Origin of the sequence: Streptomyces sp. STR69 (assembly GCF_024519455.1) — a bacterium.
In the GTDB taxonomy this organism is placed as follows: Bacteria; Actinomycetota; Actinomycetes; order Streptomycetales; family Streptomycetaceae; genus Streptomyces.
Window position 1 is genome coordinate 57,672 of record NZ_JALJRY010000037.1, and the last position, 46,996, is coordinate 104,667.

50 protein-coding genes and 1 pseudogene (1 of these 51 running past the window's edge) are annotated in these 46,996 nt (G+C 69.5%); 23 read left to right on the forward strand and 28 right to left on the reverse strand.

The features are described 5' to 3' along the window. Positions 1-348, reverse strand: partial view of a hypothetical protein gene (locus OC490_RS42930; RefSeq protein ID WP_262063489.1) — the 5' portion only. It extends 138 nt beyond the left edge of the window; only the first 348 of its 486 coding nucleotides appear in the window; it begins with the start codon at positions 346-348; its stop codon lies off the left edge, out of view. Between the two features lie 136 nt (positions 349-484). On the opposite strand from OC490_RS42930, the gene OC490_RS42935 reads away from it, so the two are divergent. The 4 genes from OC490_RS42935 (at position 485) to OC490_RS42950 (ending at position 3,174) form a co-directional block, all read left to right on the forward strand. Next, positions 485-820 carry a YnfA family protein gene (locus OC490_RS42935; RefSeq protein WP_262063490.1) on the forward strand — a complete coding sequence of 112 codons (336 nt, stop codon included), beginning with the start codon at positions 485-487 and terminating at the stop codon, positions 818-820. A gap of 88 nt (positions 821-908) precedes the next feature. Further along, positions 909-1,685: an SDR family NAD(P)-dependent oxidoreductase gene (locus OC490_RS42940; protein WP_262063491.1), complete on the forward strand. Its 777-nt coding sequence runs from the start codon at positions 909-911 to the stop codon at positions 1,683-1,685. Continuing rightward, positions 1,685-1,861 (forward strand): hypothetical protein, encoded by a 177-nt coding sequence (locus OC490_RS42945; protein ID WP_262063492.1) that lies wholly within the window; start codon positions 1,685-1,687, stop codon positions 1,859-1,861. Before OC490_RS42940 ends, OC490_RS42945 begins: the two co-directional genes overlap by 1 nt. A gap of 44 nt (positions 1,862-1,905) precedes the next feature. Beyond that, on the forward strand, positions 1,906-3,174 hold the full coding sequence (locus tag OC490_RS42950) for a GNAT family N-acetyltransferase (protein WP_262063493.1): 1,269 nt from the start codon (positions 1,906-1,908) through the stop codon (positions 3,172-3,174). 27 nt (positions 3,175-3,201) lie between these two features. Here OC490_RS42950 and OC490_RS42955 read toward each other — a convergent pair whose 3' ends face one another. Beyond that, entirely contained in the window at positions 3,202-3,426 is a 225-nt protein-coding gene (locus OC490_RS42955; protein WP_262063494.1) for a hypothetical protein, read from the reverse strand. 17 nt (positions 3,427-3,443) lie between these two features. Here OC490_RS42955 and OC490_RS42960 point away from each other — a divergent pair, with 17 nt between their 5' ends. After that, a complete protein-coding gene (locus OC490_RS42960; RefSeq protein WP_262063495.1) occupies positions 3,444-3,569 on the forward strand; it encodes a hypothetical protein in 126 nt (41 codons plus the stop codon). 48 nt (positions 3,570-3,617) lie between these two features. Here OC490_RS42960 and OC490_RS42965 read toward each other — a convergent pair whose 3' ends face one another. Continuing rightward, entirely contained in the window at positions 3,618-4,811 is a 1,194-nt protein-coding gene (locus OC490_RS42965; RefSeq protein WP_262063496.1) for an RtcB family protein, read from the reverse strand. A 219-nt stretch (positions 4,812-5,030) separates the two neighbouring features. On the opposite strand from OC490_RS42965, the gene OC490_RS42970 reads away from it, so the two are divergent. From OC490_RS42970 to OC490_RS42980, 3 genes are all read left to right on the forward strand, one after another. Next, entirely contained in the window at positions 5,031-5,903 is an 873-nt protein-coding gene (locus OC490_RS42970; RefSeq protein ID WP_262063497.1) for a DUF3558 domain-containing protein, read from the forward strand. A gap of 118 nt (positions 5,904-6,021) precedes the next feature. After that, a complete protein-coding gene (locus tag OC490_RS42975; protein WP_262063498.1) occupies positions 6,022-6,927 on the forward strand; it encodes a DUF3558 domain-containing protein in 906 nt (301 codons plus the stop codon). Between the two features lie 194 nt (positions 6,928-7,121). Beyond that, entirely contained in the window at positions 7,122-8,477 is a 1,356-nt protein-coding gene (locus OC490_RS42980; RefSeq protein ID WP_262063536.1) for a DUF2637 domain-containing protein, read from the forward strand. Positions 8,478-8,542: 65 nt separating this feature from the next. Here OC490_RS42980 and lysS read toward each other — a convergent pair whose 3' ends face one another. After that, positions 8,543-10,285 (reverse strand): lysine--tRNA ligase, encoded by a 1,743-nt coding sequence (gene lysS / locus OC490_RS42985; protein ID WP_262063499.1) that lies wholly within the window; start codon positions 10,283-10,285, stop codon positions 8,543-8,545. 260 nt (positions 10,286-10,545) lie between these two features. On the opposite strand from lysS, the gene argS reads away from it, so the two are divergent. After that, positions 10,546-12,315, forward strand: a complete 1,770-nt coding sequence (gene argS, locus OC490_RS42990; RefSeq protein WP_262063500.1) for an arginine--tRNA ligase — start codon at positions 10,546-10,548, stop codon at positions 12,313-12,315. Between the two features lie 46 nt (positions 12,316-12,361). Here argS and OC490_RS42995 read toward each other — a convergent pair. Further along, positions 12,362-12,748, reverse strand: a pseudogene (locus OC490_RS42995) (serine/threonine protein kinase); the annotation flags it as partial. Positions 12,749-12,809: 61 nt separating this feature from the next. Beyond that, positions 12,810-13,268, reverse strand: a complete 459-nt coding sequence (locus OC490_RS43000; RefSeq protein WP_262063501.1) for a MarR family winged helix-turn-helix transcriptional regulator — start codon at positions 13,266-13,268, stop codon at positions 12,810-12,812. Between the two features lie 63 nt (positions 13,269-13,331). On the opposite strand from OC490_RS43000, the gene OC490_RS43005 reads away from it, so the two are divergent. The 4 genes from OC490_RS43005 (at position 13,332) to OC490_RS43020 (ending at position 17,166) form a co-directional block, all read left to right on the forward strand. Beyond that, positions 13,332-13,700, forward strand: a complete 369-nt coding sequence (locus tag OC490_RS43005; RefSeq protein ID WP_262063502.1) for a VOC family protein — start codon at positions 13,332-13,334, stop codon at positions 13,698-13,700. Positions 13,701-13,850: 150 nt separating this feature from the next. After that, on the forward strand, positions 13,851-15,791 hold the full coding sequence (locus tag OC490_RS43010) for a glycosyltransferase family 2 protein (RefSeq protein ID WP_262063503.1): 1,941 nt from the start codon (positions 13,851-13,853) through the stop codon (positions 15,789-15,791). Between the two features lie 110 nt (positions 15,792-15,901). Next, positions 15,902-16,450 (forward strand): SigE family RNA polymerase sigma factor, encoded by a 549-nt coding sequence (locus tag OC490_RS43015; protein ID WP_262063504.1) that lies wholly within the window; start codon positions 15,902-15,904, stop codon positions 16,448-16,450. After that, a complete protein-coding gene (locus OC490_RS43020; RefSeq protein ID WP_262063505.1) occupies positions 16,447-17,166 on the forward strand; it encodes a SecDF P1 head subdomain-containing protein in 720 nt (239 codons plus the stop codon). Before OC490_RS43015 ends, OC490_RS43020 begins: the two co-directional genes overlap by 4 nt. Before the next feature lie 60 nt (positions 17,167-17,226). Here OC490_RS43020 and OC490_RS43025 read toward each other — a convergent pair whose 3' ends face one another. Beyond that, positions 17,227-17,634 carry an ATP-binding protein gene (locus OC490_RS43025; RefSeq protein WP_262063506.1) on the reverse strand — a complete coding sequence of 136 codons (408 nt, stop codon included), beginning with the start codon at positions 17,632-17,634 and terminating at the stop codon, positions 17,227-17,229. 122 nt (positions 17,635-17,756) lie between these two features. On the opposite strand from OC490_RS43025, the gene OC490_RS43030 reads away from it, so the two are divergent. Both OC490_RS43030 and OC490_RS43035 read left to right on the forward strand, forming a co-directional pair. After that, the gene (locus OC490_RS43030; protein WP_262063507.1) at positions 17,757-18,569 is read left to right on the forward strand and encodes a helix-turn-helix domain-containing protein; all 813 of its coding nucleotides are present in this window, start codon (positions 17,757-17,759) and stop codon (positions 18,567-18,569) included. Continuing rightward, entirely contained in the window at positions 18,566-18,814 is a 249-nt protein-coding gene (locus OC490_RS43035) for a DUF397 domain-containing protein (protein ID WP_262063508.1), read from the forward strand. The genes OC490_RS43030 and OC490_RS43035 overlap by 4 nt, the downstream gene beginning before the upstream one ends. Here the strand turns inward: OC490_RS43035 and OC490_RS43040 are convergent. After that, positions 18,811-19,629 carry a helix-turn-helix domain-containing protein gene (locus tag OC490_RS43040; RefSeq protein ID WP_262063509.1) on the reverse strand — a complete coding sequence of 273 codons (819 nt, stop codon included), beginning with the start codon at positions 19,627-19,629 and terminating at the stop codon, positions 18,811-18,813. The two genes, OC490_RS43035 and OC490_RS43040, sit on opposite strands and share 4 nt — an antisense overlap. A gap of 113 nt (positions 19,630-19,742) precedes the next feature. Here OC490_RS43040 and OC490_RS43045 point away from each other — a divergent pair, with 113 nt between their 5' ends. The 3 genes from OC490_RS43045 to OC490_RS43055 all read left to right on the forward strand — a co-directional run bounded on the left by OC490_RS43045 (position 19,743) and on the right by OC490_RS43055 (position 22,010). Then, positions 19,743-20,354: an NADPH-dependent FMN reductase gene (locus OC490_RS43045; RefSeq protein WP_262063510.1), complete on the forward strand. Its 612-nt coding sequence runs from the start codon at positions 19,743-19,745 to the stop codon at positions 20,352-20,354. Positions 20,355-20,395: 41 nt separating this feature from the next. Beyond that, positions 20,396-21,163: a DUF4253 domain-containing protein gene (locus OC490_RS43050; protein ID WP_262063511.1), complete on the forward strand. Its 768-nt coding sequence runs from the start codon at positions 20,396-20,398 to the stop codon at positions 21,161-21,163. 97 nt (positions 21,164-21,260) lie between these two features. Beyond that, positions 21,261-22,010 carry an SDR family oxidoreductase gene (locus OC490_RS43055; RefSeq protein WP_262063512.1) on the forward strand — a complete coding sequence of 250 codons (750 nt, stop codon included), beginning with the start codon at positions 21,261-21,263 and terminating at the stop codon, positions 22,008-22,010. A gap of 11 nt (positions 22,011-22,021) precedes the next feature. On the opposite strand, the gene OC490_RS43060 is transcribed toward OC490_RS43055, so the two are convergent. The 4 genes from OC490_RS43060 to OC490_RS43075 form a co-directional block, all read right to left on the reverse strand. Next, positions 22,022-22,849 (reverse strand): arylamine N-acetyltransferase family protein, encoded by an 828-nt coding sequence (locus OC490_RS43060; RefSeq protein ID WP_262063513.1) that lies wholly within the window; start codon positions 22,847-22,849, stop codon positions 22,022-22,024. A 35-nt stretch (positions 22,850-22,884) separates the two neighbouring features. Further along, on the reverse strand, positions 22,885-24,786 hold the full coding sequence (locus OC490_RS43065) for an FHA domain-containing protein (RefSeq protein WP_262063514.1): 1,902 nt from the start codon (positions 24,784-24,786) through the stop codon (positions 22,885-22,887). Between the two features lie 104 nt (positions 24,787-24,890). Then, entirely contained in the window at positions 24,891-26,111 is a 1,221-nt protein-coding gene (locus OC490_RS43070) for a PLP-dependent aminotransferase family protein (RefSeq protein ID WP_262063515.1), read from the reverse strand. 74 nt (positions 26,112-26,185) lie between these two features. Continuing rightward, entirely contained in the window at positions 26,186-27,088 is a 903-nt protein-coding gene (locus tag OC490_RS43075) for an SAM-dependent methyltransferase (RefSeq protein WP_262063516.1), read from the reverse strand. A 284-nt stretch (positions 27,089-27,372) separates the two neighbouring features. Between OC490_RS43075 and OC490_RS43080 the strand changes: the two genes are divergently transcribed. Further along, entirely contained in the window at positions 27,373-27,522 is a 150-nt protein-coding gene (locus tag OC490_RS43080; protein ID WP_262063517.1) for a hypothetical protein, read from the forward strand. Positions 27,523-27,537: 15 nt separating this feature from the next. Here OC490_RS43080 and OC490_RS43085 read toward each other — a convergent pair whose 3' ends face one another. The 7 genes from OC490_RS43085 to OC490_RS43115 all read right to left on the reverse strand — a co-directional run bounded on the left by OC490_RS43085 (position 27,538) and on the right by OC490_RS43115 (position 34,749). After that, positions 27,538-27,903 (reverse strand): DUF805 domain-containing protein, encoded by a 366-nt coding sequence (locus OC490_RS43085; protein WP_262063518.1) that lies wholly within the window; start codon positions 27,901-27,903, stop codon positions 27,538-27,540. Positions 27,904-27,947: 44 nt separating this feature from the next. Then, a complete protein-coding gene (gene hemB / locus OC490_RS43090) occupies positions 27,948-28,943 on the reverse strand; it encodes a porphobilinogen synthase (protein ID WP_262063519.1) in 996 nt (331 codons plus the stop codon). Between the two features lie 177 nt (positions 28,944-29,120). Further along, complete coding sequence (locus OC490_RS43095) at positions 29,121-30,827, reverse strand: bifunctional uroporphyrinogen-III C-methyltransferase/uroporphyrinogen-III synthase (RefSeq protein WP_262063520.1); 1,707 nt, start codon at positions 30,825-30,827, stop codon at positions 29,121-29,123. Then, positions 30,824-31,786, reverse strand: coding sequence for a hydroxymethylbilane synthase (gene hemC, locus OC490_RS43100; RefSeq protein WP_262063521.1), 963 nt, complete (start codon positions 31,784-31,786; stop codon positions 30,824-30,826). Before hemC ends, OC490_RS43095 begins: the two co-directional genes overlap by 4 nt. Next, positions 31,783-33,498: a glutamyl-tRNA reductase gene (locus tag OC490_RS43105; protein ID WP_262063522.1), complete on the reverse strand. Its 1,716-nt coding sequence runs from the start codon at positions 33,496-33,498 to the stop codon at positions 31,783-31,785. The genes hemC and OC490_RS43105 overlap by 4 nt, the downstream gene beginning before the upstream one ends. Then, positions 33,495-34,262 (reverse strand): redox-sensing transcriptional repressor Rex, encoded by a 768-nt coding sequence (locus OC490_RS43110; protein WP_262063523.1) that lies wholly within the window; start codon positions 34,260-34,262, stop codon positions 33,495-33,497. Before OC490_RS43110 ends, OC490_RS43105 begins: the two co-directional genes overlap by 4 nt. A 247-nt stretch (positions 34,263-34,509) precedes the next feature. Continuing rightward, positions 34,510-34,749: a glutaredoxin family protein gene (locus OC490_RS43115; protein ID WP_262063524.1), complete on the reverse strand. Its 240-nt coding sequence runs from the start codon at positions 34,747-34,749 to the stop codon at positions 34,510-34,512. Between the two features lie 114 nt (positions 34,750-34,863). Between OC490_RS43115 and OC490_RS43120 the strand changes: the two genes are divergently transcribed. The 3 genes from OC490_RS43120 (at position 34,864) to OC490_RS43130 (ending at position 38,348) form a co-directional block, all read left to right on the forward strand. After that, a complete protein-coding gene (locus tag OC490_RS43120) occupies positions 34,864-35,805 on the forward strand; it encodes an HAD family hydrolase (protein ID WP_262063525.1) in 942 nt (313 codons plus the stop codon). A 315-nt stretch (positions 35,806-36,120) separates the two neighbouring features. Next, on the forward strand, positions 36,121-36,894 hold the full coding sequence (locus tag OC490_RS43125) for an ECF subfamily RNA polymerase sigma factor, BldN family (protein WP_200712572.1): 774 nt from the start codon (positions 36,121-36,123) through the stop codon (positions 36,892-36,894). 233 nt (positions 36,895-37,127) lie between these two features. Then, positions 37,128-38,348, forward strand: coding sequence for a DUF5667 domain-containing protein (locus OC490_RS43130; RefSeq protein WP_262063526.1), 1,221 nt, complete (start codon positions 37,128-37,130; stop codon positions 38,346-38,348). Between the two features lie 90 nt (positions 38,349-38,438). Here OC490_RS43130 and OC490_RS43135 read toward each other — a convergent pair whose 3' ends face one another. The 5 genes from OC490_RS43135 to OC490_RS43155 all read right to left on the reverse strand — a co-directional run bounded on the left by OC490_RS43135 (position 38,439) and on the right by OC490_RS43155 (position 42,169). After that, complete coding sequence (locus OC490_RS43135) at positions 38,439-39,527, reverse strand: lysophospholipid acyltransferase family protein (RefSeq protein WP_262063527.1); 1,089 nt, start codon at positions 39,525-39,527, stop codon at positions 38,439-38,441. Positions 39,528-39,541: 14 nt separating this feature from the next. After that, positions 39,542-40,603: an NAD-dependent epimerase/dehydratase family protein gene (locus tag OC490_RS43140; RefSeq protein WP_262063528.1), complete on the reverse strand. Its 1,062-nt coding sequence runs from the start codon at positions 40,601-40,603 to the stop codon at positions 39,542-39,544. A 198-nt stretch (positions 40,604-40,801) separates the two neighbouring features. Continuing rightward, a complete protein-coding gene (locus OC490_RS43145; protein ID WP_003948845.1) occupies positions 40,802-40,900 on the reverse strand; it encodes a 30S ribosomal protein bS22 in 99 nt (32 codons plus the stop codon). A gap of 111 nt (positions 40,901-41,011) precedes the next feature. Beyond that, complete coding sequence (locus OC490_RS43150) at positions 41,012-41,224, reverse strand: helix-turn-helix domain-containing protein (RefSeq protein WP_004984898.1); 213 nt, start codon at positions 41,222-41,224, stop codon at positions 41,012-41,014. A 129-nt stretch (positions 41,225-41,353) separates the two neighbouring features. Beyond that, entirely contained in the window at positions 41,354-42,169 is an 816-nt protein-coding gene (locus tag OC490_RS43155) for a phosphatase (RefSeq protein ID WP_262063529.1), read from the reverse strand. Between the two features lie 199 nt (positions 42,170-42,368). On the opposite strand from OC490_RS43155, the gene OC490_RS43160 reads away from it, so the two are divergent. Continuing rightward, on the forward strand, positions 42,369-42,809 hold the full coding sequence (locus OC490_RS43160) for a spore-associated protein A (RefSeq protein ID WP_262063530.1): 441 nt from the start codon (positions 42,369-42,371) through the stop codon (positions 42,807-42,809). 309 nt (positions 42,810-43,118) lie between these two features. Here the strand turns inward: OC490_RS43160 and OC490_RS43165 are convergent, their stop codons facing one another. The 4 genes from OC490_RS43165 to OC490_RS43180 all read right to left on the reverse strand — a co-directional run bounded on the left by OC490_RS43165 (position 43,119) and on the right by OC490_RS43180 (position 46,930). Further along, positions 43,119-44,291, reverse strand: coding sequence for an acetoin utilization protein AcuC (locus tag OC490_RS43165; RefSeq protein ID WP_262063531.1), 1,173 nt, complete (start codon positions 44,289-44,291; stop codon positions 43,119-43,121). Next, positions 44,242-45,453: an MFS transporter gene (locus tag OC490_RS43170; RefSeq protein WP_262063532.1), complete on the reverse strand. Its 1,212-nt coding sequence runs from the start codon at positions 45,451-45,453 to the stop codon at positions 44,242-44,244. The genes OC490_RS43165 and OC490_RS43170 overlap by 50 nt, the downstream gene beginning before the upstream one ends. A gap of 67 nt (positions 45,454-45,520) precedes the next feature. Beyond that, positions 45,521-46,216, reverse strand: a complete 696-nt coding sequence (locus OC490_RS43175) for a VC0807 family protein (RefSeq protein ID WP_262063533.1) — start codon at positions 46,214-46,216, stop codon at positions 45,521-45,523. A 69-nt stretch (positions 46,217-46,285) separates the two neighbouring features. Next, the gene (locus OC490_RS43180; protein ID WP_262063534.1) at positions 46,286-46,930 is read right to left on the reverse strand and encodes an HAD family hydrolase; all 645 of its coding nucleotides are present in this window, start codon (positions 46,928-46,930) and stop codon (positions 46,286-46,288) included. Positions 46,931-46,996 lie beyond the last annotated feature (66 nt).

Sequence of the window (46,996 nt, forward strand, 5' to 3'; positions counted from 1 at the left end):
CCCCAGCTCGATCCGCTCGCCCACCTCGTCCGCCGCCAGCGCACCCGTCCGGCACACCACCGCCCGCTCCCCCGACCGCGCACACCCCTCCGGCAGCGTCTGCCGGTCCGCGAGCGGCTTCGACCAGCGCAGCCGTACGGTCGCGTCGGGGACGGCGGAGGGGCCGTGGTTGCGCGGGGTGAACCGCACGTCGACCCGGCCCGCGGTCATGACGACGGAGCCGTGATAGGAGAGGTCCGCCTCCGGAGCCGACGAGCCGGGAAGACCGGGCGCCGCTCCCATCACCGCGAACGCGGCACCCACTACGGCGCCGACCCGTAGTACCCGCAGTACCCGTACTCCTCGCATGCCATCCACTCCTCTGTCCGCCCGTGCACCACCGCTGGGGTCGTACGGATGTATCCCACGCGGAGCGCGCGACAGGCGCCGTCCATCAGGTGACACCCGTGTGATCGGGCGGCACCCGTGTGATGGGGTGGCGGTCATGCTCGTACTCCGCTCCGCGGCCCTCTTCGTCGTCGCCGCCGTCTTCGAGATCGGCGGCGCCTGGCTGGTCTGGCAGGGGGTGCGCGAACACCGCGGCTGGCTGTGGACCGTCGGCGGGGTCATGGCCCTCGGCGTGTACGGCTTCGTCGCCACCTTCCAGCCCGACGCCCACTTCGGCCGCATCCTCGCGGCCTACGGCGGGATCTTCGTCGCCGGTTCGCTGGCCTGGGGCGCGGTCGCGGACGGCTACCGGCCCGACCGCTGGGACATCGCCGGCGCCCTGATCTGCCTGGCCGGGATGGCCGTGATCATGTGGGCGCCGCGCGGAAACTGAGCCGCCACCGGGGCCCGCCTATCCTGGACGGAGTCGTACGCACGGAGTCGTACGTACGAACCAGTTGATCCCTTCCGAGGAGCAGCCCATGGCCACCGCCGCACCGTCCGCCGCCTCCCGTATCGCGGTCGTCACCGGGGCGAGCGGCGGCATCGGCGCCGCCACGGCCCGCCGGCTCGCCGCGGCCGGTTACCGCGTCGTCCTCACCGCCCGCCGCAAGGACCGTATCGAGGCACTGGCCGAGGAGATCAACAAGGCGGGCCACAAGGCGACGGCGTACGAGCTCGACGTCACCGACCGGACCGCGGTCGACGAGTTCGCGACCGCCTTCAAGACGATCGGCGTACTGATCAACAACGCGGGCGGCGCGCTCGGCGCCGACCCGGTCGCGACCGGCGACCCCGCCGACTGGCGCACGATGTACGAGACGAACGTCCTCGGCACGCTGAACGTCACCCAGGCCCTGCTCCCGGCCCTCACCGCGAGCGGCGACGGCACGGTCGTGGTCGTCTCCTCCACGGCGGGCCACGGCACGTACGAGGGCGGCGCGGGCTACGTCGCCGCCAAGCACGGCGCCCACGTCCTCGCCGAGACACTGCGCCTGGAGATCGTCGGCACCCCGGTCCGGGTCATCGAGGTCGCGCCCGGCATGGTCAAGACGGACGAGTTCGCGCTGACCCGGTTCGGCGGGGACGCGGAGAAGGCGGCAAAGGTCTACGCGGGCGTCGCCGAACCGCTCACGGCGGACGACGTGGCCGACACGATCTCCTGGGCGGTCACCCGCCCCAGCCACGTCAACATCGACCTGCTCGTCGTACGCCCACGCGCCCAGGCCTCGAACACCAAGGTGCACCGGGAGGTGTGATGCCCGACCAAGAAGGCAACCCGGACAACTCCCAAGAGGCCCTGGACAAGCGCCGGCTGGCCGAGGAGACCAGGAACGAGCGCAAGGTCTGGTACTTCCTCGCCTACTTCCTCTTCGGCATCCACATCGTCGCGTTCGTGATGATCTACGCGGTGACGCACGCGCCGAACAAGTGAGGAGGAGGTGAGGAGCGGCGGTCGGACACATAAAGTCACCCTCCGTGGACAGACACCTCCCCTTCGGCGATCTCCCCAACTTCCGTGACCTGGGCGGCTATCCGACCCCGGACGGCCGCCGCGTCCGCCCGGGGCTCCTCTACCGCGCCGACTCCCTGGGCAAGTTGAGCGAGAACACGGACGACTGGACCCGCTTCCTCGGCCTCGGCATCGGCACGGTGATCGACCTCCGCTACCCCTGGGAGATCGAGCGCAGAGGCCGTGTCCCCGAGCACGGGTCGTTCACGTATCACAACCTCAGCATCGAGCACCGCCCTTACGACCAGGCGGTGTTGACCCCCGACACCGCCCCGGGACCGTACCTGGCGGAGCGGTACACGGAGGTGGCCGAGGACGGCACGGAGGAGATCGCACGGGCACTGGAACTCGTCGCGGCGGCAGCCGAGTCGGGCACCCCCCTCGTCTTCCACTGCGCGTCCGGCAAGGACCGCACCGGCCTGCTGGCGGCACTGGTCCTCGGCCTGCTCGGCGTCCCCGAGGAGACGATCATCGAGGACTTCACCCTCACCGAACTCGCCACCCCCGCCCTCCTCTCGGCCTGGCAGGCCCGCAACGGCGGCCGTAGCCCGGTCTGGCCGGCCTGGGGCCACGCCCCGGCAGCGGTCATGCGCCTGTTCCTGGCGGGCCTGACCAGTCGCTACGGCTCGGTCGAGGGCTATGTGACCAAGGCCCTGTCCCTGGACGCGACGGCCCTCTCAACCACCCTGCGCGACAAGCTGCTTGAGCAACGACCCACCACCTGGCCGGAGTTGACCTACCGCAAGGCCGCCGAAGCGGACGCCGTCGCACTCGTCCGCCTCCGGGACAGCGCGGCCCTGTGGCAACTCGCCCGGGGCATCGACCAGTGGAAGCCGGGCGAGAAGGACGAGGCCCACTTCCTGCGGCGCGTGCGCGAGGGCGAGGTGTGGCTGGCGCACGCCGACCAGACCCTGGCCGGTGCCTGCGAACTCTGGTGGGACGACCCGGCCGCCTGGGGCCCGCGCCCACCCGACGCGGGCTACGTCCACCGCCTGATGACGACCCCGCACACGGCACCACCGGGCACGGGACGCCGGCTGCTCGCGCAGGCGGAGTCCCGCATCACCGCGACGGGCCGCCCGTACGCCCGCCTGGACTGCCTCTCCTCCAACCCCCGCCTGCGCGCCTACTACGAGTCGGCGGGCTACACCGTCGTAGGCGAACAGCGGGCGAAGGACGGCGGGTTGGGGAGCCCGTACGCGGTGACACTCATGGAGAGGCGCCTGGCCGACTGAACCGGGCCAACCGGCCTGGCCACGGGCCTATTTGCGCTGCTGGAAGATCCACTCCCGGACGCCCTCGATGGTGTACGCGATCGGCCAGGTGGAGTTGTGCTCGACGCCGTGCGCGTCGGCCAGGCCTCCGGCAAGGGTCGAACCCTTCTTGAACGTCGAGTAGTTGACCGTGGTGCCCTTGGCCTCCATCGCCTTGACGTCCGCGGCGAACTCCGCCGCCGTGGACTGCCCGTCCCAGACCGCACGACTCACCTTGGTCCCGGCCCTCAATGGACCGGATCCTGCTGTCGGCACCGACCATCGCCGCCGCAGCCGCCGAACTGGGTTACTCCAACAGCCCTTGCCAGACACGCCGCTGGAAACTGCTCCACGGCCTCGTACCGCTGCCGGACTGAGCAACGCACGATGGGCGCGACACACGATCACCGCGCCCATCACCGCGTTCAGCCCTTCACGCAGATGAACTGCTTCAGCTTCGCCACGACCTCCACGAGGTCCCGCTGCTGCGCCATCACCTGATCGATGTTCTTGTAGGCACCCGGAATCTCGTCGAGCACACCAGCGTCCTTGCGGCACTCCACACCCCGCGTCTGCTCCTCCAGGTCCCGCACAGTGAAGTGCCGCTTCGCCGCGTTGCGGCTCATACGCCGACCCGCGCCGTGCGAAGCCGAGTTGAAGGCCTTCTCGTTGCCGAGGCCCTTCACGATGTACGAGCTGGTGCCCATCGAGCCCGGGATGATCCCGTACTCGCCGGAGCCCGCACGGATCGCGCCCTTGCGAGTGACCAGCAGGTCCATGCCCTCGTACCGCTCTTCCGCCACGTAGTTGTGGTGGCAGGAGATCTCCGGCTCGAAGGTGGGTTTCGCCTTCTTGAACTCCTTCCGGATCACGTCCTTCAGGAGCGCCATCATGATCGCGCGGTTGTACTTGGCGTACTCCTGTGCCCAGTAGAGGTCGTTTCGGTAGGCGGCCATCTGAGGAGTCTCCGAGATGAACACCGCCAAGTCCCGGTCCACCAAGCCCTGGTTGTGAGGGAGCTTCTGGGCCACCCCGATGTGATGCTCGGCCAGTTCCTTGCCGATGTTCCGCGAGCCGGAGTGCAGCATGAGCCAGACCGCACCATCAGAATCCGTACAGGTTTCAACTAGATGATTCCCCCCGCCCAGCGTCCCCATCTGCTTGGCAGCCCGCTCCTCCCGGAACTTCACCGCATCCGCAACCCCCTCGAACCGCCCCCAGAAGCCGTCCCACCCCGCAGTCGCGAACCCATGCATCCGTCCGGGATCGACCGGACTGTCATGCATCCCCCGCCCCACCGGAATCGCCTGCTCGATCTTCGAGCGCAGGCGGGAGAGGTCGCCGGGGAGGTCGTTGGCCGTGAGGGAGGTTTTCACCGCGGACATTCCGCAGCCGATGTCCACGCCCACCGCCGCCGGGCACACCGCACCCTGCATCGCGATGACCGAGCCGACCGTCGCACCCTTGCCGTAGTGCACGTCGGGCATGACGGCGAGGCCCTTGATCCAGGGGAGAGTGGCCACGTTGCGGAGTTGCTGGAGCGCGCCCTCCTCGACCGACACCGGGTCGGTCCACATGCGGATGGGGACCTTCGCCCCCGGTATCTCTACGTACGACATTTCGTCCTCATTCCCCCGGAAAACAACAGAAGTCTAAAATCGCAAAACCGGCGCCAAGGTCAACGAAAGGGACAGCGGACCGGCGTTCACGGCTGTGCGTGCGATACACATTGTCTCCAGGGGGTCCCCCGGTGCGGCAAGGGATTAACCAGCGGGGACACTGGCAGGACCCTTGATCATCGTCCAGGACCCTTGATCGTCGTCGAGAGGAACCCGACCGTGCAGCGGAAGGCATACGTACCCGGCGCCGCCGCGCTCCTCGTGGCGCTGCTGGCCGGCTGCACGAGCGGTTCGGGCAGCGGCGGTACGACGGACGACGCGAACCCGGGCGAGGCCGGTACGGCGACCGCGGTGGCCCAGCCGGGCAAGTACCGCACGCTGCCGGAGCCCTGCGGGGCCGCCGGCCAGGGCACGCTGGACTCCCTGCTCCCGGGCATCAAGCAGATCACGGACGCGGACCAGCGCGCGGCTGCCTACGCGGGCGAGGCGACGCTGACGTTCGACACGGACCGCAAGGTGGGCTGCCGTTGGAAGGTGGAGTCCACGGACGCGACCGACCATCTGCTGGTCGATTTCGAGCGGGTGGTGTCGTACGACAACGCGGTGAGCGACGACAGCGAGGCGAAGACGATCTTCGCGACGAAGGAGGTGGCGGCGGATCTCCCGGAGCCGGCGTCGAGCGCGACGGCGAGCGACACGGCGTCGGACTCGGCCACCCCCTCGACCTCCGGCTCACCCACCGCCTCCGCCTCCACTTCCTCTTCCGCCTCCTCTTCCGCCTCCTCTTCCGCGTCCTCCTCGGGCTCGGCCTCGGGCTCCGGGTCCCCCTCCGGCTCCACCACCCCGACCGCCCTCCAGCCCCGCACCCTCTCCGATCTCGGTGACGAGGCGTTCCTCGACGACGCGTTGAGCAGCTCCGGTTCGACGGCCAAGCAGCGGACGGTGACTGTGGTGTTTCGCACGTCCAACGTCATTGTGACCATCGAGTACGAGGAGCAGCCGGCGACGGTCGGGGTGGTCCCGGACAGCCAGAAGATGCAGGACAGGGCGCGGAAACTGGCCTCGCAACTGGCCGACTCGCTCAACAGTTAGGGGCTGGGAGGGCCGCTTTCGGGGTCCCGCTCAAAGCCCGTGAACGGAGACCGCACAGCTGACTCACCGCGTACGGTGGCTCCTCGGACCCGATCCGACGGCAGGAACCACGAGCGTCATGAGTGAAGGAACCATGCATCAACCAGCACAGCGTGACCGGCAGGACCACCAGCGAGCGAAGCGTCTTCACCGCGTCCTTGTCTGCGCGGCAGCGGTCCCGGTGATGCTGATCGCGGCCGGCTGCTCCTCGGACTCCGGTTCCGGGGACAACGCGGGCAAGGACACGACCGGTCTCGGCGCGACGACCTCCGCCGACGCGACGGCCGCTCCGACGGTGCAGGCGGCGGCGTACAAGAAGTTGCCGGAGCCGTGTGCGGTGCTGTCGAAGAAGACGTTGACCGATCTGGTCCCGGAGGGGGCCAAGTCGGGCAAGGAGGGGACGTCGAGCGACACGGCGTCGCGGGGCAGTTGCTCCTGGACGAGCCTGGACAACAACGGGGTCAAGGGTTCGCAGTTCCGCTGGCTGAACGTGTCGTTGCTGCGGTTCGACTCGTCGCAGACGCAGGGCGAGGGCGACAAGCTGGCGGCGGCGTACTACGCGAAGCAGGTGCAGGAGGCGCAGTCGGTCACCGGCGCGAAGAACGTCAAGTCGGAGCCGGTCGCGGGTGCGGGCGCGCAGGCGACGGCGGTGCGCTACGACCTGAAGAAGAAGGAAGGCGCCTTCAAGCAGCAGACGGTGGTGGCGCAGGTCGAGAACGTGGTCGTCACGATCGACTACAACGGCGCGGGTCTGGCGGGCGACAAGACGCCGGACGCGGACGCGTTGACGAAGGCGGCGGAGAAGGCCGTGAAGGAGGCCGTGGCGGCGGTCACGTCGGCCAATGGCAGCGGCGGGGGCGGCAGCACCGGCGGCGGTGACAGCACGCCCGCCGCGTCCCCCTCCAAGTCCGCGTCCCCTTCCGCATCGACCTCCAAGTCGGCGTCCAAGGCCTCTCCGTCCCCCTCTGCCACCAAGAAGAGCTGACCGTCACATCCACACCGTTTTTCGCCCTCAACTCGCAGGTCAGCCAAGCCCTTTGACGGAGTCCGGCCCCTCCTCGGTGCCGGACTCCTGTCGGACCGGCACCCGGGACGCCGCACACATGTGCCACCCTGTTCCGCGCAACACCATGCAAGGGGAGGGGAGTACGGGTGTCCGCGCCCATTCAGCTCACACGTATGCACCGGGTGCTCATCGGCGTGGTCGTCTCCGGTGCGATGGTCATCGCCGGTATCGGCTTCGCCGGTTCGTACGCCGCCGTACGCGAACTCGCCCTGAAGAAGGGCTTCGGTAACTTCGCGTATGTCTTCCCGGTCGGCATCGACGCGGGTATCTGCGTCCTGCTCGCCCTGGACCTGCTCCTGACCTGGATCAGGATTCCCTTCCCGCTGCTGCGCCAGACGGCGTGGCTGCTGACGGTCGCGACGATCGCGTTCAACGGCGCGGCGGCCTGGCCCGACCCGCTCGGTGTCGGTATGCACGCGGTGATCCCGATCCTGTTCGTGGTCTCCGTGGAGGCGGCCCGGCACGCGATCGGCCGGATCGCCGACATCACGGCCGACAAGCACATGGAGGGCGTCCGCCTCACCCGCTGGCTGCTCTCTCCGCTCCCTACGTTCCTCCTCTGGCGCCGGATGAAGCTGTGGGAGCTGCGTTCCTACGAGCAGGTCATCAAGCTGGAGCAGGACCGCCTCGTCTATCAGGCGCGGCTCCACTCCCGCTTCGGCCGCGCGTGGCGCCGCAAGGCCCCGGTGGAGTCCCTGATGCCCTTGCGACTGGCCCGCTACGGCGTCCCGCTCGCGGAGACGGCTCCTTCGGGTCTGGCGGCGGCGGGCATCGAGCCCGTACTGCTGCCCCCTGCCCCGCAGTTGGAGCCGGTGCGCGAGCCGGAGCCGCAGCAGGCCCCGGTCCGGGAGCAGCTGCCGCCCCCCGTGGCGAACCAGCAGCCGCAACAGCAGACACAGCAGCAGACACAGCAGCAGACACAGCAGGAGCAGGAGTACGCCGAGCTGCAGAGTCAGTGGCTCCAGGCGCGTGACCCCCAGACGGTCGCGTACCAGGGGGGCTACGACCCGACGTACGACCCGGACTCCGCGTACCGGGAGTGGTACGCGGAGCAGCAGCAGGCGGAGCAGTTCGAGCAGTACGAGGAGGAGCAGCAGCAGTTCGCACAGCAACGGCGGTTCGAGCAGCAGCAGTTCCAGGAACAACAGCAGTTCCCGCAACAGCAGCAGCGGTACGAGGAAGAGGCGGAGCCCGAGCCCTCGCCCGAGGACACCGGTACGTTCCCGATCCCGGCCGGTCCTGGCCGTACCCGGGAGATGGGTGCGGGCGGCGGTACGGAGCTGTCCGAGGAGGACTACTACCTGGTCTTCAAGAAGTCGATAGACGGCAGCTATCCGACCTCGGGCCAGTTCCGGGGTGACGTGGAGGCCACGTACGGCGTCACGCTCCCGCAGCGCGAGGCGGACCGGATGGTCAACCGTTTCACGAACCGTCACACGGCGGAGCTCCAGGAAGACCACATCGCCTGAGCCGATCCGCTACGACGATGGGGGCGCCCGGTGAACACCGGGCGCCCCCATCGTCGTAGAACGGCTTACTCGCCGAGCAGGCTCCGCACCCGCTCCTGTCCCACCGCGAGGAGCAGCGTGGGCAGGCGCGGGCCGGTGTCGCGGCTGACGAGCAGGTGGTAGAGGAGGGCGAAGAAGGTCCGCTGGGCGGTCTTGATCTCCGGCGGGAGTTCCTTGGCGGTCGCGTCGGCGGAGAAGCCGGCCTGGACCTTCGGGACGCCGTAGACGAGGTGGCTCAGGCCGTCCAGGGACCAGTGGTCGGCGAGTCCGTCGCTGAGCAGTCGCAGGGACTGCCGGGCGGGCTCGTCGAGGGACTTGAGGAGGTCGATGTCGGGTTCGTCGCGCACGATGGTCCGCTGGTCGGCGGGGACGTGCGTGTTGATCCAGGCCTCGGCCTTGTCGAGCCGGGGGCGGACCTCGTCGAGGGTGGACAGGGGGTTGGCGGGGTCGAGTTCGCCGAGGATGCGCAGCGTCTGGTCCTCGGCGCCGGCGGTGATGTCGGCGACGGACGCGAGGGTCCGGTACGGCAACGGGCGGGGCGTGCGCGGGAGTTCACCCTCGGCGGTGCGTACGGCGCGCGCGTGGGCGGCGACGTCGGCCGGGAGGGCGGAGCCGTCGGCGACCTTGGCGTCGAGCTTGTCCCACTCGTCGTAGAGGCGCTGGATCTCCTGGTCGAAGGCGATCTTGAAGGACTGGTTGGGCCGGCGGCGGGCGTAGAGCCAGCGCAGGAGCTGCGGTTCCATGATCTGGAGCGCGTCGGCCGGGGTGGGGACCCCGCCCTTGCTGCTGGACATCTTGGCCATGCCGCTGATGCCGACGAAGGCGTACATGGGCCCGATGGGGCGTTCGCCGCCGAAGATCCCGACGATCTGCCCGCCGACCTGGAACGAGGATCCCGGGGACGAGTGGTCGACACCGCTCGGCTCGAAGATGACGCCCTCGTAGGCCCAGCGCATGGGCCAGTCGACCTTCCAGACCAGCTTGCCGCGGTTGAACTCGCTGAGCAGGACGGTCTCGGTGAAGCCGTCCTCGGTGCAGACGTACGTCAGCTCGGTGCTGTCGTCGTCGTACGCCGTGACGGTGGTGAGGTCCTTGCCGCAGGCGCCGCAGAAGGGCTTGTACGGGAAGTAGCCGGCGGAGCCGGAGCTGCCGTCGTCCTCCTCGGCCGCGCCGGAACCGGCCTCGGCCTCCAACTCGGCGGCGTCGACGGCCTTCTGCTGCTGCTTCTTGGCCGGGGCCTTCTTGGTGCGGTACTGCTCAAGGATCGCGTCGATGTCACCGCGGTGCTTCATGGCGTGCAGGATCTGCTCGCGGTACACGCCGGAGGTGTACTGCGCGGTCTGGCTGATCCCGTCGAACTCCACGCCCAGCTCGGCGAGCGAGGCGACCATGGCGGCCTTGAAGTGCTCGGCCCAGTTCGGGTAGGCGGAGCCCTTCGGGGCCGGTACGGACGTCAGCGGCTTGCCGATGTGCTCGGCCCAGCTCGCGTCGGTCCCCTCCACCCCGTTGGGAACCTTGCGGTAGCGGTCGTAGTCGTCCCAGGAGATGAGGTGCCGGACCTCGTGACCCCGGCGGCGGATCTCGTCGGCGACGAGGTGCGGGGTCATGACCTCGCGGAGGTTGCCGAGGTGGATGGGCCCTGACGGGGACAACCCGGACGCGACGACTACGGGTTTGCCCGGGGCCCGACGCTCCGACTCCTCGATGACCTCATCCGCGAAACGGGAGACCCAGTCGGTGGTCTCGGTGCTCTGAGCCACGATCGGCACGTCCTTCTTTCTCAAGGCAGTCAGTACGGTCAATTCGGCTGCGCCCCCAGTTTAGGCGGCGCAGCCGCCTGCCAGGGGCCGCGGGGGCTGAGCCCTGGATGGCGGCGCAGCCGCCTCTCAGGGGCGCGGGCAGTGTCGATATGCGGCTCCGCCGCGGGGCGCGACCAGCCCCCACCGGCCCGCAGCCAAAAAAACCGCTTCACCCCCCGTGGGATACTGACCGTGTCTACCAAACCCACGAGGAGAACGGCTCCCACCCCATGACCTCGGTCACGTCGCTCACGGATCTCGTCCACCAGCGCCTCTCGGACGCCCTCGCTTCCACCCTCCCGGAAGCCGACGGAGTCGACCCCCTGCTGCGCCGGAGCGACCGTGCCGACTTCCAGGCGAACGGCATCCTCGCCCTCGCCAAGAAGGCCAAGGCCAACCCCCGGGAGCTGGCGACGCAGGTCGTCTCGCACATCACGACCGGCGACGTGATCCAGGACATCGAGGTCTCCGGCCCCGGCTTCCTGAACATCACGGTCGGCGACCGGGCGATCACCGAGAACCTGGCCGCACGCTACGCCGACCCGGCCCGCCTCGGTGTGCCCCTGGTGGAGCACCCGGGTACGACGGTCATCGACTACGCGCAGCCGAACGTGGCGAAGGAGATGCACGTCGGTCACCTCCGTTCCGCGGTGATCGGTGACGCGCTGGTCCAACTCCTGGAGTTCACCGGCGAGTCGGTGGTCCGGCGGCACCACATCGGCGACTGGGGCACCCAGTTCGGGATGCTGATCCAGTATCTGGACGAGCACCCGGGCGAGTTGGACCACGGCGATGCGGAGGTCTCCGGCGAGGAGGCGATGTCGAACCTCGACCGGCTGTACAAGGCGGCGCGCAAACTCTTCGACTCCGACGAGGAGTTCAAGACGCGGGCGCGGCGCAGGGTGGTGGATCTCCAGGCGGGCGAGCCGAAGACGCTGGCCGCGTGGCAGAAGTTCGTGGACGAGTCGAAGATCTACTTCTTCTCCGTCTTCGAGAAGCTGGACATGGAGATCCGGGACCCGGACATCGTCGGCGAGTCGGGCTACAACGACATGCTGGACGAGACCTGCCGGCTGCTCGAGGAGTCCGGGGTCGCGGAGATCTCGGACGGCGCGCTGTGCGTGTTCTTCGACGACATCAAGGGCCCGGACGGCAACCGGACCCCGCTGATCGTCCGCAAGTCCGACGGCGGCTACGGCTACGCGGCGACGGACCTGTCCGCGATCAGGGACCGGGTCTTCAACCTGAAGGCGACCAGCCTCCTCTACGTGGTCGACGTCCGGCAGTCCCTGCACTTCAAGATGGTCTTCGAGACCGCGCGGCGGGCCGGCTGGCTGAACGACGACGTCTCGGCGTTCCAGCTGGCGTTCGGCACGATCCTCGGCAAGGACGGCAAGCCGTTCAAGACGCGTGAGGGCGTGTCGGTGAAGCTGGAGGACCTCCTCGACGAGGCGGTGCAGCGGGCGACCGCGGTCGTACGGGAGAAGGCCGAGAAGGTGGGCCTGACCGAGCAGGAGATCGTCGAGAACGGCCGGTACGTCGGGATCGGCGCGGTGAAGTACGCCGACCTGTCGACGTCCGCGGTGCGGGACTACAAGTTCGACCTGGACCAGATGGTGTCGCTGAGCGGTGACACGTCGGTGTACCTGCAGTACGCGTACGCCCGTATCCAGTCGATCCTGCGCAAGGCGGGCGAGGCCCGGCCGCTGGCTCATCCGGAGCTCGAACTGGCAGGTGCGGAGCGGGCGTTGGGCCTGCACCTGGACCAGTTCAGCGAGGTGGTGGCGGACGCGGCGAAGGAGTACGCCCCGCACAAGCTGACGGCGTACCTGTACCAACTGGCGTCGCTGCTCACGACGTTCTACGACCAGTGCCACGTGCTGTCGCCCGACAACGCCCCGGAGGTCGTGGAGAACCGCCTGTTCCTGGTGGACTTGACGGCTCGGACGTTGCAGCGGGGGATGGGGTTGCTGGGGATCAGGACGCCCGAGAAGCTCTGACCCCTAGGCCGGTTCGGCGGGCGGCCCGGGCTGCCCGCCGTCGGACCTACCTGATGTGGTCTTCCTGGAGTTCCGCCGTGTGACGGTCGGTAAAGCGGTTGACCATTCGGCTGGCCTCACGGTGCGGGAGCGTGAGGCCGTACGTGGCCACTACTGCGCCCCGGAACCGGCCCCCGGTCGGGTAGCTGCCGTCGATCGACTTCTTGGCGTCATTGAGCATGCGGTCGGCCTCCGCGCGGGCTTTCTTCAGACTCTCCCGCCGGGCCGAGCCGGTCTGTTCCACCCACTGAAGGAGCTCCCAGGCCCGCTTGAGGACCAGCCCCGACACGGAGCGACCGCGTCCCAATTGCGTGACGTCCAGGATGTTCCCGCCCGGCTCGGTCAACGTGTGATCGGCCAGGAGAGTGCAGAGGGACTCGTAGACGGCGGAACTGCGCGAGCAGTGGCCCGTCTGCCATCCCGCGCCGTTGGCCGGTCGTGCGCCGGGGGAGGGGCTATGCGCCGGCGTTTCCGTCACGCAGGGAATGGATCATGCTCCGCAGGATCCGGAGCGCGTCCGACCGCTCGGTCTCGGTCATGCCGGCCAGCATTCTGACCTCGACGGACCGGACCGCTGCGGTCGCCCTCTCCAGACTCCGTCGGCCGCGAGGCGTGAGCCGCGTGGGCAGAACCTTCCCGACGGGGGCCGCCGCGGGCCTGGTCACGTAGCCGTCTCGTTCCAAGGTCTGGAGCAGCACGTTCATCGTCTGCCGGGTCACGAACGCGCCCCGCGCGAGCTCGGAGTTCGACAAGCCCGGCCGCTGAGCCAGCAGTTCGAGGCAGGAGTAGTGCGTCACGCTCATCCCGAGCGGTCGCAGCACCTCCTCCATGGCTGCACGGAGGACGCTTGACGCCTCTTTCAGCAGGTAGCCCAGTGACGTCTCCAGGTCGACGCCGGCACCGTCTTGATTCATGTCAGCATTCTGACATACATTGGCCCGTGTCAGGAATCTGACACGAAACGAAGGAGCATCGCCATGCCCGCCACCGGCCCCGACTTCATCTCGCTCCAGGCTCGCGACCTCGACACTTCGCAGGCGTTCTACGAGCAGTACCTCGGCCTCGTCCGCTCGCCGGCCGGACCTCCGCACGCCGTCGTCTTCGAGACGAAGCCGATCACGTTCGCACTCCGCGACGTCGTCCCCGGCACCGATCTCGCCTCCGTCGCACAGCCCGGCATCGGTGCCGCGATCTGGCTCCACGCCACCGACGTCCAGGCCATTCACGACGCTCTCGTCGCCGACGGCCACACCATCGTCTCCGCACCGGTCGACGGCCCCTTCGGCCGGACGTTCACCTTCGCCGACCCCGACGGCTACCAGGTCACACTCCACGACCGCACCTGATCGGCCCAACACCACCGGACTGCCACCGGCCCCCCTGCCGACCTGACGACATTCCGCCGACTGGACGACCTCGGCCTGGAAGCGGTCAACCAGCAGCACTCGGGTATTCACAGAGTGTGACCATCTTCGCCGGCAGGTAGGGTCCGTGGAATGCCGAGAGTCAAGGTCAGTGTGATCGTTCCCGTCTACAACACCGGGAAGTACGTCGACGAGTGCGCCCCCTCGCTGCTGGGGCAGAGTCTGCCCGCCGACGAGTACGAGGTCGTCTATGTCGACGACGGCTCGACGGACGACACGCTGAGCCGGCTGGAGAAGATCGCCGCCGGGCATCCGAACGTCCAGGTCCACACGCAGCCCAACTCCGGCTGGCCGGGCGCCCCGCGCAACCTCGGCATGCGGCACGCGAAGGGCGAGTACATCCAGTTCGTGGACCACGACGACACCCTCGGGCCGGAGGCGCTGGAGCGGCTGTACGAGCACGCGAAGCGCAACGACGCCGACGTCGTCCTCGGCAAGATGTCCAGCACGATGGTGCGGCCCCGGCGGCTGTTCCGGCACACGGTGGACGCCTGCACGATCGAGAACGACGAGCTGATGCAGAGCATGTCGCCGCACAAGATGTTCCGGCGGGCGTTCGTCGAGGAGCACGGGCTGCGGTTCCCCGAGGGCCCGTGGATCCTGGAGGACCTGGCGTTCGTGAGCGCCGCGTACCTCAAGGCGGAACGGATCGCGATCCTCGCCGACTATCCCGTCTACTACTGGATGAAGCGCGACGACGGCGGCAACAACACCCAGCACCGCTTCAACCCGAAGCACGGTTTCTGGGCCAACACCCGCACGATCGCCGGTCAGATCAAGGACGGTACGCCCCCGTCCGACGACATCGACGCGCTCCAGAACCGCCTCCTCCACCGCCTCTACCACGTCGAGGTCCTCTCCCGGACCCGCGAGCCCGAGATCCTGCGCGAGGACCCGGCCGAGCAGCGGCAGCGTTTCGAGGCGGCGCGGGAAGTGGCCGTGGAGGAGTTCCCGCCGGCCGTCCGGGAAGGCCTGCCCGCCGTGTCCCGGCTGCGTGCCACCCTCCTGGAGGCCGGTGACTTCGACGGCGCGGTGGCGCTCGCGGAGCGCGTCCGCGAGGTGAAGGCCCGCAGCGAGGTGAGCGGCCTGCACTGGGAGGACGGCCGCCTGGTCGCCGATGTCACGCTGGACCTGCTGAGGGGCGACGGCGAACCGCTCGTCCTGGTCGAACGGGACGGAAAGCAGTACCTGGACCCGGAGTTGCTGGCCGGAGTGCCGGGCACGGAGGACGGCTGGGAGGTCCGCGACCCCTTCCGGCTGGCGTACGCGGAGCTGGTGGTCAAGGACCGGGACCGCGAGGACTGGTGGTACCCGGAGGGCGACCTCGACATGCGGCTACGGCCCCTCGGGGAGGGCCGTTCGCAGGTCGTCGCCACCGGGCGACTGCGCCTGGACCCGGAGCACTTGGCGGGCGGGCGTCCGCTGGAGCGCGGGGTCCACGACGTATGGGCGTACGTCCAACTCCTGGGCGTCGACCGGATGGTGCGCGTGACGGGCGACGGTACGGCGGGCGGCCCGGCGGCGGGTCCGGCGCTGACCGGCGGCAGGCTGGCGCTCCCGTACTGGACCGGCAGCGGTCAGCTCGCCCTCGACGTGGACCAGCGCCAGCGCCAGCTGGGACAAGACATCCGGGCCGCGGCAGTGGCCAACTCCGAGCGGGGCGAGGGCACTTCGCTCCCGTTGCCCTACATGGCGGCGACAGCGGACGGCACTCCCGCCCGCCTGAAGGTCACCGTGGCCATGCAGGGAGCGGAGGCCGAGCTGCTCCCCCTCCCCGGCGCGACCGCGACCACGGCCCAACTGCGCCTCCCCGCACGCCTGAAGCTCCCGTCCGGCCGCCACCCGGTCAACCTCCCGAAGACGGCCAACCCGCTCGCGTACGCCATCGTCCGCGACGGCACCGTGCTCCGTCTGGAGGGCCCGGCGTACGAGGCCGGCGGCGGACGCCGGGCCGTCGACTCGGTGGCCGACAACCGCCAAGTGCGGCGGGTACGGCGGTGGTTGGGGCTGTAGGGGTCCGCGCTACTGCACCACCTTGCCGAAGTCCGGTCAGAAAGTCTGACCGACAGGGCAGTCAAACCCCTCTCCGTACCCGTCTCTACGGGGGAAAGAGGGAGGGCGCATTGAACGCCGACGAGGAACGCGAGTTCCGCGAGTTCGTTGCGGCGCGGTCGAGATCGCTGCTGCACACGGCCTACCTGCTGACCGGGGACTGGGAGCAGGGCCGCGATCTGGTCCAGACCGCGCTCGCGTCCACCGCCCGGCGCTGGTCGCGGCTGCGCGACCGGCAGCAGCCGGAGACCTATGTGCGCCGGGCGATCTACCACGCCCAGGTGGACCGCTTCCGGCTGCTCAGCTGGGGGAAGGAGCTGGTCACCGACAGGCTGCCGGACCCGCCCGGGCAGGCCGTCGACTGGGCCGACATCGTGATCCAGCGGCAGGACATCATGGCCGCGCTGCGGCGGCTGCCCAAGCGCCAGCGCGCGGTGATCGTGCTGCGCTACTTCGAGGACCGGCCGGACCACGAGATCGCCGAGATCCTGGGCATCGCCCCAGGGACGGTCCGCAGCCAGACCCACAAGGCCCTCGCCTCCCTCCGCGCCGCCTTCGCCGAGGCGGAGCGGTCGGCCGGCGCCTCTTCCCCCGCCTCCGGAAAGGGCGTCATCGCATGAACGACTCGACCGAACAGCCTTTGCACGAAACGCTGTTGCACGATGCCCTGCACACTCATGTCCAGGAGAGCGGCGACAGCACCGCCGGTCCCTACCTGGCCGGCCTGGCCGACGGCGCACTGCGGGTCGCCCGGCGGCGGCAACGGCTGGCCCGCGCCGGGGCCTGCGTCGCCGCCGCCGCTGTGGTCGCCGTCGGCGCGGTCGCCGTCGCGGACGGCACGACCACCCAGCACGCGCACGTGGTCCAGCCCGCCGCAGGGGACACGGGGAACACCGCGAAGGCGGCCCTGCTCTCCATCCTGCCGGTCACCTCGTCCACGGAGACCGCCTGCACCCACGGCAGCGGCGGCTACACCGTGGACGCGAGCGCGACCCACCCGGCGTTCTGCGTCAAGGCCGACCGGACCAAGGGCATGACCGGCGTCCGTGTCGCCTCCGCGAAGGCCGGCAGAAGCACCCTCGACGGCACCTGGCAGGTCGAGGTGACCCTCACTCCCGCCGACCGGACCCGCTTCGCCGCCCTCACCGGCTCCATCGCCTCGGCCCCGCCCCCGCGCAACGGATTCGCCATCGTCATCGACGGCAAGCTCTGGGGCAACCCCAGCGTGACCGCCTCGATCACCGGCGGCCGTCTCGAAATCGTCGGCGCCTACGTCGGGGACCTCACCAGCACCACCGCCCACGACCTCGCCCTCCGGCTGAACGCCGACGGATGACCCGATGCCGGAGGGCGGGGGTGAGCCGCGAACGACGGGAGTCACTGAGCAGCCTCGACTTCATACCCCCGCCAACCGACGAGCCGTGACGAACTCGGCCCACACCACCTTGCCCAAGTCCCGTTCCGCCACGCCCCACTTGTCGGCCAGCGCGTCGACGAGCAACAGCCCGCGCCCACCCTCGTCGGTGTCATCGGAGTGGGCGTCGAGGTGCGGGACGCCGCCGCCGCTGTCGTGCACCTCGACCCGCACCACCCGGCCGTCGTAGCGCAGGAACACCCGGAACTGCCGCCCCGGCGGCACCCCGTGCACCAACGCGTTGGTCGCCAACTCGCTGACGCACAGCAGCACATCGCCACCGCGCTCGGCGTCGGCGAGACCCCACTCGGCCAGAAACGCGTGAGCGAAGTGCCTGGCGGCGGGAACGGACCGGCGTTCGCGCCGGAAGAACTTCTCACTCGGGTTCACGGGACAAGAGTTGCTGAGCGTCACTACTGTTGACAGGGCGTGAGGCCCATCTCCCGTTTTGTACGGGCGGAGTACGGGTCCGTGCGGGGTCCGAAACGGGTGGATGTGGGGAGCACCACAGCATGAACTCCAAGAAGAACCGCTCGACGATGCGGCTGCTGGGCTCACAGGTCAAAGCGGCCCGCATGGCCGCCGGACTGACACAACGTCAGCTCGCCGAACGGGCCATGGTCGACGAGGAGACCATCGCGTCCATCGAACAGGGCAGGCGACGACTGATGCTGTCGCTGGCCAAGACGCTGGATCTGATCCTCGACACGAAGGGCACGCTGGCGGCGGGGGTCGACAACCTCCCGGAGATCGACCAATTCCCGCTCTACGCCGAGGAGTACATGCTGCATGAGCGGGAGGCCATCTCCCTCTCCTGGTACGACAACGCGGTCATCCCCTGTCTGCTCCAGACCACCGAGTTCGCCCGCGCGGTCCTGGCGGAACGCATTCCGGCCTACGACGAGGACGAGATCGCGGCGAAGCTGGCAGGCCGTATCGAGCGGCAGGAGATCCTGCAGCGCAAGAACCCGCCGACGATGAGCTTCGTGATCTGGGAGCCGGTGCTGCATCTCGGCATCGGGACGCCGGAAGCCCGTCGCGAGCAACTCCGATTCCTGCGAGAGTGTGCCGAACTCCCAGGCCTCTCACTCCAGTTCCTGCCGATGAACGCCTCCTCGCATGCCGGGCTAAACGGCCCCTTCACACTCCTGGAAACACCGGACCACCAGCACTTGGCCTACACCGAGGGACAACGCGGCAGCCAGTGGGTTTCCGACCTGGATGAGGTGTCCATCCTCGCGCGCAAATATGCGATGCTGCGGTCACAGGCCTTGTCCCCTCAGGAGTCAAGGGACCTGCTCGACCGTCTGCTAGGAGATCCATGAGCACCGCACTTGAGTGGTTCAAGTCGAGCTACAGCGGCAGCGAAGGCGGCGCCTGCCTCGAAGTCGCCTACGCCTGGCGCAAGTCCAGCTACAGCGGCGACGAAGGCGGGCAGTGCGTCGAAGTCGCAACCTGCCCCCACACCATCCACATCCGTGACTCCAAGAACCCGGCAGACAGCGGCCCCACCCTCACCGTCTCCCCCACCGCGTGGACCGCGTTCACGACCCACTCGGCCGCCCGCTAGCCGATCGCGCGAAGCGTGCGGTGGCGGAGCCGTTCCAAGGCCTGGGCCGTCGTCTCGTCGGCGGGCAGGAGAACGACCAGTTCCTGCGCGTCCGTGCGCGGCAGCTCCAACCGCTCGCGCTGCCAACGCAGTTCGTGCCCGGTGCGGAGCGGGACCTGTGGTGGAGGCAGGTGGCGGTTGAGGCGGCGCGTGAACTCCTGCCCGGCCAGCGGAGCGAGTTCCGCCGTGAACCACTCCGAGGTCTCCAGGGACGGTCCGAGCCACAGGTCGAAGGCCTGCTCGTCGGCCACCTGGTCCCAGTCGGGGAAGAACGTCCGGGCGCGCGGATCGGTGAACACATAGCGCGTCAGGTTCGGTTCCCGGGTGTCCAGCAGCCCGCTGCCGCGCATCACCAGCTCGAACCCCGTGGTGTGCGCGAGCACGTCGCCCAGGCGGTTGGTGACGAACGCGGGTGAGGGATCGAGGAGTTGGAGGGTCGCCAGCACGGTCGGGCGGACCTCGCGGCTGGGCGGCGCGGGCCGCCGGTGCGAGGGGCAGGCTCCGCCGGTGATCTTGGTGAGGTAGCGGAGGTGTTCGCGTTCCGCCGCGTCCAGGCTCAGGGCGTCGGCGAGCGCGTTGACCACGGCGGGGGACGGGTTACGGTCCCGTCCCTGCTCGATACGGGTGAGGTACTCGACACTGATCCCGGCGCGGGCGGCCAGGTCCGAGCGTCGTAGGCCTGGTGAGCGTCGGCGGCCCCGCTCGGGGATCCCGAACGACTCGGGCTGGATGCTGTCGCGCTTGGCTCGGACGAAGTCGCCCAGTGGCGTGCCCATGACTCGAAGTTTAGTGGCGGGGCCGGTTCGCCCGAATGTCTCAGCGTGGCCCTGCGGGGGCCAGCCTGCGCCCGGTCTGGTTACCGCTTCGGCGGCAGCCGACTGTGGAGCACATGAGCGAGAAGCAGCAGCAGAAGAAGAACCACAAGCTGGTCATCGTCATCGGGAGCGTCCGCGAAGGGCGGTTCGGGCCCGTCGTCGCCTCCTGGGTCGCCGAACAGGCGCGCGTGCACGGCGGGTTCGACGTAGAGGTCGTCGACCTGGCCGACGTCGAGATCCCCCTGTCGCTGCCGGCGTCGTCACCGAAGTACGCCGGCGACTCCTACCCGCGCCCCGAAGCGATGGCGCCCCTGACGTCCAGCCTGGCGGGGGCGGAGGCGTTCATCCTGGTCACGCCCGAGTACAACCACAGCTACCCCGCCGCTCTGAAGGCCGCCATCGACTGGCACTTCACCCAGTGGACGGCCAAGCCCGTGGCCTTCGTCAGCTACGGCGGCGCGGCCGGCGGCCGTCATGCCGTCCTCCACCTGGAGAACGTCCTCACCGAACTGCACGCGGTGACCGTCCGCGACGGCCTGGCGTTCCCGAACTACTTCACCGCGTGGGAGGACGGACAGCCCCTGGACCCCCAGGCGCCCGGCTACGCCAAGACCCTGCTGGACCAACTCGCCTGGTGGGCCGCCGCCTTGAGCGCGGCACGCGAGGCGAGCCCGTACCCGGCCTGACCGGACTCCGACTGTCAGTGGCCGCCTCTAAAGTCTCTGGCATGGCGACTCTTCCCAACCCGCTGCCGAAGCTGGCGGCCGACCCGAGCGGCAGCTCGCTCGGGCTTGAACTCCCTGCCGGGAGACTGATCGACACGACGTCCGAAGTCCCGTCGGACGAACCGCTGTTGTGGTGCGCGGACGGACCGGCGGGGCCCGGTGACTACGACGCGCTGCGGTCCGCGCGCACCGCCGGGCTCCTCCCGCTGCTCATGGACGTGAACGGCGACCAAGGCGGCCCGGAGGAATGGGAGTTGAGCCCCGACGAGATGTCATATCCCGGGGACCACGACGCCGACGAGGTGCTGGAGGATTTCTGGGAGGAGTACACGGACGAGGGCGACGAGTGGCCCGGCCTCGCCGAACCGCTCACCCTGGTCGCCGATCCCGACGAGCGGGCGGCCGAGGTCGCCGACTCCCTGGCGGGCGGCGGGCCGGGGTTCAAGGCACCGCACCTCGCCCTGGTGCCGGCCCGCCGCAGCGCGGACATCCCGGCGGCGATCGGCTGGATGGGCCCCGCCAACCACGAGAACGACACGGCCCGCCTGTGCGCGGTCCTCCGTTCCTGGGAGGACCGCTTCGGCATACGGGTCGTGGCCCTCGGCTTCGACCGGCTGACCGTGTCCGTGGCGGCCCCGCCCGCCGACCTCGACGAGGCCGAGGAAGTGGCCGCCGAGCACTTCGCCTTCTGCCCGGACGACATCGGCGACCTGGAGACGTACGCCCAGAAGCTGATCGACCAACCCACTTGGTCCTTCTGGTGGGACTGACCCGAGCCTGAGGCGTCACCGCACTCCGGTGGTGGGGGCCGGCGGCCCGGGATACGTTCGGGAGACCCGTCCCCTTTGTCGCCCACCGGAGGCTGTGATGAGCGGAAGCGAGCCCGACCGGCCGCAGGAGCTGGCCGGTCAGACCGTCGTCGTGATCGGGGCGAGCTCGGGCATCGGGCTCGAAACCGCGCGCCAGGTCCGCGCCACCGGTGGCCAGGTGATCATGGTCGCGCGGGATCCGCAGCGGCTGGAGCGCGCGGCTGCGGAGGTCGGGCCGCTGAGCACCGCGATCCTCGACGCCTTCGACACGGACCGGCTCCGGGAGTTCTTCGGTGACCTGCCCGACCCGGTCGACCACGTCCTCTCGACCGTCGGCGGCCCCTTGTACGGGCCGCTGGCCGACCTGGACCTGGCGGAGACAGGCCGGTACTTCGGCGAACGCGTCGCCATGGTGCTCGGGATCGCCAAGTACGGCCGGGAAAGGGTCCGGGACGGCGGCACGCTGCTGTTCATCGGCGGCACGGGCGGTCGCCGCCCCGGCGTCGGCATGTCCGTCATCGCCGCGATGACCGCAGCCCTCCCCGCCCTCACCGCGAACCTGGCCCTCGAACTGGCGCCGGTCCGGGTGAACGTCATCGCCCCCGGATTCGTCGACACCCCGCTGTCGGCCTCGCTCCTGGGCGACCGGCTCGACGCCCGGCGGGAAGAACTCCGCGCCTCGCTCCCCATCCGCCGGGTCGTCGGGCCGGCGGACGTCGCCGCCCTGGCCGTACACATCATGCGCAACGAGGCCCTGACGGGCGCGACCTACGACATCGACGGCGGGCAGCAGCTGCTGCCCCAGTGACCGTTGACCGTTCAGGTCAGCAGCTTCGTCCCCTCCGGCGCCTCGATCCCGAACTCCTCGTCCAGCACCAGCCGTACGTCACCCTCGTCCGTCAACTCCCGCTCGCTCACCCCGCCGTCGGCCCGCGTCTCGGTCAACCGGCCGCCGTGGAGCAGGAGATGGCGTTCGGGGGTGACCCGCTGGACGAAGAGGCGCTGGGTGAAGGGGGAGCGCGGGTTCGTGGCGATGTGCCAGTTGATCACCTCGAAGTCGACGTGCTCGAAGGGCTCCAGGGTGAAGGCGTACTGCGGCTGCCAGGAGCCGTCGGCGCCGTGGGCCTCCAGCATCCACATGTCCAACGGGCCGCGATGCGGCACCCGGACGAACCGGTGCCGGCGCCCCGCGTCCTCGAACTCCCCGCCGAGCGCGAGGGGCACCGGTTCCAGCAGCGCGCCGATCGCCCCGAACCCGACGTCCGCCAGATACGGCTGCGGGTCGCCCGGCACATCCACGCGGAGCGTCATATGGGTGCGCGGGCGGCTCTCGATCCGGTCCGTGCCGACGACCACCCGGGCCGTCAGCAGGGTCACCCCGAAGCCGAGCGCCCGTAGCGCGGTGGCGAGCAGCGTGTTCTGCTCGTAGCAGTAGCCACCACGCCGGCTCCGCACCAACTTGGCCATCAGATCGGTCAGTTCGAGGGAGGGAGCGGTACGCCGGAGCGCGTCGAGGTTCTCGAAGGGGATGCCCCGCATGTGCGCGAGGTGCACCCCCTTCAGCGTCGCGGTGTCGGGCCGCCGCTCCCCCGCCCACCCGAGGTGGGCGAGGTATGCGTCGAGGTCGAAGCCATCACTGTCGGACATGCGCCCAGCCTAGGCAACGCGATGCCCCGCCCGGCTCACTGCTGCGTGGCCGGCTCCAGCGCCTCCACCGCCGCCGCGGCGGCCGAGGAGTCGGGGCCGTAGAAGATGTCGATGTCGACCTCCTCGCCGCCCATCGTGAGGGTGTCCCACGCGCCGCTGAGGACCAGCATGCGCAGGGTGCGGTCCTCCAGGGTCGCGAGGCGTTCGAGGATCGCCTCGTCGTCCGGCATGCCGGGCAGGCGGGGCGCCAACCTGTCCCGGATCGCTGCCATGCGCGCCAGCAGCGTGGCCGTGTCCGCCTCGCGGTCGGGTTCCTCGGTGATGCCGTCGATACCGTGGTCGATGATGTCCTTGATGGCCCAGGTGACGCCCTGGTCGTCGGTGGTGACCATGGCCTTCCAGGCGCGGCTCTTGTGCCGGTACTGGAGCATCGACATGGCGGCCTCGTGCCGCAGGAAGTCGGCGTCGCGGAAGGGCCGGCCGTTCCAGGCGCTGTTGAGGGAGCGGGCCAGCGAAATGGCGGACGCCAGGCCGCTGTTGAGGCCCCGGCCGGGCCAGAAGTGGATGGAGTTGGCCGCGTCGCCGAGGAGGAAGCCGTAGGTGCCGGGGGTGTTGACGGTCGGGGGCAGCAACTCGGCGGAGAAGCGCGGGCGTTGGACCATGTCGAGGCGGAAGCTGGTGACCGCGGACAGGTCCTGGGACTTGACGTCGAAGAGCCGCAGCCCCTCGTGCACCCGCTTCCACAGGGGCGAGCCCTTGATGAGGGCGGGGAGGAACAGCGTGCCGTGGGTGGCGCACTGGAAGTCGCCGTGCTCGTCGCGGTTCATCAGGCACGGGCGGGAGGCGATGCACTCCTCGAAGACGCGGCGGACCGGGTCGATGCCGATGACCTCCGTCAACTCGGCGTCGGTGAGCCGCATGTTGAGGAAGCCCTCGCCGCGCAACGAGTTGAGCAGGAACCGGTTCTGAGCGACCGTCAGCAGGATCGCCATGGGGTCGGGGAGTTCCGACTTGACGCGCAGACCGAGGACGACGTCCCGCAGGTGGACACCGTCGAGGGAGTAGATCGACTCGTCGGCCTTGCCGAAGCGGGCCGCGAAGTGCTCGCGCGTGCGCGACCGGCCGCCGTCACAGATGGCGAGCACGTGCTGCGAGGCGAGTTCGTCGCGCTGGTCCGCCGGGTCGAACTTGGCGGGGATCAGCCGTATTCGGTCCCGCTTCTCGTTCGCCAGCTCCAGCAGCTTGTCCTCGATGTAGGCGATCCGCATGTTGCGCGGGTGGTGGTCGCCGATCGAGTCCGGGCCCGACGGCCACATCTCGGTGTAGTTCTCGGGCTCGAAGAGCCGGTCCTGCACGCACTGCGGCCAGGCGAGGTACTGCCGGCTCTGCACGGTCACCACCTGCTGGCGCCGTACGTTGCCCTCGTCCGCGCTCTTCCAGACGACGGTACGGCCCTGCCTGCGCCACCGGCCCTCGTAGACGGTGATCTTGACCTGGGCGCCGAGGAAGTGCTCCAGGAGCAGGGCCATGGAGAGGCCGACCGGGCCGCCGCCGACGACGGTGACCCGCAGCTCCGAGCCGTCGCTCTCCTCCGGGTGGGTCACCGACCGGGGCAGGTTGAGCGCCATGAGGGTCTGCATGGCGTCCGCGACCTCGAAGCGGAACTCCTGGTCGCCGATGGTGATTTCATCGCCGGGCTGCAGCAGCCGGGACTCCACCTCCTCGCCGTTGACCTGGGTGCCGTTGCTGCTGCCGAGGTCACTCAGGACGTATCCCGTGTCCTGGTCGAAGACGATCTCCGCGTGGAAGCGGGAGACGCTCGGGCTGGCGATGACGACCGTGTTCCCCGCGTTGCGTCCGAAGGTGACGCGGGTGTCGACGATCGGGATGCGCTCTCCCGCGAGCAGGCCTTCGCGTCCGACGAGCACCGGTGCCATGGCATTCCCTCCCAGTGGTCAACTCGGCGCGCCTCCAAGGGGATTCGCCCATTCAAGGAACTCCGGCCGCCTTAAGCGCACTACCCCGGGAACGAATCCGCTAGTCAGCCCACCCGGTCCCGCAGCCCCTCCCCCAGCCTCCTGAGCCCCTCCCGGATCTCCTCCGGCGTCTGCGTCACGAAGCACAACCGCATCGTCGACCGGTCGGGCTCCCCGGCGTAGAAGGGCGCGCCCGGCACATAGGCCACGTTCTGCCGCAGCACCCGTGACACCAGTTCCGTCGTGTCGTACGACTCCGGAAGTCGCGCCCACAGGAACATGCCGCCCTCGGGCCGCTCCCAACTCGACCCCTCCGGAAGCGAGTTGGCAAGCCCCCCGAGCATGGCGTCCCGCCGCTCCCGGTACACGGCGGCCACCCCCGCCACATGCGCGTCGAGGTCGTTGTCCGCCAAGTACCGTGCTGCGGCGAGCTGGTTGACGGTCGGGGTGTGCAGGTCGGCGGCCTGCTTGGCGACGACACAGGCCCGCAGCAGCGCCCCGGGCGCCCGCAGCCAGCCGAGCCGCAGCCCCGGCGCCATCACCTTGGAGAAGGAGCCGAGCAGCACCGTACGGTCCGCCGCGCCCTCGTGAGCCGCGATCCACGGCAACCGCTCGCCCTCGAAGCGGAGTTCGCCGTAGGGGTCGTCCTCCACGATCCACAGCCCGCGCCGCGCGGCGACGGCGGCGACCGCGGCCCGACGGGCGGCGGGCAGGGTGCGGCCGGTGGGGTTCTGGAAGGTCGGCACGGTGTAGAGCAGCTTGGGCCGCTCCCGCACCACGAGTTCGTCCAGCGCTTCCGGGTCCAGCCCGTCGGAGTCGCTGGGCACGCCGACGACCCGCGCACCGGCGAACGCGAAGACCTGAAGTGCCGCCAGATAACAGGGACTTTCGACCAGGACGACGTCCCCCGGCTCCAGCAGCGCGGTCGCCAGCAGCGAGAGCGCCTGCTGCGATCCGGTGGTGACGAGCAGGTCGTCGGCGTCGGTGGGCAGCCCGCGGACGGAGGTCCGCTCGGCGAGCGCGGCCCGCAGCACCGGCTCGCCCTCGGTCGTCGCGTACTGCAGCGCCGGCGCGGGCGTCTCGGCGAACACCGCCTGGTAGGCCGCGGCGATACCGGTGGCGTCGAAGAGTTCGGGGGCCGGGAGCCCGCCCGCGAAGTTGATCACCTCGGGGCGGGCGGTGACGGCGAGGATGTCCCGCACCGGCGAACCGCCGATCGCACGGGCCCGGGCGGCGAGCGGCGGCATGGGGGCAAGGGGGCCAAGGACTGGCTCGGTCACGGTCATGCTCTCAGCGTAGGAAAGTACCTGGCACCTACAAACACGTTTCCGCGATCCGGACGCCCACCGCTCGACCGGTTTCAGGCCTTCGTGCCGGTCGCCCCGTAGACGTTGATGTCGTCGTCCGTCACATCGTTGATGTCCCGGTAGGTGATCTTCTCGATGTCGTCGAGACTGTCGAAGTACGCCTGCTCCACGGCCGGCGGGGCCGGTGCCGGGCCGGGGTGCCACCGGTGGGCGGTGACGACACCGGGCTCGTCCAGGGTGACCCCCCGGGCCTCGGTGAAGAACCGCTCGACCTCGGCCTTCGTACGGAACACGAAGGTGAACCCCCGCTCCGTGTACGTCCGTTGGACCGCGCGGGTCGGGATCGGGTGGATCTCGTCGGTGAGGTGGCTGAGCACCAGGTGGCTGCCGGACGGCAGCACGTCCACCAGCTCGCGCACCAGCGGGTACGCCTCCTCGTCCTCGACGAAGTGCAGGATCGCCACCAGCAGCAGCGCGATCGGCTCGTTGAAGTCGAGGGTCTTGGCGGCCTGTTCGAGGATGTCGTCCGGGCGGCGCAGGTCGGCGTCGATGTAGTCGGTACGGCCCTCGTCCGTGCTGGTGAGCAGCGCGCGGGCGTGCGCCAGGACCACCGGGTCGTTGTCGACGTACACGATCCGCGACTCGGGGGCGATGCCCTGGGCGATCTGGTGCACGTTCTCCGCGGTGGGCAGCCCGGTGCCGATGTCGAGGAACTGGCGGACACCGTGCTCCTGCGACAGCCGGGTCACCGCGCGGCGCATGAAGTCGCGGTTGTGCCGGACGTCGAGATAGCCGCGCGGGTTGGCGGCGAGCCCGGCGGCGGCGGCCTCGCGGTCGACCGGGTAGTTGTCCTTGCCGCCGAGGAAGACGTCGTAGACGCGGGCCGGGTGCGCCTTGGTGGTGTCGATCCTCCTTCTCAGCTCGGCGGGATCTTGGCTGAGGGCGTCGCCGGGCATGTGTGTCTCCCAGGAGAGTGGGTCATGGGCCAACCGGAACGGTGCTCACATGCAGTGGTGCTCAAGTGCAGTGGTCAACAACCTAACTCCCGGCGGGACTTGATGGTGCCCAAGTGGGAGGAAGGGTCCCGGCGTCCCGTACCGTGCCCGGAAGGGACGGCGTCCCCGCAGGTCAGCGCGGGCGGGACGGTCCGGGCGTCCCGAATCCTGCGCCAGGCGTAGCGCCCGCGCGGCCCGACCGCCCAAGCTGCAACCCGTACCGCATCGCTCCGACAGGGGGACCCATGCCCGTCCGCACCACCCGCGTCCGCCTCGTGGCCACCGTGACGGCGGCCGTGCTCGCCGCACTGCTGCTCACGGGCTGCAAGGACGGCATGGGCGTACGCGACGAGGGCCCGTCGGGCACGACTCCCACCGCACATTCCCCGCGCTGAGGGCCGGTGCCGGGGTCAGGCGTGCGCCGGGATCCGCTTCGGGCACGGGCCGAACCGGTTCTCGCCCGGCTCGCTCTCCGTCAGCGTGAAGATCAGCATGACGACGGTCCCGACGAACGGCACGAGCCCGATGAGGGTCCACCACCCCGAGTGATCGGTGTCGTGCAGCCGCCGGACGGTCACGGAGAGGCCGGGCAGCAGGAGCATCACGCTGAAGACGAACGCGGTGGCGACGAGCGCCGGCGACCTCCCCGAGGCGCCGAACCCGACCAGCAGGACATAGCCGACGTAGACGACCGCCACGAACACCCAGTACTCCAGGCGCCGCGCACGCCCGCCGAAGTCGGCGTACTTCCGCATCGCCTCCACGAACCAGTGCACAGCCGCCCCCTGCCCGCCCGGGTGATCCCGCTCTCGCCATTCCCTCAGTCGCGCAGCTTAAGGGCTGCCTCGACCGCCCAGTAGGTCAGGATGTTCCGCGCCCCGGCCCGCTTGATCCCGGTCAGCGTCTCGAAGATCGCCCGGTCCCGGTCCAGCCAGCCCTTCTCGGCGGCGGCCTCGACCATCGAGTACTCGCCGGAGATCTGATAGGCGACGACCGGCACGTCCGAGACCTCGGCGACCTTGGCCAGGATGTCGAGGTAGGGCCCGGCCGGCTTGACCATCACCATGTCGGCGCCCTCTTCGAGGTCGAGCGCCAACTCCCGCAGGGACTCACGGGCGTTGGCCGGGTCCTGCTGGTACGTCTTGCGGTCCCCCTTGAGCGAGGACCCGACGGCCTCGCGGAACGGACCGTAGAACGCGGACGAGTACTTGGCCGTATAGGCGAGGATCGCGACGTCCTCCCGCCCGATCTGGTCGAGCGCGTCCCGGACGACCCCGATCTGCCCGTCCATCATCCCGCTCGGCCCTACGACGTGGGCGCCCGCGTCGGCCTGCACCTGAGCCATCTCGGCGTACCGCTCCAGGGTGGCGTCGTTGTCGACCCGCCCCTGATCGTCAAGCACCCCGCAGTGCCCGTGATCGGTGGTCTCGTCGAGGCACAGGTCGGACATGACGAGCAGCTCGTCCCCGACCTCGGCCCGCACGTCCCGCAGCGCGACCTGGAGAATCCCGTCCGGGTCCGTCCCCGGCGTCCCGAGGGCGTCCTTCTTGCTCTCCTCCGGCACCCCGAACAGCATGATCCCGGAGATCCCGGCGGCCACGGCCTCGGCGGCGGCCTTCCGCAGACTGTCCCGCGTGTGCTGCACGACCCCGGGCATGGCCGCGATCGGCACCGGCTCACTGACCCCCTCCCGCACGAACGCCGGGAGGATGAAGTCGGCCGGGTGCAACCGGGTCTCGGCAACCATCCGCCGCATGACGGGGGTGGTCCGCAGCCGCCTGGGGCGCGAGCCGGGGAAGGATCCGTACGTCGTCATGACATCTACGCTACGCCCGCCCCAGGGGCACCTTTGCCGACGGTGAGTCGGTGCACATTTCGGCGCACTTTCGTGCACTTTTCAGCCCACGAGGCCCTTTCGGGGCCGAAGCGGGGGTGTGGGGGCGCAGCGTCCCACGGACGCCCGCCCCCACACACCGCAACATCAAACGCAACCTCAGGTCGTACGCCGCCGCCGAGCCCCCGGCCGACGCTCACTGGGCCGCGTAACCGGATCCCCCGCTTCCTCCGCCGCAGCCCGCCTCCGCAACCCGAAGTTCGCCAACGCCTCGGCCAACTTGTGCACGGACGGCTCCGGCGCCATCACATCCACCCGCAGCCCGTGCTCCTCGGCCGTCTTCGCCGTAGCGGGTCCGATGCACGCGATCACGGTCACGTTGTGCGGCTTCCCGGCAATCCCCACCAGGTTCCGCACGGTCGACGACGAAGTGAAGAGAACGGCGTCGAAGCCACCCCCCTTGATCGCCTCGCGCGTATCGGCAGGCGGCGGCGAGGCCCGCACGGTCCGGTAGGCGGTCACATCGTCGACCTCCCAGCCCAGCTCGATCAGCCCGGCGACAAGCGTCTCCGTGGCGATGTCGGCACGCGGCAGGAACACCCGGTCGATCGGGTCGAAGACGGGGTCGTACGGCGGCCAGTCCTCCAGCAACCCGGCGGCGGACTGCTCCCCGCTCGGCACCAGATCCGGCTTCACGCCGAAGGCGATCAGCGCCTTGGCGGTCTGCTCGCCCACCGCGGCGACCTTGATGCCCGCGAAGGCCCGGGCGTCGAGCCCGTACTCCTCGAACTTCTCACTCACGGCCTTCACCGCGTTGACCGACGTGAAGGCGATCCACTCGTAGCGGCCCGTCACCAGGCCCTTGACCGCCCGCTCCATCTGCTGGGGCGTGCGCGGCGGTTCGACGGCGATCGTCGGCACCTCGTGCGGGACGGCGCCGTAGGACCGGAGTTGGTCGGAGAGCGAGGCCGCCTGCTCCTTCGTGCGCGGGACGAGGACCTTCCAGCCGAACAGCGGCTTGGACTCGAACCACGACAACTGGTCGCGCTGGGCGGCGGCGGAACGCTCACCGACCACGGCTATCACCGGCCGGCCACCGTCCGGGGACGGCAGCACCTTCGCCTGCTTCAGCGTCTGCGCGATGGTGCCGAGGGTCGCGGACCAGGTCCGCTGACGAGTGGTCGTACCAGCCACTGTGACGGTCATGGGCGTATCGGGCTTACGACCCGCAGCCACCAGCTCACCAGCAGCCGCGGCCACGGAGTCCAGCGAGGTGGACACGACCACCGTGCCGTCCGACGCGCCGACCTCGGTCCAGCAGCGGTCCGAGGCGGTACGGGCGTCCACGAAGCGGACGTCCGCGCCCTGCGCGTCCCGCAGCGGGACACCGGCGTACGCGGGCACGCCGACGGCCGCGGCGACACCCGGGACGACCTCGAAAGGCACACCCGCGGCGACGCAGGCGAGCATTTCCTCGGCGGCGTACGTATCTAGTCCGGGGTCCCCGGACACCGCACGTACGACCCGCCTGCCGCCCCGCGCGGCCTCCATGACAAGATGTGCCGCATCCCGCACAGCGGGTAGGCCAACGGTTGTTGACACACCGTCAACTACCGTTAGTTGAGGCGTGCCCGTGCCCGGGAGCGAGCCCGAAGAAGGACTCGGATCCGGGTGCACGACGGCCACGCCCGATCGGGCGTGCGCACGTACGACGTCGAGCACCTCGTGCTCGGCGACGAGTACGTCCGCGTTCGCCAGCGCCTCCACGGCGCGCAGTGTGAGCAGTCCCGGATCTCCGGGTCCGGCACCCAGGAAGGTGACGTGCCCGTGTTCCGGACCGGCGGCGGGAAGAGTGGTGGGGCTCACTTGGCTTGCTCCCCCATCAGACCGGCCGCGCCCTGGGCGAGCATCTCGGCGGCGAGTTCGCGACCGAGCGTCAGTGCTTGGTCATGCGTCTCGGGCACGGGACCGGTGGTGGACAGCTGCACCGTACGCGAACCGTCGGTCGTGCCGACTATTCCGCGCAGGCGCATTTCCTTGACAATCTGCCCGTCGGCCAGAAGGTCGGCCAGCGCGCCCACAGGGGCGGAGCAGCCGGCCTCCAGGGCGGCGAGCAGGGACCTTTCGGCAGTCACGGCGATCCGCGTGAACGGATCGTCGAGTTCGCCGAGTGCCGCGATCAAGTCCGCGTTGTCCGCGGCACATTCGATCGCCAGGGCCCCCTGGCCGGGGGCGGGCAGAACCGTGTCGACCGACAGGAAGTCGGTCACTTCGTCGAGCCGGCCGATCCGGCTCAGTCCGGCGGCGGCCAGGACGACGGCGTCCAGCTCACCGTCCCGCACAAAGCCGATCCGGGTGTCGACGTTGCCCCGGATCGGGACCGTCTCGATGTCGAGGCCGTGGCCGCGCGCGTACGCGTTCAGCTGGGCCGTGCGCCGCGGGGAGCCCGTACCGATGCGCGCCCCGCGGGGCAGGTCGGTGAACTTCAGGGCGTCCCGGGCGACGAGTACGTCCCTCGGGTCCTCGCGCTCCGGGACGGCGGCGAGCACCAGGCCCTCGGGCTGCGCGGTCGGCAGGTCCTTCAGCGAATGAACCGCGAAGTCGACCTCACCGCCGAGCAGCGCGTCCCGCAGCGCGGTCACGAAGACTCCCGTACCGCCGATCTGGGCGAGGTGCTCGCGGGAGGTGTCGCCGTAGGTGGTGATCTCGACGAGCTCGACGGGCCGTCCGGTCACCTGGCTCACGGCGTCCGCCACCAGCCCGGACTGGGCCAGGGCGAGTCTGCTCCGCCTGGTCCCGAGCCTCAGTGGTGCCTTGCTACTCATGCTGGCCCTCGGTTCTTGCTGTTCTCAGGTTCGTCGTCGGCTCGTTGTGCCCAGGTGACGGAGGCCACCGTCTCCTGGTCGAGGTCGAACAGGGTGCGCAGCGCGTCCGCGTACCCGGCGCCGCCGGGCTCGGCCGCGAGCTGCTTGACCCGCACGGTCGGCGCGTGCAGCAGCTTGTCGACGACCCGTCGTACGGTCTGCGTGATCTCGGCGCGGTGCTTGTCGTCGAGGCCGGGCAGCCGTCCGTCGAGCCGGGCGATCTCGCCCGCCACGACCTCGGCGGCCATGGCGCGCAGGGCGACCACGGTCGGCGTGATGTGCGCGGCCCGCAGGGCTGCCCCGAAGGCCGCGACCTCGTCGGAGACGATACGCCTGACCGCGTCCACGTCGGCCGCCATCGGAGCGTCCGCCGAGGCCTCGGCGAGCGTCTCGATGTCCACCAGCCGTACTCCGGCCAGCCGGTGCACGGCGGCGTCCACGTCACGCGGCATCGCGAGGTCGAGGAGCGACAACACCGGGGCGGGGCGCGGGATCCCGGCGACGGGTTCGGGCCTGCGCCGCTCGGGGATCCGGCCGACGGTCACGGCCATGGTGGCGAGTTCGGCGATGAGTTCCGCCTCCGCCTCGGGCGTACGACGGGCCGCCTCACGACGGTCGACAGCCGTACCGCCGACCCAGGCCGCGTGCTGCTCCAGCGTCGCCGCGTCCATCCCGGCCACGGCGGCCTCCCCCATCACGGAGAAGCCGGTCGCCGCCTGCACCGCGGAGAGGTCCAGCGGACACCCGTCCTCGGCCCCGACGGAGGTCGGCGGAAGCGTTTCGCGTACGTCGCCCTTCACATCCGTACGACCGGCCGTCGCGTCCTGCGACACCCGGCCCTCGACCGCTCCCGCGACCGCCTCGGCCGTCAGGACCAGGCCCGTCGCGCCCGTGCAGGACACGGTGACATCGGCACGTGTCAGCTCGAACGGCACCGAATCCATCGGTACCGCGCGGGCCGACACGTCCGTTTCGGGGCTCTCGGTGATGATCTGAGCGAGCCGCTCGGCGCGGTCGGAGGTGCGGTTGGCGACGACGATCTCGGCGACCCCGGCGCGGGCGAGGGTCGCGGCGGCCAGCGACGACATGGAGCCGGCGCCGATCACCAGGGCGCGTTTCCCCTTCGCCCAGGCCTCTACCGGCGCCCCCGAGGAGAGCTGCTGAAGGCCGAAGGTGACCAGGGACTGGCCCGCGCGGTCGATGCCGGTCTCGGAGTGGGCGCGCTTGCCGACTCTGAGGGCCTGCTGGAACAGGTCGTTCAACAGCCGCCCGGCGGAGTGCAGTTCCTGCGCCTTGGCCAGCGAGTCCTTGATCTGGCCGAGGATCTGGCCCTCGCCGACCACCATCGAGTCGAGGCCGCAGGCCACCGAGAAGAGGTGGTGGACGGCCCGGTCCTCGTAGTGCACGTAGAGATAAGGAGTGAGCTCGTCGAGACCGACCCCGCTGTGCTGGGCGAGCAGGGTGGAGAGTTCGGCGACGCCCGCGTGGAACTTGTCCACGTCGGCGTAGAGCTCGATGCGGTTGCAGGTGGCCAACACCGCGGCCTCGGTGGCCGGTTCGGCGGCGACCGTGTCCTGCAGCAGCTTGATCTGGGCGTCCTCGTTCAGCGTGGCCCGCTCCAGGACGCTGACCGGGGCGCTGCGGTGGCTCAGCCCGACGACGAGGAGACTCATGCCGGCATCACGGCGGGGACGTCCCCGTCAGGGCCCTGCTCGGCGGAGTCACCGCGGCGCGTGGCGGCCTGGTGTGCGCCGTCGGCTGCGGCGGCGGCCTCCTCGCCGGCCTTGCGCTGCTCGTGGAAGGCGAGGATCTGCAGCTCGATGGAGAGGTCGACCTTGCGTACGTCGACGCCGTCCGGAACAGTCAGCACGGTCGGCGCGAAGTTCAGGATGGACGTGACACCGGCGGCCACGAGCCGGTCGCAGACCGGCTGGGCGGCACCGGCGGGGGTGGCGATGACGCCGATGGAGACGCCGTTGTCGCTGATGATCTTTTCCAGCTCGTCCGAGTGCTGCACCGGGATGCCCGCGACGGGCTTGCCGGCCATCGCCGGGTCGGCGTCGATGAGGGCGGCCACGCGGAAGCCGCGGGAGGCGAACCCGCCGTAGTTGGCGAGGGCGGCGCCGAGGTTTCCGATACCGACGATCACGACCGGCCAGTCCTGGGTCAGGCCCAGTTCGCGGGAGATCTGGTAGACGAGGTACTCGACGTCGTAGCCCACACCACGGGTGCCGTAGGAGCCGAGGTAGGAGAAGTCCTTGCGCAGCTTCGCGGAGTTGACGCCCGCGGCGGCGGCCAGCTCCTCGGAGGAGACCGTGGGTACCGAGCGCTCCGAGAGTCCGGTCAGCGCGCGGAGGTACAGCGGGAGACGGGCGACGGTGGCCTCGGGAATCCCTCGGCTACGGGTCGCCGGTCGGTGAGTTCGGCCAGTTGCCACGGTGCTCCTGCGGGTAGAGCGGGGCTGTGGGCGGTCACACGAACCCAGACCGCCCCGTCGGAAGCAGGCTATGTCTTTGTGAACGCGTGCACAAAGATGGTGTCCGATTTGCCCACCCAACGTGACCGGGGTCACGCACACGCGTTCCAGACGCATTCCAGGGGGCAAAACTGCCACACTCCTCGTAATTCCCGCCCCCGAGACCAAACCGCCGTCGATCCTAAGCGACGTTCGGGTGCGTGTTGAACTACTTGGTCAGTTCCCGGCGCAGACGGCCCTCGTCCACCCGCCAGAAAGTGTGCTGTTTCCCATCCACCAGGACGACCGGGATCTGCTCCCAGTACTCGTCGTACAGGCGCTGGTCCACGGTGATGTCCTTCTGTTCCCAGGGGACCCCGAGATCGGCGCAGACCTTCTCCACGACGAGCTGCGCGTCCTCGCACAGATGGCAGCCGGGCTTCCCGATGAGGGTGACGAGATGACTCATGCACCCCATTCTCACGCCGTCCGGCCACTTCTTTAACGGCTTGGTCGCGGAGAGTTCACAGCCTCCGAACCTCTCGGCTCCGGAACCACCGAACAAACTGGCTATGCTCACGACATGGCCGCTCTCGGATGGCTCACTCCCCGTAGGCGCTCCGCCACGGCGCGGAGCGTGTTGGCAGGCGAGGCCTCTGCGGAGGCAGCGCGCAAGTCGTCGCAGGACGTCCAGGACATAGAGGACGCCCTCGCGAAAGAGGCAACGCAGGAACCGGAGTTCCCGGTCCTCGGCGACGACAGAGCAGCGGCCTTCTTCGACCTCGACAACACCGTCATGCAGGGCGCGTCGATCTTCCACTTCGGCCGGGGCCTGCACAAACGGAAGTTCTTCGAGACCCGCGACCTCCTCAAGTTCGCCTGGCAGCAGGCCTGGTTCAGGCTCGCCGGCTCCGAGGACCCCGAGCACATGCAGGAGGCGCGCGACTCCGCGCTGTCCATCGTCAAGGGCCACCGCGTCGCCGAACTCCAGTCGATCGGCGAGGAGATCTACGACGAGTACATGGCCGAGCGCATCTGGCCCGGCACCCGCGCCCTCGCCGAGGCACACCTCGCCGCGGGCCAGAAGGTGTGGCTCGTCACAGCGGCCCCGGTGGAGATCGCCAACGTGATCGCCCGCCGACTCGGCCTGACCGGCGCGCTCGGCACGGTCGCCGAGTCCGTCGACGGCGTCTACACCGGCAAGTTGGTCGGCGAACCGCTGCACGGCCCCGCCAAGGCGGAGGCGGTAAAGGCGCTGGCCGCGGCCGAGGGCCTGGACCTGTCCCGCTGCGCCGCGTACAGCGACTCGCACAACGACATCCCGATGCTCTCGCTGGTCGGTCACCCCTACGCCATCAACCCGGACGCCAAGCTGCGCAAGCACGCCCGGCAGTTGGACTGGCGGCTGCGCGACTACCGGACGGCCCGCAAGGCGGCCAAGGTCGGCATCCCGGCGGCGGCCGGCGTGGGCGCGGTGGCGGGCGGCACGGCCGCGGCGATCGCATTGCATCGCCGACGCCGGTGACGCGGTAAACACAGCCAATCCACGGGTCGTACCCGCGTAACCCCCTGTCCAGTCACGTTGGCTGCACACGGCCACAACACGCCCTGCTCCCTGACTGAATTCGGACTGTTCTGATCAACAACCGTTCACTCTGCGGTACTTGATCGAGCGTCAATCGGTTACAGAAGCGACGTAATCGATGATTTGAGCAACTGGGTGTAGCAGCGCCTGTACGAAGCGTTATTCTCCTCAGACGCAATCCGGCACATCTCTGTCGCTACGACGGGTGAACGTTCCGGTACTGCACGTGATGGAAGCTCTGCCTCTGGGAGTCCCGTGTACCCACACGTCGGGGTTGACGCCTCGGGCCTGGCTACGCTGCGCGCAACGGTCCAAGACCTGTTGCGCGGCTTCGTCCCCACCGCGTACGCCGTCCCCGCCGCCTTCGCCACCACCGCACCCGTCGGTCCGTGCTACGCACTGGCCGACGGCGGCGCGGCTGTTGGCAGACGAGGGCGCTCGGCCGGCGCCGCCACCGCACGACGTCCGGCCGCTGACAGCGACAGCGCCCGGATGATGGACCTCGTGGAGCGTGCCCAGGCCGGCGAAGCCGACGCCTTCGGCCGCCTCTACGACCAGTACAGCGACACTGTGTACCGGTACATCTACTACCGAGTGGGAGGCAAAGCCACCGCCGAGGACCTCACCAGCGAGACCTTTCTGCGCGCCCTGCGCCGCATCGGCACCTTCACCTATCAGGGGCGCGACTTCGGCGCCTGGCTGGTGACCATCGCCCGCAACCTCGTCGCGGACCACTTCAAGTCGAGCCGCTTCCGGCTGGAAGTGACCACCGGCGAGATGCTCGACGCCAACGAGGTAGCGCGCTCCCCCGAGGACTCCGTCCTGGAGTCCCTCTCGAACGCCGCACTGCTCGACGCCGTACGCCGGCTCAACCCCCAGCAGCAGGAGTGCGTCACGCTCCGCTTCCTCCAGGGCCTCTCCGTCGCGGAGACCGCCCGGGTGATGGGCAAGAACGAGGGCGCGATCAAGACCCTCCAGTACCGCGCCGTGCGCACTCTCGCCCGGCTCCTCCCGGACGACGCCCGCTGACGGCACACGCTCGGTAACGCCCAACTCGCGCTCAGTGAAAGTCCGTTGAGTTCGCGGTCGGATCATCCGTCGTCCGTAACCCAAGTGCCGCGCCACTCGTTGTGCGGGATACAGGCTCCCTGTGGTCACACCCTGGCCCTCTCCGATCACTCGATCGTGTGGATGCGGTCAGGAGGTGCAACCCTCAGGACCCCCTGGGGAGTCGACCGTCATGACGAGAGGAGGTGCCGCCAGTGATCGCGAACGTATCGGCGCACCGGCGGGCGAACGCCTTCGCCCAGGCCCTGGAAGAGGAGCAGTCCGACCGGGGCACGGCGGCCGAGCAGTCCGAAGGACCGGCACCGGCCCCGGCTGCTGCGGAACAGACCGAGCAGGGCCGCATGCTGGCCTTCGCCACCGGTCTCGGCGAGCTGCCCAAACCAGTGCTGGACCCCGAGGTCAAGGTCGTCCAGCGGGCTCAGCTGGTCGCCGCGTTCGAGGCCATGCTGCAAGGAGGCGAGGCACCAGAACCTTCGGTACCGGAGCAGCGATCCCACCGGTCCCGGGGCACCCACCGGGCCACCGGACTGGGCAAACTGCGACCCCGGTCCCGGCTCAGCAAGGGCCTCGCGGCCGGCGGCCTGAGCGTCGGAGTCGCCGCCGGAGCCTTCGGCGGAGTCGCCGCCGCCAGCTCGGACGCCCTGCCGGGTGACGGGCTGTACGGCCTGAAGCGCGGCATCGAGGACTTCAAGCTCAACTACCTGTCCGACGGCGACGACCAGCGCGGAGTGTCCTACCTCGACCAGGCGTCCAACCGCCTGAGCGAGGCACGCCGGCTGATCGAGCGGGACCGCGGCGGCCACCTCGACCACGAGCAGCTCGGCGAGATCCGCCGCACGCTGTCCGGGATGACGCACGACGCGTCCGAGGGCCACCGTCTGCTGCACCAGGCCTACGAGCAGGACCCGAACTCGCTGGGCCCCATCCAGGCCCTCTCCGCGTTCTCCCGCTCGCACCGCGAGGCCTGGGGCGCGCTGCGCGACCGCCTGCCGGTCCAGCTCGGCGACGTCAGCGACCAGGTCTCCTCGGTCTTCGACGCCATAGACGAAGAGGTCGCCCCGCTCCAGTCGCTGCTTCCGCAGCCCCCGGCCAAAACCGGCGGCGGCACCGGCAGGCACCGCGCTCCCGACACGGGGTCCACCGGCTCCACGGGCTCGCACCGCTCGACGACCCCGAGCACCACAGCGGACTCCCCCGAGAGCAAGGGCAGCCACTCCAGCACCCCCAGCGAGTCCGCCACCGACGGCGACGGCCTCCTCGGCGGCAACACGGGCGGCCTCCTGGACCCCCCGAAGTCCTCCGGCACGGCTTCGTCCACGAGCAAGCCGTCGATCACCGAACCGGACGTCACGCTCCCACCGCTCCTGCCGGGCCTGTTGCCCGGCCTGGGCATCGACAGCGAGGACGCCAACTAGGCGATCAACACCTGTGCGGCTACGGGGAGTTCCTCGTAGCCGCACAGGTGCATGTCAGGTTTCTCAGACAGGGGCCGCAGAAATCCGGCCTCAGAAAAACACGGACCGCCGCTGCACCAACAACTTGTACAGCGTGTGCTGGATCTGTTCCCTCACCTGATCGGTCAGGTTGAACATCAGCATCGGGTCCTCGGCCGCCTCCGGCGGGTAGCCGTCCGTGGGGATCGGTTCGCCGAACTGGATCGTCCACTTCGTGGGGAGCGGGATCGCGCCGAGGGGGCCCAGCCAGGGGAACGTCGGCGTGATCGGGAAGTACGGGAAGCCCAGGATCCGGGCCAGCGTCTTGGAGTTGCCGATCATCGGGTAGATCTCCTCGGCCCCGACGATCGAGCACGGGATGATCGGTACGCGCTTGCGCAGCGCCGTCGACACGAAGCCGCCGCGGCCGAACCGCTGGAGCTTGTAGCGCTCGCTGAACGGCTTGCCGATGCCCTTGAAGCCCTCCGGCATCACCCCGACCAACTCACCGCGCCCCAGCAGCCGTTCCGCGTCCTCCGCGCAGGCGAGCGTGTGACCGGCCTTGCGGGCCAGCTCGTTGGCGACCGGCAGCATGAACACCAGGTCCGCCGCGAGGAGCCGGAGGTGGCGGTTCGCGGGGTGGTTGTCGTGGACGGCGATCTGCATCATCACGCCGTCCAGCGGAATCGTCCCGGAGTGGTTGGCGACGATCAGCGCGCCACCGTCCGCCGGGATGTTCTCGATGCCCTTCACCTCGACCCGGAAGTACTTCTCGTACAGCGGGCGCAGCGCCGGCATGAGGACCTCGTCGGTGAGCTCCTCGTCGTAGCCGAAGTCGTCGACCTCGTAGTCCCCGGTCAGCCGGCGGCGCAGGAAGGACAGGCCATGGGCGATACGGCGCTCCAGGCCCCCCTGGCCGCCCTCGTCGCTCTGACCGACCTGGCCGCCCTCGTCCTGCGGCTGCTCCGGCTCCTGCTCCTCACGTGTCACAGGAACATCATCCTGCGCGAAGCCCCGGCCCGGCAGGGGCTGGACCTCACGGACCAGCGCGGGTTCGCCGTTCTTGCGCCGGCTTCCCGCGCTCCGGCGCCGCTGTGGCCGCTGCACGGCACCCGCGCGGGACCGGTCGTCGTCGAACGGAATGACCTTGGCATCCGCCATCGTTGATGCGCTCCTCAGTTGGCGCTCGGCGTCGGGGGGTGGCCACTGTCCGGCCGGGACAGCGCGGCGATCCGGTCGACGGCCCCCGCGAGGGCCTCCGGCGGCAGCAGCCCCGGGCCCTGGCTGCGCGCGAAGTCCGCGAAGGTCTCGGCGGTCGTGTACTTCGGCTTGTACCCCAGGGTCTCGCGCATCTGCACCGTCGACACGACCCGGCCGTGGGTGAGCAGCCGGATCTGCTCCGGGGAGAAGTCCGTCATCCCCAGCGTCCGCACCAGGGAACCGGCCCAGGTGACCGCAGGCAGCAGCAGCGGCACCGTCGGACGGCCCAGGCGCCGCGAGCACTGGGAGAGCAGCAGGACGCCGTCCCCGGCGATGTTGAAGGTGCCGCTGTTGAGCGTGCCCCGCTCCGGATCGTGCGAGGCGATCCGCATGACCTCGATCATGTCGTCCTCGTGCACGAACTGCAGCCGCGGGTCGTAGCCGAACACGGTCGGCAGGACCGGCAGCGAGAAGTACGAGGCGAGCGGCGAATCCGCCGTAGGACCAAGGATGTTGGCGAACCGCAGCACACACACGGCGACGTCGGGCCGACGGCGGGCGAAGCCACGCACATACCCCTCGACCTCGACCGTGTCCTTGGCGAAGCCGCCGCTCGGCAGGGACTTCGGCGGGGTCGTCTCGGTGAAGACGGCCGGGTCGCGCGGGGCGGAGCCGTAGACGTTGGTGCTGGACTTCACCACCAGCCGCTTGACGACCGGCGACTTCTGGCAGGCGCCGAGCAGCTGCATGGTGCCGATGACGTTGGTCTCCTTGACCGTGGTCCGGCTGCCGCTGCCCAGCGCGGTGCCCGTCACGTCCATGTGGACGACCGTGTCGGCACCCGACTCGGCGAGCACCCGCGCGATGGTGGGCTGCCGGATGTCGGCCTGGATGAACTCCGCGCCCCCCAGATGGTGCCCGGGCTGGACCGCGTCCACGGCGATCACCCGGTCCACCTGTGGGTCACGCTGAATCCGTCGTACGAAACGGCCCCCCAGCTGACGGGCCACTCCGGTCACGAGCACGACCTTCCCCAAGATCAGCGCCTTCCTTCCGAGTTACCCGTGTGCGGCCAACCTAGCGGTTCGGTGTTGCGCTGTGATGACCGCCTGACGCACGACGTCACGAGTACCCACATTCGGCACATGACGCGGACATGGGCGCCGGCAAAACTGTGGCCCCCCACCGGAGACCGGTGGGGGGCCACAGGAGACGCTCTCGCGGCGCCGCGTCGCCTACTTCTTGTTACGACGCTGCACGCGCGTGCGCTTCAGCAGCTTGCGGTGCTTCTTCTTAGCCATCCGCTTGCGCCGCTTCTTGATAACAGAGCCCACGACTACCCTCGCTCACTTCTCATCACTCGGTGCTGGGCATCATGGGCCCATACGACCTACAAGGGGCCAGCCTACCCGTCCGAGCGCTGAGGTCGTAATCGAGGTATCGCCTCAGGCTGTCTCCACCCCCACATAACTCTCGCGAAGGTACTCGTGTACCGCTTGCTCGGGGACGCGGAAGGACCGCCCCACCCGGATAGCGGGCAGATGACCGCTGTGCACCAACCGGTACACGGTCATCTTCGACACTCGCATCACCGAGGCGACCTCCGCCACGGTAAGGAACTGAACCTCGTTCAGAGGCCTCTCGCCAGCTGCAGCCATGACACACCTGAACCTTCCGCACTCGACGGTCACCGGCTTCCCCTTCCGGTGACTCTTCGTCGTTGCGTGCTCACTCCCCAATGTAGGGGCGGGTGATGCGAGTGGGGAAGAGGTGCACCCATCGGCGGCCTACTGTGACAGACACGCTCGATTGAGTACGTAGCGGGTAAGCGGGCGGTAGTAATCGGACCGCACGGCGTCATCAAGTGGAACTGCCACGGACACCGACCCCTCGGCCTCCCCCACGAACAGTGCGGGGTCATCGGTATCGGCCAGCCCAATGGCCTCGAACCCCAGCTGACCTGCTCCGCAGACCCATCCGTGGTCCCCGATCACCAGCTCCGGAAGCACCCCGCCGGCCTCCGCCGCCGCACCCAGCACGGTACGAACCGGGAGCGGTGAGTGCGTGTGTGCGCCGGGCTCACAACCGGGGCGTTCGGGGTCCGGATCACGGACGAGGGCGACGCCCTGTACGTAGGCAAGGTTGTACGTGCGTAGACCGAACCGGGTCGTTATGTCGACACAGTGACCATGCGCAGGGGTGAGAACAGCACATCCCGCCGCCGACAGCGCGTCCGCCAACGCGGCGTAGAACCCGAGCAGCCGGTGCGGGTGCCCGGTGCCGAGGAGCACGGGTCCGTTGCGCTCCGCCACCGCGCCCAGCCGGTCGGCGAAGGCGTCCAGAGCGGTCAGGGTCCGCTCCGGGTCGATCACATCATGCCCGGAAACATGTCTCGGGTCGGCCGAAACCCCACACTTGTCCGCCATCAACGCGATCAAGTCCCGCTGTCCCCAAGTCCATTCGGGATCGAGTCCGATCAGCACCCGGGGGTCACGAGCGGCGAAGGCCCGATAGCTCCGCAGGCTCTCCTCCCGCGAGGTGGCCACGGGTCCGGCCAGCCGGGCGGCCAGCAGATGCGCGCGGAGCGCGCCAGTGGTCAACACGGGAGCGATGGTGACGGACGCGGGGACCGCCCACGGCGGGAACGCCGGAAACTCCGCACCGTTGGCGTAACACCGGTGACAGGACAGTGACAAAAGCGACCACAACTGTCGTACGGGTTCCCGGGTCTCATCCTGCGTGGACGGAACGACCAACCGTCCCAGTCAAGTTGACCGGCACCACCAACTGGGGGAACACATCATGATCAAGCTGTCCCGTCGCACCACGACCGCCGCCGCCCTCGCCACCCTGGCGCTCGGCGGCACGATCGCCGCAACCGCTCCCGCGTCCGCTGCCACCACCAAGGCGGCAGCAGCCACCGCCACCTACAACGGCGCCTGCGGCACCGGCTACAAGGTCATCGACTCCACGCCGGTCGGCAACGTCGGCAAGATCTTCCTGACCTGGAACGAGTCGACCGGCAAGAACTGCGCCGTGACCATCCGCAACACCCCGGGCGCGAAGATCTTCATGGCCGTCGAACTCAACATCGACATCGACGAAGAGCACAACCCCGTCACCGACTACGGCCAGTACACCTCGTACGCCGGCCCCGTCTACATGTCCGCCCGCGGCTACTGCGCCATCTGGTACGGCGTAATCGGCACAGCCAAGGCCGGCGACTCAGGCCACTGCGGCTGACACGCACCAGACCTCGATTCCAACGCCGGACGGGCACACCCAGCCCGTCCGGCACCCCTCCAACGCAGGCCGCCACTATCCAGCCCGCCGGGCACCCCTCCAACGCAGGCCGCCAACATTCAGCCCGCCCGGCACCTCTACAACACAGGCCGCCACTATCCAGCCCGTCCGGCGTTTGAGGACGAGGCCGTCCAGGCCGAAGCGGGGGTCTGGGGGCGGCAGCCCCCAGGGACGGGACGGGTAGGGGCGGCGGGGGCGAAAAAATCCCCGCAACACCCACCCCCACCCACCCGCACATCCACCGGCGACCTACGGCAACAGCCCCCGCAACGGAAACACCGCCCGCCGAGTAGCCACCACAGCCTGGTCAAGACGGTCGGCGGGGTCATACCCCGACTCCCAGTCCGCGTAGGCCACCGGCCACCGCCCATCAGTCATCCGCTGCGGCCCCAACTCCCGTGTCCGCGCAAACACTTCCTGCCGCCACCCCTCCGGAATCACCGCCTCGGGCGCGATCTCCCGCCCCGCGGCGATCGCAACGAGATGCGTCCACGACCGCGGCACCACCTCCACCACGGCATAACCCCCCCCGCCGAGCGCGACCCACTTCCCGTCCGCGTACTCGTGCGCCAGCTCATGACACGCCACCTGCACGGCCCGCTGCGCATCCAACGACACGGCGAGATGAGCAAGCGGATCCTCGAAATGCGTATCGGCCCCGTGCTGAGTCACCAACACCTGCGGCCGAAAGTCCGCGATGAGCTCCGGCACGACGGCATGAAAGGCCCGCAGCCACCCCGCGTCCCCGGTCCCGGCCGGCAACGCCACATTGACCGCCGCCCCCTCCCCCTTCCCCGCCCCGGTCTCCTCCGGCCACCCGGTCTGCGGGAACAGCGTCCGAGGATGCTCATGCAGAGAGATCGTCAGCACGCGCGGATCCTCCCAGAACGCCGCCTGGACCCCGTCCCCGTGATGCACGTCGACATCGACGTACGCGACCCGCTCGGCCCCCAGCTCCAACAGCCGGGCAATGGCGAGCGAGGCATCGTTGTAGATGCAGAACCCGGAGGCAGCCCCCGGCATCGCGTGATGCAGCCCACCCGAGAAGTTCACGGCATGCAGCGCGTCCCCGCCCCACACAGCCTCGGCAGCCCCCACCGACTGCCCGGCAATCAACGCGGACACCTCATGCATCCCGGCAAAGGCGGGATCGTCCATCGTCCCCAGCCCGTACGCCCCGTCCGCCGACCCCGGATCGGCCGAGGCGGCCTTGACCGCCTCGACGTAGTCCTCCCGGTGAACCAGCCGCAACGTCGAATCACCGGCGGGCTTGGCCGCCACCACATCCATGTCCTTGTCGAGCCCGAAGGCGTCGACGAGTCTCCGGGTCAGGGCGAGCCGGACCGGGTCCATCGGATGGTCCCGGCCGAAGTCATAGCCCGTTACTGCCTCGTCCCACATCAGCTGTGCGCGCCCGCTCATGCCCGTCACCGTACCGGCCCTCCGCCGGCGCGAACGAGCGGGCGTACACCAACGTCACCAGCACCAACACCATCGGCACGAGCATCGCCCCGCGGTAACTCCACGCATCGCCCAGCGCCCCCACCAACGGCGAACCGATCAGAAACCCCACGTAGTTGAAGACATTGAGCCGCGCGATGGCCGTATCCGAAGCCCCGGGGAACAACCGCCCGGCCGCCGCGAAGGTCTGCGGCACCAGCACACACAGCCCGAGCCCCAGCAGCGTGAACCCGAGCATCCCGACCCCGGCCCCGGGCGCCACGGCCACCACCGCGAACCCCAGCGCGGCCACCACAGCCCCCAGCCGTACGACGGCCACGGCCCCGAACCGCCGCACCCCAAGGTCCCCGATCCCCCGCCCGACCAGGCACATCACCATGTAGACGTTGTACGGAACGGTCGCCACCTGCTCCGAACTCCCCAGCACGTCCTTCAGGTACTTGGCACTCCAGTTGGAGACGGTCGAGTCCCCGATATAGGCGAAGGTCATCACCAGACACAACGGCAGCAGCAACTTGAAAACGAGCGGCCCCGCTTCCTCGCCCTCCGCCTCGCTACCCGGCGCATCCCCGTCGACGTACCACCGACTCCCCACGAAGGCCGCCGGCAGCAACACCGCCACCACCGGCAGATACGACACCCACAGCGCGAGATGCCAGTGCGCCCCCGCCCACGCCAGCGAGGCCCCCACGATCCCGCCCAGGCTGTACGCGGCATGGAAGCTGAGCATGATGCTCCGCCCGTACGTCCGCTGCAGACTCACCCCGAGCATGTTCATCGAGGCGTCCAGCGCACCCACCCCGAGCCCGAACGCCCCGAGCGCGACCGCCAGTTCGGCCATGCTGTCGCCCGCCCCGACCCCGAGCAGCGCCAGCAGCACGACCGGCTGGGACCAGCGCAGCAGCACGCTGGGCCGTATTCGCTTCACCAGCTGCTCGGTGGTCACACTCCCGACACCGGCGAGGATCGGCACGGCGGCCAGGAAGACGGGCAGCAGCCCGTCCGAGACCCCGTACCGCTCCTGGATCGCGGGGATACGTGTCACGAGCAGCGCGAAGGTGGCGCCCTGAGCGAAGAAGCTGAACGCCAACGAGGCCCTACCGCGCCGCAGCACATCTGTCATGGCGGCGAGCGTAAGGGTCCCGGCGTACTCGTGGGTAGATCCAGCCAAAGATGAATTCTGCTCACCTTTACCGAGCGACGACCAGCGAGGGAAGAACCGCAGGTGCGGGGGCCTGTCCGCCCTTCAGCTCGTCGCTGATCATCTCCGCCATGGGCCCAGCCGCCAGACCGCCACTGACAACGGCCGTCACGCCCATCGTCCCGACCATCACGACCGTGCCCAGCCACACCATGGTGTCCACGGGCAGTGTGTACGCCCCGACGACCCGGGCGACACACTCGCCGAGCAGCGCCACACCCCACACCAGCGAGAACAGCCGCTCGGCCCGCCGAAAGGCCGCCGACCCTCTCAACAGCCGCTCAAAGGCGGCCTCCCGCTCCGGGTCCCCCTTCACGAGCCAGGGCTTCATACCGGCGGTCATCATCGGCCTGCCCATCACCACCGACACCAGGACCCCGATCCCGATCGCACTGCTGACCCCGCTGTCCTTGGCAAGCATGAGCCGAGGATCACCGGCGACAAGACTGAGCGACAGCCCGACGACATTCACGAAGAGGATCAACGCGGCAAAGGCGTTGACCGTCCGCTCGACGACAACCCCCCACACCGTCCGCACCGCCGGCACCACGCTGCTCCACCCCAGCGCCGCCACGGTCCCCATCCCGAACCCGCTCTTCAGCAGGTAGTACGACCCGATCGGCACCGCCACGTCCAGGAGGAGCGGCGCGAGGTTCTTCTTCATGGAGCCCGTGTTCGTCGTCATGCACTCAGACTGCCGCGAAGCCCCAGCCCCCCAGTAGAACCGATCGTCCGGACCTCGGCATGACAAATGTCAGACGAGCAGGTCGGGCAACTCCCGCATGTCACCGAACAATCGAGTAGCCCCCGCAAGCCGCTCAGCAGGCGTCATGGCGGTGAACCCGTACACATCCATCCCGGCCGCGACAGCAGCCCGCACCCCCAGCGGACTGTCCTCTACGACCACACACCGCTCCGGCGCCACGCCCATCTGCTCGGCGGCATACAGGAACAGGTCCGGCGCCGGCTTCCCCCGCCCCACGTCCTCGGAACTGAAGACCCACTCCTCCTCGAACCACTCGTCCAGCCCCGTCGCCCAGTGCCCCGTCCGAATCCGCGCATGACTCCCGGACGACGCCACGCAGTACGGCACCCCGTCCGCGACCAGCCTCTCCAGCACGTCGACGGCCCCGGCGATTGGCTTCAACTCCCGCTCGAACGCGGCGAACACGCGAGCGTGGAAAACATCGTCGAAGTCGTCCGGCAGCCGCTGTCCGGTCCGCTCCTGGACGAGGTCATGGACCCGGTGCATCGCCGAGCCCATGTAGTCACGGATGGAGTCCTCGTACGAGGTCGGGTGCCCAAGCTCGGTGAGATAGCCGGCGAGGATCCTGTTGGAGATCGGCTCACTGTCGACAAGGACACCGTCGTTGTCGAAGATCACGAGGTCGTAGCGCATACCGCTGAGCCTAAACGCAGAAAACCCCTGTACCGAATAAACGGTACAGGGGTTTTCGCAATATTT

Bases quoted from the DNA above. Each gene is read 5' to 3' on its own strand.
- OC490_RS43170 (WP_262063532.1), bottom strand. From the start codon at position 45,453: ATGACAGATGTGCTGCGGCGCGGTAGGGCCTCGTTGGCGTTCAGCTTC.
- OC490_RS43175 (WP_262063533.1), bottom strand. From the start codon at position 46,216: ATGACGACGAACACGGGCTCCATGAAGAAGAACCTCGCGCCGCTCCTC.
- hemC (WP_262063521.1), bottom strand. From the start codon at position 31,786: ATGAGTAGCAAGGCACCACTGAGGCTCGGGACCAGGCGGAGCAGACTC.
- OC490_RS42960 (WP_262063495.1), top strand. From the start codon at position 3,444: ATGGACCGGATCCTGCTGTCGGCACCGACCATCGCCGCCGCAGCCGCC.
- OC490_RS43060 (WP_262063513.1), bottom strand. From the start codon at position 22,849: ATGTCCGACAGTGATGGCTTCGACCTCGACGCATACCTCGCCCACCTC.
- OC490_RS43070 (WP_262063515.1), bottom strand. From the start codon at position 26,111: ATGACCGTGACCGAGCCAGTCCTTGGCCCCCTTGCCCCCATGCCGCCG.
- OC490_RS43075 (WP_262063516.1), bottom strand. From the start codon at position 27,088: ATGCCCGGCGACGCCCTCAGCCAAGATCCCGCCGAGCTGAGAAGGAGG.
- argS (WP_262063500.1), top strand. From the start codon at position 10,546: ATGACCTCGGTCACGTCGCTCACGGATCTCGTCCACCAGCGCCTCTCG.
- OC490_RS42975 (WP_262063498.1), top strand. From the start codon at position 6,022: ATGAGTGAAGGAACCATGCATCAACCAGCACAGCGTGACCGGCAGGAC.
- OC490_RS43045 (WP_262063510.1), top strand. From the start codon at position 19,743: ATGAGCGAGAAGCAGCAGCAGAAGAAGAACCACAAGCTGGTCATCGTC.
- OC490_RS43035 (WP_262063508.1), top strand. From the start codon at position 18,566: ATGAGCACCGCACTTGAGTGGTTCAAGTCGAGCTACAGCGGCAGCGAA.
- OC490_RS43020 (WP_262063505.1), top strand. From the start codon at position 16,447: ATGAACGACTCGACCGAACAGCCTTTGCACGAAACGCTGTTGCACGAT.
- OC490_RS43150 (WP_004984898.1), bottom strand. From the start codon at position 41,224: ATGGCTGCAGCTGGCGAGAGGCCTCTGAACGAGGTTCAGTTCCTTACC.
- OC490_RS43120 (WP_262063525.1), top strand. From the start codon at position 34,864: ATGGCCGCTCTCGGATGGCTCACTCCCCGTAGGCGCTCCGCCACGGCG.
- OC490_RS42980 (WP_262063536.1), top strand. From the start codon at position 7,122: ATGCACCGGGTGCTCATCGGCGTGGTCGTCTCCGGTGCGATGGTCATC.
- OC490_RS43180 (WP_262063534.1), bottom strand. From the start codon at position 46,930: ATGCGCTACGACCTCGTGATCTTCGACAACGACGGTGTCCTTGTCGAC.
- OC490_RS43115 (WP_262063524.1), bottom strand. From the start codon at position 34,749: ATGAGTCATCTCGTCACCCTCATCGGGAAGCCCGGCTGCCATCTGTGC.
- OC490_RS43165 (WP_262063531.1), bottom strand. From the start codon at position 44,291: ATGAGCGGGCGCGCACAGCTGATGTGGGACGAGGCAGTAACGGGCTAT.
- OC490_RS43050 (WP_262063511.1), top strand. From the start codon at position 20,396: ATGGCGACTCTTCCCAACCCGCTGCCGAAGCTGGCGGCCGACCCGAGC.
- OC490_RS42965 (WP_262063496.1), bottom strand. From the start codon at position 4,811: ATGTCGTACGTAGAGATACCGGGGGCGAAGGTCCCCATCCGCATGTGG.
- OC490_RS43160 (WP_262063530.1), top strand. From the start codon at position 42,369: ATGATCAAGCTGTCCCGTCGCACCACGACCGCCGCCGCCCTCGCCACC.
- OC490_RS43105 (WP_262063522.1), bottom strand. From the start codon at position 33,498: ATGAGTCTCCTCGTCGTCGGGCTGAGCCACCGCAGCGCCCCGGTCAGC.
- OC490_RS43055 (WP_262063512.1), top strand. From the start codon at position 21,261: ATGAGCGGAAGCGAGCCCGACCGGCCGCAGGAGCTGGCCGGTCAGACC.
- OC490_RS43080 (WP_262063517.1), top strand. From the start codon at position 27,373: ATGCCCGTCCGCACCACCCGCGTCCGCCTCGTGGCCACCGTGACGGCG.
- OC490_RS43010 (WP_262063503.1), top strand. From the start codon at position 13,851: ATGCCGAGAGTCAAGGTCAGTGTGATCGTTCCCGTCTACAACACCGGG.
- OC490_RS42935 (WP_262063490.1), top strand. From the start codon at position 485: ATGCTCGTACTCCGCTCCGCGGCCCTCTTCGTCGTCGCCGCCGTCTTC.
- OC490_RS43005 (WP_262063502.1), top strand. From the start codon at position 13,332: ATGCCCGCCACCGGCCCCGACTTCATCTCGCTCCAGGCTCGCGACCTC.
- OC490_RS42945 (WP_262063492.1), top strand. From the start codon at position 1,685: ATGCCCGACCAAGAAGGCAACCCGGACAACTCCCAAGAGGCCCTGGAC.
- OC490_RS43065 (WP_262063514.1), bottom strand. From the start codon at position 24,786: ATGGCACCGGTGCTCGTCGGACGCGAAGGCCTGCTCGCGGGAGAGCGC.
- OC490_RS43000 (WP_262063501.1), bottom strand. From the start codon at position 13,268: ATGAATCAAGACGGTGCCGGCGTCGACCTGGAGACGTCACTGGGCTAC.
- OC490_RS43135 (WP_262063527.1), bottom strand. From the start codon at position 39,527: ATGGCGGATGCCAAGGTCATTCCGTTCGACGACGACCGGTCCCGCGCG.
- OC490_RS43030 (WP_262063507.1), top strand. From the start codon at position 17,757: ATGAACTCCAAGAAGAACCGCTCGACGATGCGGCTGCTGGGCTCACAG.
- hemB (WP_262063519.1), bottom strand. From the start codon at position 28,943: ATGACGACGTACGGATCCTTCCCCGGCTCGCGCCCCAGGCGGCTGCGG.
- OC490_RS42940 (WP_262063491.1), top strand. From the start codon at position 909: ATGGCCACCGCCGCACCGTCCGCCGCCTCCCGTATCGCGGTCGTCACC.
- OC490_RS43040 (WP_262063509.1), bottom strand. From the start codon at position 19,629: ATGGGCACGCCACTGGGCGACTTCGTCCGAGCCAAGCGCGACAGCATC.